57 protein-coding genes and 2 pseudogenes (2 of these 59 cut by a window edge) are annotated in these 56,531 nt (G+C 63.1%); 29 read left to right on the forward strand and 30 right to left on the reverse strand.

The window, feature by feature from the left end; genetic code table 11:
* The 5 genes in view from ABD884_RS13415 to ABD884_RS13435 are tightly spaced (at most 8 nt apart) and all read left to right on the forward strand, a layout consistent with a single transcriptional unit that may run on beyond the window.
* Positions 1-14, forward strand: the 3' portion of a protein-coding gene (locus tag ABD884_RS13415; RefSeq protein ID WP_345046408.1) for an acetyl-CoA carboxylase biotin carboxylase subunit. 1,339 nt of this gene lie to the left of the window's left edge; only the last 14 of its 1,353 coding nucleotides appear in the window; the start codon falls outside the window, past its left edge; it ends in the stop codon at positions 12-14.
* The gene (locus ABD884_RS13420; RefSeq protein ID WP_345046410.1) at positions 11-1,498 is read left to right on the forward strand and encodes a pyruvate/oxaloacetate carboxyltransferase; all 1,488 of its coding nucleotides are present in this window, start codon (positions 11-13) and stop codon (positions 1,496-1,498) included. The genes ABD884_RS13415 and ABD884_RS13420 overlap by 4 nt, the downstream gene beginning before the upstream one ends.
* The gene (locus ABD884_RS13425) at positions 1,495-2,352 is read left to right on the forward strand and encodes an HAD-IIA family hydrolase (RefSeq protein WP_345046413.1); all 858 of its coding nucleotides are present in this window, start codon (positions 1,495-1,497) and stop codon (positions 2,350-2,352) included. Before ABD884_RS13420 ends, ABD884_RS13425 begins: the two co-directional genes overlap by 4 nt.
* A complete protein-coding gene (locus ABD884_RS13430) occupies positions 2,349-4,229 on the forward strand; it encodes a PEP-utilizing enzyme (RefSeq protein ID WP_345046417.1) in 1,881 nt (626 codons plus the stop codon). Before ABD884_RS13425 ends, ABD884_RS13430 begins: the two co-directional genes overlap by 4 nt.
* 8 nt (positions 4,230-4,237) lie before the next feature.
* Complete coding sequence (locus ABD884_RS13435) at positions 4,238-5,323, forward strand: PEP/pyruvate-binding domain-containing protein (protein WP_345046420.1); 1,086 nt, start codon at positions 4,238-4,240, stop codon at positions 5,321-5,323.
* A gap of 170 nt (positions 5,324-5,493) precedes the next feature.
* Here ABD884_RS13435 and ABD884_RS13440 read toward each other — a convergent pair whose 3' ends face one another.
* The 6 genes from ABD884_RS13440 to ABD884_RS13465 form a co-directional block, all read right to left on the reverse strand.
* Positions 5,494-6,036 carry a MarR family winged helix-turn-helix transcriptional regulator gene (locus tag ABD884_RS13440; RefSeq protein WP_345046424.1) on the reverse strand — a complete coding sequence of 181 codons (543 nt, stop codon included), beginning with the start codon at positions 6,034-6,036 and terminating at the stop codon, positions 5,494-5,496.
* Between the two features lie 98 nt (positions 6,037-6,134).
* Positions 6,135-7,454 carry an MFS transporter gene (locus ABD884_RS13445; RefSeq protein ID WP_345046428.1) on the reverse strand — a complete coding sequence of 440 codons (1,320 nt, stop codon included), beginning with the start codon at positions 7,452-7,454 and terminating at the stop codon, positions 6,135-6,137.
* Complete coding sequence (locus tag ABD884_RS13450) at positions 7,454-8,215, reverse strand: SDR family oxidoreductase (RefSeq protein ID WP_345046431.1); 762 nt, start codon at positions 8,213-8,215, stop codon at positions 7,454-7,456. Before ABD884_RS13450 ends, ABD884_RS13445 begins: the two co-directional genes overlap by 1 nt.
* A 115-nt stretch (positions 8,216-8,330) precedes the next feature.
* Entirely contained in the window at positions 8,331-8,579 is a 249-nt protein-coding gene (locus ABD884_RS13455) for a hypothetical protein (protein WP_345046433.1), read from the reverse strand.
* The gene (locus ABD884_RS13460) at positions 8,576-8,911 is read right to left on the reverse strand and encodes a hypothetical protein (RefSeq protein ID WP_345046435.1); all 336 of its coding nucleotides are present in this window, start codon (positions 8,909-8,911) and stop codon (positions 8,576-8,578) included. The genes ABD884_RS13455 and ABD884_RS13460 overlap by 4 nt, the downstream gene beginning before the upstream one ends.
* A 632-nt stretch (positions 8,912-9,543) precedes the next feature.
* The gene (locus tag ABD884_RS13465) at positions 9,544-10,188 is read right to left on the reverse strand and encodes a hypothetical protein (RefSeq protein WP_345046438.1); all 645 of its coding nucleotides are present in this window, start codon (positions 10,186-10,188) and stop codon (positions 9,544-9,546) included.
* Positions 10,189-10,343: 155 nt separating this feature from the next.
* Here ABD884_RS13465 and ABD884_RS13470 point away from each other — a divergent pair.
* Positions 10,344-11,368, forward strand: a pseudogene (locus tag ABD884_RS13470) (transposase family protein); the annotation flags it as partial.
* 192 nt (positions 11,369-11,560) lie between these two features.
* Here the strand turns inward: ABD884_RS13470 and ABD884_RS13475 are convergent.
* Complete coding sequence (locus ABD884_RS13475; protein WP_345046442.1) at positions 11,561-12,748, reverse strand: ROK family transcriptional regulator; 1,188 nt, start codon at positions 12,746-12,748, stop codon at positions 11,561-11,563.
* Positions 12,749-12,967: 219 nt separating this feature from the next.
* On the opposite strand from ABD884_RS13475, the gene ABD884_RS13480 reads away from it, so the two are divergent.
* From ABD884_RS13480 to ABD884_RS13540, 13 genes are all read left to right on the forward strand, one after another.
* A complete protein-coding gene (locus ABD884_RS13480) occupies positions 12,968-14,449 on the forward strand; it encodes a sugar ABC transporter ATP-binding protein (RefSeq protein WP_345046446.1) in 1,482 nt (493 codons plus the stop codon).
* 1 nt (position 14,450) lies between these two features.
* Positions 14,451-15,497 (forward strand): ABC transporter permease, encoded by a 1,047-nt coding sequence (locus ABD884_RS13485; protein ID WP_345046449.1) that lies wholly within the window; start codon positions 14,451-14,453, stop codon positions 15,495-15,497.
* A gap of 48 nt (positions 15,498-15,545) precedes the next feature.
* Positions 15,546-16,607: a substrate-binding domain-containing protein gene (locus ABD884_RS13490; RefSeq protein WP_345046452.1), complete on the forward strand. Its 1,062-nt coding sequence runs from the start codon at positions 15,546-15,548 to the stop codon at positions 16,605-16,607.
* A 26-nt stretch (positions 16,608-16,633) separates the two neighbouring features.
* A complete protein-coding gene (locus ABD884_RS13495) occupies positions 16,634-17,494 on the forward strand; it encodes a sugar phosphate isomerase/epimerase family protein (protein ID WP_345046455.1) in 861 nt (286 codons plus the stop codon).
* Between the two features lie 14 nt (positions 17,495-17,508).
* On the forward strand, positions 17,509-18,054 hold the full coding sequence (locus ABD884_RS13500) for a gluconate 2-dehydrogenase subunit 3 family protein (RefSeq protein ID WP_345046457.1): 546 nt from the start codon (positions 17,509-17,511) through the stop codon (positions 18,052-18,054).
* Positions 18,051-19,784: a GMC family oxidoreductase gene (locus ABD884_RS13505; protein WP_345046461.1), complete on the forward strand. Its 1,734-nt coding sequence runs from the start codon at positions 18,051-18,053 to the stop codon at positions 19,782-19,784. Before ABD884_RS13500 ends, ABD884_RS13505 begins: the two co-directional genes overlap by 4 nt.
* 52 nt (positions 19,785-19,836) lie before the next feature.
* Complete coding sequence (locus tag ABD884_RS13510) at positions 19,837-20,631, forward strand: SDR family oxidoreductase (RefSeq protein ID WP_345046463.1); 795 nt, start codon at positions 19,837-19,839, stop codon at positions 20,629-20,631.
* 30 nt (positions 20,632-20,661) lie between these two features.
* On the forward strand, positions 20,662-21,855 hold the full coding sequence (locus ABD884_RS13515; protein WP_345046466.1) for a Gfo/Idh/MocA family protein: 1,194 nt from the start codon (positions 20,662-20,664) through the stop codon (positions 21,853-21,855).
* Between the two features lie 159 nt (positions 21,856-22,014).
* Positions 22,015-22,602, forward strand: coding sequence for a hypothetical protein (locus ABD884_RS13520; protein ID WP_345046468.1), 588 nt, complete (start codon positions 22,015-22,017; stop codon positions 22,600-22,602).
* On the forward strand, positions 22,599-23,426 hold the full coding sequence (locus tag ABD884_RS13525; protein WP_345046473.1) for an aldo/keto reductase: 828 nt from the start codon (positions 22,599-22,601) through the stop codon (positions 23,424-23,426). The genes ABD884_RS13520 and ABD884_RS13525 overlap by 4 nt, the downstream gene beginning before the upstream one ends.
* A gap of 581 nt (positions 23,427-24,007) precedes the next feature.
* Positions 24,008-24,262, forward strand: coding sequence for a hypothetical protein (locus ABD884_RS13530; RefSeq protein WP_345046475.1), 255 nt, complete (start codon positions 24,008-24,010; stop codon positions 24,260-24,262).
* Between the two features lie 65 nt (positions 24,263-24,327).
* Positions 24,328-24,591 (forward strand): hypothetical protein, encoded by a 264-nt coding sequence (locus ABD884_RS13535; protein ID WP_345046478.1) that lies wholly within the window; start codon positions 24,328-24,330, stop codon positions 24,589-24,591.
* A 31-nt stretch (positions 24,592-24,622) separates the two neighbouring features.
* Complete coding sequence (locus ABD884_RS13540; RefSeq protein ID WP_345046481.1) at positions 24,623-24,961, forward strand: LapA family protein; 339 nt, start codon at positions 24,623-24,625, stop codon at positions 24,959-24,961.
* On the opposite strand, the gene ABD884_RS13545 is transcribed toward ABD884_RS13540, so the two are convergent.
* Positions 24,918-25,157 (reverse strand): hypothetical protein, encoded by a 240-nt coding sequence (locus ABD884_RS13545; RefSeq protein ID WP_345046483.1) that lies wholly within the window; start codon positions 25,155-25,157, stop codon positions 24,918-24,920. The genes ABD884_RS13540 and ABD884_RS13545 overlap by 44 nt on opposite strands.
* Before the next feature lie 63 nt (positions 25,158-25,220).
* On the opposite strand from ABD884_RS13545, the gene ABD884_RS13550 reads away from it, so the two are divergent.
* Complete coding sequence (locus ABD884_RS13550) at positions 25,221-25,433, forward strand: hypothetical protein (protein WP_345046486.1); 213 nt, start codon at positions 25,221-25,223, stop codon at positions 25,431-25,433.
* 137 nt (positions 25,434-25,570) lie between these two features.
* On the opposite strand, the gene ABD884_RS13555 is transcribed toward ABD884_RS13550, so the two are convergent.
* Positions 25,571-25,750 (reverse strand): hypothetical protein, encoded by a 180-nt coding sequence (locus tag ABD884_RS13555; RefSeq protein ID WP_345046488.1) that lies wholly within the window; start codon positions 25,748-25,750, stop codon positions 25,571-25,573.
* 13 nt (positions 25,751-25,763) lie between these two features.
* Here ABD884_RS13555 and ABD884_RS13560 point away from each other — a divergent pair, with 13 nt between their 5' ends.
* Genes ABD884_RS13560 through ABD884_RS13575 form a run of 4 tightly spaced genes read left to right on the forward strand, consistent with a single transcriptional unit; the run spans position 25,764 to position 28,032 of the window.
* Positions 25,764-25,922 (forward strand): hypothetical protein, encoded by a 159-nt coding sequence (locus ABD884_RS13560; protein ID WP_345046491.1) that lies wholly within the window; start codon positions 25,764-25,766, stop codon positions 25,920-25,922.
* A gap of 33 nt (positions 25,923-25,955) precedes the next feature.
* On the forward strand, positions 25,956-26,687 hold the full coding sequence (locus ABD884_RS13565; protein WP_345046494.1) for a fumarylacetoacetate hydrolase family protein: 732 nt from the start codon (positions 25,956-25,958) through the stop codon (positions 26,685-26,687).
* A complete protein-coding gene (locus tag ABD884_RS13570) occupies positions 26,687-27,436 on the forward strand; it encodes a maleylpyruvate isomerase family mycothiol-dependent enzyme (RefSeq protein ID WP_345046497.1) in 750 nt (249 codons plus the stop codon). The genes ABD884_RS13565 and ABD884_RS13570 overlap by 1 nt, the downstream gene beginning before the upstream one ends.
* A 26-nt stretch (positions 27,437-27,462) precedes the next feature.
* Positions 27,463-28,032, forward strand: a complete 570-nt coding sequence (locus ABD884_RS13575; protein ID WP_345054791.1) for an adenylate kinase — start codon at positions 27,463-27,465, stop codon at positions 28,030-28,032.
* Positions 28,033-28,186: 154 nt separating this feature from the next.
* Here the strand turns inward: ABD884_RS13575 and ABD884_RS13580 are convergent, their stop codons facing one another.
* The 4 genes from ABD884_RS13580 to ABD884_RS13595 form a co-directional block, all read right to left on the reverse strand.
* Positions 28,187-28,636 carry a DoxX family protein gene (locus ABD884_RS13580; protein ID WP_345046500.1) on the reverse strand — a complete coding sequence of 150 codons (450 nt, stop codon included), beginning with the start codon at positions 28,634-28,636 and terminating at the stop codon, positions 28,187-28,189.
* A gap of 112 nt (positions 28,637-28,748) precedes the next feature.
* Positions 28,749-29,516 (reverse strand): SDR family NAD(P)-dependent oxidoreductase, encoded by a 768-nt coding sequence (locus ABD884_RS13585; protein WP_345046503.1) that lies wholly within the window; start codon positions 29,514-29,516, stop codon positions 28,749-28,751.
* A gap of 415 nt (positions 29,517-29,931) precedes the next feature.
* The gene (locus tag ABD884_RS13590) at positions 29,932-30,537 is read right to left on the reverse strand and encodes a tyrosine-type recombinase/integrase (protein ID WP_345046505.1); all 606 of its coding nucleotides are present in this window, start codon (positions 30,535-30,537) and stop codon (positions 29,932-29,934) included.
* A gap of 144 nt (positions 30,538-30,681) precedes the next feature.
* Positions 30,682-30,990, reverse strand: a complete 309-nt coding sequence (locus tag ABD884_RS13595) for a hypothetical protein (RefSeq protein WP_345046506.1) — start codon at positions 30,988-30,990, stop codon at positions 30,682-30,684.
* Positions 30,991-31,059: 69 nt separating this feature from the next.
* Between ABD884_RS13595 and ABD884_RS13600 the strand changes: the two genes are divergently transcribed.
* Complete coding sequence (locus tag ABD884_RS13600; RefSeq protein WP_345046508.1) at positions 31,060-31,437, forward strand: hypothetical protein; 378 nt, start codon at positions 31,060-31,062, stop codon at positions 31,435-31,437.
* Here ABD884_RS13600 and ABD884_RS13605 read toward each other — a convergent pair.
* Positions 31,427-31,711 (reverse strand): antibiotic biosynthesis monooxygenase family protein, encoded by a 285-nt coding sequence (locus ABD884_RS13605; protein ID WP_345046510.1) that lies wholly within the window; start codon positions 31,709-31,711, stop codon positions 31,427-31,429. The genes ABD884_RS13600 and ABD884_RS13605 overlap by 11 nt on opposite strands.
* A gap of 122 nt (positions 31,712-31,833) precedes the next feature.
* On the opposite strand from ABD884_RS13605, the pseudogene ABD884_RS13610 reads away from it, so the two are divergent.
* Positions 31,834-33,888: pseudogene (locus tag ABD884_RS13610) on the forward strand (amylo-alpha-1,6-glucosidase); the annotation flags it as partial.
* A gap of 434 nt (positions 33,889-34,322) precedes the next feature.
* Here the strand turns inward: ABD884_RS13610 and pntB are convergent.
* From pntB to ABD884_RS13690, 16 genes are all read right to left on the reverse strand, one after another.
* Positions 34,323-35,792: a Re/Si-specific NAD(P)(+) transhydrogenase subunit beta gene (gene pntB / locus ABD884_RS13615; protein ID WP_376954737.1), complete on the reverse strand. Its 1,470-nt coding sequence runs from the start codon at positions 35,790-35,792 to the stop codon at positions 34,323-34,325.
* A complete protein-coding gene (locus ABD884_RS13620; RefSeq protein ID WP_345046514.1) occupies positions 35,789-37,360 on the reverse strand; it encodes a Re/Si-specific NAD(P)(+) transhydrogenase subunit alpha in 1,572 nt (523 codons plus the stop codon). Before ABD884_RS13620 ends, pntB begins: the two co-directional genes overlap by 4 nt.
* A gap of 16 nt (positions 37,361-37,376) precedes the next feature.
* Positions 37,377-37,658 carry a hypothetical protein gene (locus tag ABD884_RS13625; RefSeq protein ID WP_345046517.1) on the reverse strand — a complete coding sequence of 94 codons (282 nt, stop codon included), beginning with the start codon at positions 37,656-37,658 and terminating at the stop codon, positions 37,377-37,379.
* Positions 37,659-38,175: 517 nt separating this feature from the next.
* Positions 38,176-39,393 carry a cytochrome P450 gene (locus ABD884_RS13630; protein WP_345046523.1) on the reverse strand — a complete coding sequence of 406 codons (1,218 nt, stop codon included), beginning with the start codon at positions 39,391-39,393 and terminating at the stop codon, positions 38,176-38,178.
* A gap of 11 nt (positions 39,394-39,404) precedes the next feature.
* On the reverse strand, positions 39,405-40,421 hold the full coding sequence (locus ABD884_RS13635; protein ID WP_345046526.1) for a PDR/VanB family oxidoreductase: 1,017 nt from the start codon (positions 40,419-40,421) through the stop codon (positions 39,405-39,407).
* A 180-nt stretch (positions 40,422-40,601) separates the two neighbouring features.
* Positions 40,602-41,831 carry an acyl-CoA dehydrogenase family protein gene (locus ABD884_RS13640; protein WP_345046531.1) on the reverse strand — a complete coding sequence of 410 codons (1,230 nt, stop codon included), beginning with the start codon at positions 41,829-41,831 and terminating at the stop codon, positions 40,602-40,604.
* Positions 41,832-42,917: a phosphotransferase family protein gene (locus ABD884_RS13645; RefSeq protein WP_345046533.1), complete on the reverse strand. Its 1,086-nt coding sequence runs from the start codon at positions 42,915-42,917 to the stop codon at positions 41,832-41,834.
* Positions 42,914-44,035: an ABC transporter substrate-binding protein gene (locus ABD884_RS13650; protein ID WP_345046535.1), complete on the reverse strand. Its 1,122-nt coding sequence runs from the start codon at positions 44,033-44,035 to the stop codon at positions 42,914-42,916. The genes ABD884_RS13645 and ABD884_RS13650 overlap by 4 nt, the downstream gene beginning before the upstream one ends.
* Positions 44,036-44,100: 65 nt before the next feature.
* The gene (locus tag ABD884_RS13655; protein ID WP_345046539.1) at positions 44,101-45,117 is read right to left on the reverse strand and encodes an NADPH:quinone oxidoreductase family protein; all 1,017 of its coding nucleotides are present in this window, start codon (positions 45,115-45,117) and stop codon (positions 44,101-44,103) included.
* Between the two features lie 3 nt (positions 45,118-45,120).
* The gene (locus tag ABD884_RS13660; RefSeq protein WP_345046542.1) at positions 45,121-45,342 is read right to left on the reverse strand and encodes a biotin/lipoyl-binding carrier protein; all 222 of its coding nucleotides are present in this window, start codon (positions 45,340-45,342) and stop codon (positions 45,121-45,123) included.
* A gap of 2 nt (positions 45,343-45,344) precedes the next feature.
* On the reverse strand, positions 45,345-46,721 hold the full coding sequence (locus ABD884_RS13665; RefSeq protein WP_345046546.1) for an acetyl-CoA carboxylase biotin carboxylase subunit: 1,377 nt from the start codon (positions 46,719-46,721) through the stop codon (positions 45,345-45,347).
* A gap of 12 nt (positions 46,722-46,733) precedes the next feature.
* On the reverse strand, positions 46,734-48,293 hold the full coding sequence (locus tag ABD884_RS13670; protein WP_345046549.1) for an acyl-CoA carboxylase subunit beta: 1,560 nt from the start codon (positions 48,291-48,293) through the stop codon (positions 46,734-46,736).
* Positions 48,294-48,296: 3 nt separating this feature from the next.
* Positions 48,297-50,519 carry an acetate--CoA ligase family protein gene (locus ABD884_RS13675; RefSeq protein ID WP_345046553.1) on the reverse strand — a complete coding sequence of 741 codons (2,223 nt, stop codon included), beginning with the start codon at positions 50,517-50,519 and terminating at the stop codon, positions 48,297-48,299.
* 218 nt (positions 50,520-50,737) lie between these two features.
* Positions 50,738-51,640, reverse strand: coding sequence for a LysR family transcriptional regulator (locus tag ABD884_RS13680; protein WP_345046555.1), 903 nt, complete (start codon positions 51,638-51,640; stop codon positions 50,738-50,740).
* A gap of 136 nt (positions 51,641-51,776) precedes the next feature.
* The gene (locus ABD884_RS13685; protein ID WP_345046559.1) at positions 51,777-52,628 is read right to left on the reverse strand and encodes an ABC transporter permease; all 852 of its coding nucleotides are present in this window, start codon (positions 52,626-52,628) and stop codon (positions 51,777-51,779) included.
* Between the two features lie 41 nt (positions 52,629-52,669).
* Complete coding sequence (locus ABD884_RS13690) at positions 52,670-53,500, reverse strand: SDR family NAD(P)-dependent oxidoreductase (RefSeq protein ID WP_345046562.1); 831 nt, start codon at positions 53,498-53,500, stop codon at positions 52,670-52,672.
* A gap of 352 nt (positions 53,501-53,852) precedes the next feature.
* Between ABD884_RS13690 and ABD884_RS13695 the strand changes: the two genes are divergently transcribed.
* The 3 genes in view from ABD884_RS13695 to ABD884_RS13705 are tightly spaced (at most 46 nt apart) and all read left to right on the forward strand, a layout consistent with a single transcriptional unit that may run on beyond the window.
* Complete coding sequence (locus tag ABD884_RS13695) at positions 53,853-54,746, forward strand: ABC transporter ATP-binding protein (protein WP_345046566.1); 894 nt, start codon at positions 53,853-53,855, stop codon at positions 54,744-54,746.
* The gene (locus tag ABD884_RS13700) at positions 54,739-55,551 is read left to right on the forward strand and encodes an alpha/beta fold hydrolase (protein WP_345046569.1); all 813 of its coding nucleotides are present in this window, start codon (positions 54,739-54,741) and stop codon (positions 55,549-55,551) included. Before ABD884_RS13695 ends, ABD884_RS13700 begins: the two co-directional genes overlap by 8 nt.
* A 46-nt stretch (positions 55,552-55,597) precedes the next feature.
* Positions 55,598-56,531, forward strand: the 5' end (the start) of a protein-coding gene (locus ABD884_RS13705) for a flavin-containing monooxygenase (protein WP_345046571.1). 980 nt of this gene lie beyond the right edge of the window; the window shows 934 of its 1,914 coding nt (coding positions 1-934); the start codon lies at positions 55,598-55,600; its stop codon lies beyond the right edge, outside the window.

Genomic DNA, 56,531 nt, shown 5'->3' on the forward strand with positions numbered 1-56,531 from the left:
AGGTGAACTCATGACTGACGTCAAACTCGTCGATGTGTCCTTGCGGGACGGCAACCAAAGCATCTGGGGCGCCACCGGCGTCACCACGCGGATGGTCAAGGGCGTCGCTCCGCTGCTGGACCAGGTCGGATACCACGCCATCGAGCTGGTCTCGAGCACCCTCATGGCCACCGCCGTGCGGTACCACCAGGAGGATCCGTGGGAACGGCTGCGGACCGCCCGCGAGCTGATGCCCAACACGCAACTCGGCTTCCTCACTACCGGCAAACGGTTCATCACCTTCCACCGCACTCCGGACGCCGTCTTCGAACTGGCCTTCCGGCTGCTGGTCCGCAACGGCGTGAAGCGTCTCTGGGTGATCGATCCAATGCATGACATGGACGGCGCCAAGCGCACCGCCGAAATGGCTAAGCGGGTCGGCTTCGAAGAAGTCATCGGCGGAATCTGCTACACCACCAGCCCGGTCCACACCGACGAATACTTCGCCACCAAGGCCAAGGAACTCGACGACTGCGACGCGATCGACAGCGTCTACCTGAAGGACCCGGCAGGGCTGCTGACCGCGCACCGGGTGAAAAGCCTGGTGCCGGTGCTGCGGTCCAGCCTCAACACCACCCGGCTGAACGAAATCCATTCGCACAGCACCACCGGACTGTCCCCCATCACCGTTCTCGACGCCGCGGACCTCGGCATCGAGACCATCCACTGCGCCTTGCCGCCTCTGGCCAACGGAAGCTCACACCCGGAAGCCCAGCGGCTGGTCCATAACCTTCGGGCCCGCGGCCACAGTGTCAACGTCGATCTGGATGCCATGGCCAAGGCGTCGGCCTACTTGCAGCGTCAGGGACGGATCAAGAACCTGCCCGCCGGCAGCCCCAACGAGTACGACGAGGCCTACTACCGGCACACCATTCCCGGCGGCGTGCAGTCCACCACTCGCCGGCAGCTAGCTGAAATCCGGCGGGCGGACCTTTTCGACCAAGTGATCGAGGAGTCCGTCCAGGTCCGCGAGGACCTCGGCTGGCCGATCGTCATGACGCCGTTTGCGCAGTACATCGTCACGCAGGCGACCCTCAACGTCATCACCGGAGAGCGCTACAAGCAGATCTCCGACGAAGTCATCGACCTGCTGCGCGGCGACTTCGGCCCCTTGCCCGGTGCCGTGAACCCCGAACTGATGGACCGGGCCATGGCCACCAAACGCGGACAACAGCCGGTCAACGACGGCGGCGACGTCACCATCGCGGATCTGCGGCGGCGCTTCGGCGCCACGATCAGCGAGGAGGAGCTGCTGCTCCGGGCGGTGATGCCGGCCGAGCAGGTGGACACCATGTATGCCGCGAAGAAGAATTCCGCCGCGTCAACGCTGCAACGGCTGCTCGCAGCGGTGAATGACCGGCCGTCCACCTCGGTTTCCGTCACCGACGGCGGCACCACATTTTCGATCCAACGCGACCCCTCCGAAGATGGGGTCGCTACCCAGGGGGTTACGGCATGAGCGACGCAGTAAGAAAGTCCCACGGCTGGGTACTGGATGTAGACGGTTGCCTGATGCGCACAAAGCGCGCCGGCGGTGCCGGCGGGGAAGCCATGCCGGGCGCCGCGGAGCTGGTGGCAGCGCTCTACGCTGCCGGCCACGCCGTCGTTGTCTGCACGAACGCCTCGGAGAAGACCCCAGCCGAGTATGCCGCCCATCTCCGCTCGCAAGGAATCGATGTCCGTGACGAGGATTTCGTTACTGCCGGTAGCGCAGCCGCCGAGTACATTGCACACCGCCACCCGGGGTCCCGGGTGCTGGCCCTCGGCGCGGAGGGTTTGGCTGCTCCCCTGCGCAGCCTGGGCGTCGCCCTTGCCGATCCCGGGGAACCTGAACTTCCCGACGTCGTGGTCGTCGGGGCCGCGAAGGGGTACAGCACCGAACAGATCAACGCGGCCAGCCTGGCGGTGGACGCCGGCGCCCCGTTGTACACCACCGTGGACGTGCCATGGTTCCATGGCGGCCTCGGCAAATCGGTCTGCGTGTCGGCAGCCATCGCGAACGCCATCGGCTGGGCTGCCGGGGCCGAGCCGCAGGTCGTTGGAAAACCCTCTGCCGCCCTGGGCGAAACCCTGCTCCGCAGGCTGGGCCTTCCCGCCGCAGAGGTCACCGTGGTCGGCGATGCAACCGTCGAAATCGACCTCGCCCGGTCCATGGGTGCCAACAGTGCCCTGATCCTCTCCGGCGCAAGCTCTCCCGGCTTGCTTGCCACGCTCGAAGGCGCCGCCCGGCCGGATCTCGCGCTGGCAGACGTCGCGGAACTGCTTGAATTCCTTACCCCCTCCCTTTCACTGTCGCAAGGAGCCACATCATGACCGAAACCACCCCGGGCAGCGCAGCACGCTTCCCCTTCTTCAACGAATCCACCACCCCGGCCGGAGGTGAAGGCTGGGAGTCGATGTACCCCTACTACCTCGTCCCCTCCGAGGAAACCACAGAGCACGAGAACGCCCAGTTCTGGTTCGCAGACACCATGCACTGGTCCCGCGGCTGCCACCCGTTCGACAGCATCGGCGCCGAGGCCGTGTACCTCGGCGTGGGAACGTTCAGTACCCGAATATTCGCCCTGCCCGTTTCCCTAGGCCTGGACGTCCGCGTGGTCAACGGGTACGTCTACATCTCGCCGCTGGGCGTTGAAGACCCGGCGCGGATCCAGGAGCGCGTCGCCATCTTCCAGGAACGCGCGGGCTACTACTACGCCAACTGGGACGAACTCTACGGAAAATGGAAAACCAAGATGGAAGGCGCCATCGATTCCCTGCGCACCATCGAATTCCCCCGCTTGACCGAGTACGACCCCGCAGAAGTCGTCATGGAAGCCCGCGGGCGTTCCTCGGCCATGGCCGTCATTGAGAACTACCACCGGCTGATCGATGAATTCTTCTCCATCTGGCAGTACCACTTCGAGTTCCTCAACCTGGGCTACGGCGGCTACATCACCTTCTTCCAGTTCTGCAAGCAGGCGTTCCCGCTCATCAGCGAACAATCCATCTCCCGCATGGTGGCCGGCGTCGACGTCCTGGCCTTCCGGCCGGACGACGAACTGCGCAAGCTCGCCGCGCTCTCCCACGAGCTGGACCTGAACCCCATCATCGCCGGCGACAGCGGCCCGGACGCCATCCTGGCTGCCCTGGCTGAAACCACCAACGGCCGGACCTGGCTTGCCGAGTTCGAAGCGGCCAAGGATCCCTGGTTCAATTACTTTGCCGAGTACGGATTCACCCACGACCAGGAGACCTGGGCAAGCGACCTCTCCATCCCCCTGCAGGGCATCTCCCGCTACGCGGTCAAGATTGCCAACGGCGAAGACATCTCCCGGCCCATCGAGCGGCTTCGCGAGGAACGCGACGAGATCGTGGACGAATACCGCGCCCTCCTTACCGGCGATGAGGCACGCCAGTTTGACGAACTGCTCGGCCTCGCCCGGAAGGTCTTCCCGTACATCGAAGAACACAACATCTACGTGGAGCACTGGTCCCACAAGGTGTTCTGGGAAAAGGCCTGGGACCTGGCACGCTTCCTCGTTGATGCCGGCTTCCTCGACACCGCCGGGGACATGTTCTACCTCAACCGCTTCGAGCTGGACATGGCCCTCTTCGACGTGGTGGATTCATGGGCCATCGGCGTCCCTGCCCGGGGAAAGAAGCGTTGGCAGGCCGAAATCGCCCGCCGCCGTCCCATTGTCGCGGCACTTCAGGCCGCCAGCGCCCCGCCTGCCTACGGGATTCCGCCGCAGCAGGTCACGGACCCGTTCGCGGTGATGAACTACGGCGTCACCACCGAACGGGTGCAGGACTGGCTCGGCGCCTCCGACGGCGCCACGGACAAGCTCAACGGCATCCCGGGCTCGCTCGGCATCGTCGAAGGCCCCGTCCGGGTCCTTCGCTCCGAAAAGGACCTGCCTCTGCTCCAGCCGGGTGAAATCCTCGTGGCTCCGATCACGGCACCGTCGTGGGCTGCGGCCTTCGCCGTCGCTACGGGCGTCATCACCGACATCGGCGGGATGATGTGCCACGCCGCCATCGTGTGCCGCGAATACGGCATTCCTGCGGTGGTGGGCACGGGCTTTGCCACAGCCCGCCTCACCACAGGCCAAAGGGTCCGGATCGACGGCAAGGCAGGGACCGTCGTCGTCCTCGAACCGGCGCTCGAAACCGAAACCGCAACTGAAGCCGCCCCCGCGGTCCGATAGGAGAGCCCATGTACATCCACGAATTCAGTGACCCCGGTTGCCAGGACGTCCGCGAAGTCGGCGGCAAAGCCGCCGGGCTCGCCCAGATGACCGCCGCAGGCCTGCCGGTCGCGCCCGGCTTTGCGATTACCGCGGCAGCCTACCGCAGCTATCTCCAGACTGACGGCCTGCAGGAATTCACCCGCGGCGTGCTCGATGCCTTGGGAAGTGGCCGGGACCAGACCGCGTTCGACGACGCCGATCGCACCATCAGCGAACGGCTCACCGGAGTGCCCCTTCCCGAAGCGATCGCGAACGCGATCCGTGCCGCGTACGCCAAGCTCTGCGTCGACACCGGAGTGGACAACATCGCGGTGGCAGTGCGTTCCAGTGCCACCGCGGAAGACTCCGTGGGCGCCAGCTTTGCCGGGGAGTTCGAGACGTGGGTGGACATCGTCGGGGCCGACGCCGTCCTCGAGTACGTGCACAAATGCTATGTCAGCGTGTTCGCCGGACGGGTCCTCTCGTATCTGGCCGAGAAGGAAATAGACCCACATGCCATCGAGATGGCAGTGGTGATCCAGAAGACGGTGCGGGCGCGGGCCGCAGGGGTGATGTTCACGCTCAGCCCCACCAGCGGGGATCGCTCCAAGATCGTCATGGAAGCCAGCTGGGGCCTCGGCCTTTCAGTGGTCGGCGGAGAGGTGACACCGGACCGCTTTGTCGTGGACAAAGTGGGCCTCGGCATCGCAGACCGGACACTGGGAAACAAGATCATCGAGTATCGCCGCGGGGACGCGCCGGTCGAGGTTCCTGCCGAACGCCGCGAGCTATTGTGCCTGCAGGACGATGAAGTCGTCGCCCTGGCCACGCTCGGCAAGAAGCTGGAGCGCATGCACCAGGCGCCACAGGACATCGAGTTCGCGGTGGACGAGGAACTTCCCGCCGGGAGCAACCTGATCCTGCTCCAGTGCCGTCCGGAGACGGTCTGGTCCAATGCCGTCCGGAAGCCGGCCTTCGATGCCGGTGCGGGCATGATGTCCTGGATCACGGGCAGTATCTCCGGGGCGACGGCCGTCCCTGCCCATACGCACGATGCCTCACACCGGCACTGAACGTTTCGCCGCTCCTTAAGCGGCAAAAGCCGGTCCGGCCATCCTTAGGACGGCCGGACCAGCTTTGTTCAGGGCCGGACGGGCGGGTCATATTCGGCCCGCACGGATTCATGTGCCCCCGGGGCCGAGACGGGTGTGTTTGGAGATCGCCGGCGCGTTATCTTTGTGGTCTACCGCTCCGCCGCTTCGACGTGAGTCAGGAGGCTGCGGAGCAGCGTGGTCAGGTCGATCCGGTCCTCTGGGGACATGAAGCCGGTGAGCTTTGCTTCAAAGTCGGAGACAGAGCGGAGCACAGGAAGGATGGTTTCCTGGCCCTTCGGGGTCAAACGAATCAAAGCCCCGCGACCGTCCTGCGGGTTGCTTTCCCGGGTTACCAGCCTGGCGTCCACCAGTTTGTTGATCCTTTTAGTGGTGCCCGCCGGAGAGGTGAGGAGATCGGAGGCCAGTTCCGACGGCGTCATGGGCCGGCCCGTCCGGGTCAGCAAAGCAAGGATATCGAACTCCGCCCGGCCGATGCCGCAGCTCATCAGGACGCTATCGCTTTGAAGCTGGATGAGCTGGGCGAGCCTGCGGACCCGAGCGATGATCCCCGCCGGTTCACTGCTGACATCAGGAAAGATACCCTGCCACTGATCCTGTACCCTGTCGATGTAGTCGCCGTGATCGCCGTGATCGCCGTGATCGCCGTCTACGTAACCGCCGGGTGCCATCATTTTTCTCCCTCTCTCGACTTCTGACCGTCGCAATGTGCCCGTTCGACGGCGTAGGCGTCACCGGATTTCCGGGTGGGCCTTTGCCCCGGATCGGCGTTCTATTTCAGCGCGGCCGTTGTTGCGGGCGTGAATTTGTCTTCCAGGAAATGGTTGCGCGGAGTCATCATCCACCCACCGGCCAGCATGACCAAACCCGTGAGGGCGAAGATGATCAGGGCCGCGGTCCAGCCACCGGTCGCCGCGAACAGGGTCCCGCCCAGCAGCGGCCCGAGTGTGCCGAAGAGGTAACCGACGCCCATGGCGAACCCAGCCAGGGCAGCGGAGCCGGCGGCGGTGCGGGTGCGGCGGTTGAACATCGTGATGGCCAGCGGGAACGCCCCGCCGCCAAGGCCCATGATGAACGCCCAAAGCATAGGGGTCCCGGGATTGAGGATCAATCCGATATAGCCCACCGGGTAGACGAGGGCGAGGACTGCCGCGAGCGGGAAAACGCGCTTTATCTTCGTGGCCAGGAGCGGGACGATGAAGGCCATCGGCAGTGTCATGAAGGTGAAGACGGAGAATGCCGCGCCGGCGGTGTTCAGGTCCATGCCGTAGCCCTTGAAGATGGTCGGCAGCCACGCGAGCATGCCGTAGGTGTTCAGCGACGCCATCGCGTAGAACAAGGCAGTGCCGACCGCGATCCGGCTGGTGACCAGCTGGGCCAGGCCGAGCCGCGGGCCGGAAGCGCCGGGAATGGCGGCCACTGTCCCGGGGGTGCCAGCGGTGGAACCCGCCCGGCGGATGCGGGCCAGTTGGATGAGCCAGGGCAGCGCGGCAGCCAGTGAAAGGACGGACCAGGATGCGATGGACACCCGCCAGCCGGCGGCGTTATTCAACGGCACCGCGGTCATGGCTGGCAGTGTCGCGCCGGCCTGCATCAGCAGGGCGAACGTGGTGAGCACGGCGGCCTGGCGGTCCGGGAAGTACTTCTTGACCAGCGGTGCCCCGACGACGTTGCCGAAGCCCATACCGAACAAGGCCACCACGCTGAGCAGGAAGAACAACGGGACGCTGTCGGTCAGGGACCTGCCGAAGGTGCCGGCGGCGGCCAACAGCATGGCTGCGGCCGCAGTCAGCTCGGGTCCGCGGCGGCGGATCAGCACCGGCGCCAGGAAACCGGCGACGCCGAAGCTCAGGGTGGGCAGCATGCCCAGCAGGCTCGCGCCGCTGACGCCGATGCCCAGCTGTTCCCGCACGACTGGTAGCAGCGGGGACAGGCCGGTGACGGCGTGCCGCAGGGTGATCCCCATTAGCACGATGCCCAGGATGAGTATGACGCGCCCGCGCCAGAGGCCCCCGTTACGGGGCGCGGCGGCGGTGCTGTCGGCGGCCGCAGTGGTTGAGGTCGACTGCGGGGCCATGGTTTCGGCGGCCATCAGACGGCGGCTTTGGAATCGGCGTCGATGGGGAACATCTGCCCGGAGATGGTGCGAGCGTGCGGGCCGGCCAGGAACAGGACCAGCGCGGCGATGTCCTCGGGATTGATGAACTTTTTAACGGACTGATTGGCCATAGCGGAGTCGATTTCCTCCTGGACCGTGCGGCCGGAGACGGAAGCGCGGCCTTCGAAGACGCTCATGATCCTGGGGCCGTCCACGGCGCCGGGATGGATCGTGTTCGAGGTGATGCCGAACGGGCCCAGTTCCATGGCCAGGGTCTTCGCGAAGCCCACCAGGCCCCACTTGGTGGTGGAGTAACCCACACGGTTTGGGTAGCCGAAGCGGCCGGCCAGCGAGGACATCGTGACGATCGAGGCGGCGTCGGATTCCTTCAGGAGCGGGATGGCCCGCTGGGTGACGTTGAAGGTTCCCTGCAGGTTGACGCCGATGACAGCGGCGAAAGCACCGGCGTCGTAGTCTTCGACCGAGGCGGTGGGGCCGGCGATCCCTGCATTGTTGATGAGGACGTCGAGTCCGCCGAGTTCGCTCTGGACATCCGCGAAGAGGGCGGCGACGGCGTCGGGGTTGCTCACGTCAGTGACGGAGCCGGTGATGTTGGCGTCGCTGCCGGTCACGGCGCTGACCGCCTCGGCGTTGATGTCCGCGATATGGACCCGGGCCCCACTGGCGGCGAAGGCACGGGCGATGGCCAGGCCGATTCCGTTGGCTCCTGCAGTGATGAGGACGCGTTGTGACATTGCGGTTTTCCTTAGTCGATGCGCCGGGGCAGCGAACCTAGGGCTGTCAGGGCGGAATTTCTTTTACATGCAAAAGCATATACCTATTTCGCCAGCGAACTATCTATGATTTCGATCACCGTGACGGACCCTGGTAGCGAGACGCTGCGTCAGCGGCCTGGGGCTCAGGTTCGAGGAGGTCACGCCGAGCATGCGCAGCATGTCTGGGGATTGGGCCTTCCGTCGATGCGGTGAGGGCATGTTCTGCGTTGTCGGAGACCTTGCGCAAGAGTGCAGCCAAGGTGGCCTGTTCCTCGTCGCTTAGGTCCCGGAGTACTTGTCGATCGGCAGTACTTGTCGATCGGCGTCCAAGCAGTCTGGTCACGAAAGACCGGATGTCACCCGCTCATACGTTAGTGACCACGGATCCCTCCCCCGAGCGGTCTCTCTCCACCCGTCCCTGCCCAGATCCCGCTGCAGTTCTTCCAGTGCAGCCGTCATCCCCGGAGCCCGTTGCTCTTGAGGGGAGATCGGGCCGACTGACCCTGCAACGGGAAAGGTAGAGCTCCTGTAGCGGATCTTCCCGTCGACCTGGCCCACAGAACGCTGTCGGGTGCTCCCGTACTGGGATCCGAGGATTGTCAGGATCCTTGCCCACCATGAGGTATCTCCCACGTCGTCCAAAGCCACGGTAAGGGTTGCTGCAGGTGGGGTCATCCACCAATGGTTACTCCGGGACTGCACGGTGTAAAGATTTACCGCCAGGGCGGACTCATGGTGCGGCCGACCAACCGGAGGGTCGAAATAGTCCAGGTCACGACAATGCCTGCCCGGACAGTGGAAGACGACTCCGTCCCAGCCGAAGTTCCCCATCCCGACCCGGCAACGCCCATTTCGCGAAGAAAATGTGTCGCGAACCGGGTGGCGAGCCGGGGGCCAATCCGGCGCAGCGTGACTGCGGAGCGGTGCCGGGTCGATGGCCCGAGGAGCTCGGAGGCTATTGGCCCTTCTTCGGGGTCTTGTTCGGCACGTGAGTACGTGTTCAGGGGCGCTACCCGGTGGCGGGGATTTTCTGGGCGGCGGGGACAATCTCGATCTGGTACGCCATCGCTTGGTTGGCCGGTGCGCTAAAAGGCTGGCAGGGGCGGTCCTGGCTCTGGACGGCACCCGGTGGGATCCTCCAAGATTCCCCGGCATCCCTGGAGGCAAAAAGGTCCCCAGTCGGGTTCCCGCTGCGGTCTGACACGGAAGCGCATCTCAAGCCCTTCCGGAACGCGGGAAACGTGGAGATGCGGTCCGGACCCAGCAAAATGCTCCCTCTTCATCTTCGCCAGTTTCCCTGACGTGCACTACTTGAGGCTGAGCACGTCGTCGATCGGACGGCCGTTGACGAAAACTCGGGCGCTCGTGGCCGCGGACGCAGCCATGGCGGTGTACTCCAACTGTGCCTTCGCGCGCGGGATATCGCACACGCCCGACAGCATGAACTGCCCGGAGAGGTAGATCGTGATTGTGCTGCCGTCTAACTCCCCGCCGAGGTAGGTGAGGTTCGATTGGTATAGGACGTTCACGAGCCCGGACATGCCGACGGCGCGGCTCTTATTCGCAAGCAAGGTCCTGATGCTGGGGCCGACCTGGTCCGTGAAGCTGACCGGGGCCGTGGTCGTGGCGACGAGACTGTCGCCGCAGCCGATCATCGGCCCGGAAGTGCCGTTGTCGCCGATCGCGACGTAGTAGACCGTCAGCGGCGCGACCTGCTCCGGGAGCCCTGTGGGGGTAGTCGCTGCCGGACTCGTGGGGGTCGGTTCAATCGACGGGCTGCTCGGCGCGGACGGGCTCGCCGTCGCACTTAGGGTGGCGACGGGGGTTGCTGTAGCACTCGGTGTGGAAGAGCTACTCGTGGGCGCCGGGGCGGAAGGGCCGAAACAGGCTGAGAGCGCAAAGAGGGCACAGGCCCCCAGAACGCTGAACGCCGCAAGCCTGCGTCTGGCCATGATGCCCCCTTTGGTGTAGGCCCCCGATTTTCAGGACTCCACAGCCAACCTACGCCGGAGCCCTCCTCCGGAACAGGGACTAAAGTCCGACGTCGACGCCGACGCCGACTATTGCTGTGGGCTCGACCCGCTTGGATGTTGCGGGGCCTCGTCCTTTGAGTCTCAGGACGTTTACCAATGGCGGACCAGCATTTTCACCGCTGTGGCTGCGGGAGCTGGCTGATGCGTGGTTGTCTGTCTCCACGGACAAGGTCGCGAATGCCGGGTTCAAGATCGCTTCCCTCGTGGCCGGAATGCTGGCCGGGGCGGACTCGATTGTTGACATGGCCCGGTTGCGCCACGGCGGAACCGGCAAACTGTTCGCCAACGCGTATGCGCCCTCGACCCTGGGTTCGTTCCTTACGGGCATTCACGTTCCGGGCATGTCCGCCAGCGCGGTGCTGTGGCGTCCCGCCTGCTGGCCGGCTTTGCCAAACATGCGCCGCTGTTGGCGGTGCAATCAACGGGCCAGTTCGTTTTCCTGGACGTTGATGACACGATCGTCGAGCTCCACGGACATCAGAAACAGGGATCCGGCTACGGATACTCCTGGATCCGGGGGACGAACGCCCTGCTGGCCACGGCGTCCACCGCGGACTGCCCGCCGGTGGTTCTCTGGCCCAGCAGCTGCCCAAGGGTGCGGCGAACACGGCCCGCGGTGCCAACCGGCTGATCACTGACGCGTGCTCCACGCTTAAACGCACCGGCAACACCGCTCGTGTGCTCGTCCGTGCCGAAGTCGCCGAGGTTCCCTTCACAGCGTTCAGCTCCCGGGAGAAAGCCGAACAGATGCCCGGCCGGCTCGTGGTGCGCAGGATCCCGGACCTGAACCCGGGAACCGGTGAAGGGCAGTTGACTCTGTTCGATACCTGGCGCCACCACGCGTTCTTCACCACCGTCCCCGCCTGGGCTCTGGACACGGTCACGGCCGATAAAACCCAGCGGGCCATGCCCTCATCGAGCAGGTCCACGCCGACCTGAAGGGCAGTTCCCTGGCTCACCTGCCTTCCGGGAAATTCACCGCCAATAGCACATGGCTGGTGCTCGCAAGCATCGCGTTCAACCTCACCCGCACCGCAGGGATCCTCTGCAAGGGTCCTTCGCGAAAGCCAGGACCGGCACGATCCGGCGACCCACCGTCGATCGATGGATCATGGCTTGGCAGCCACCATTCGCAATTCGTGGATCTCATTTTTCGAAGCACGGAATGCCCGAAGTCGTCTGCATAACTACGGCTGGTGCTGCGGCCGGACGGCAGAGCCTTGTCAAACGGACGTGCCCTGAGAATGGTCGGGGACCACCCAGGAGTTCCTTGCCTTCTGGGATTGTTCAGTTAGAGACCGAGTGGCAGCATAGTGGAGTCCGAGTGGCGGGTGTGGTAGGCGATACCGCGCGGCGACAGGACTTGTTCTATGCCGGATATCATTCCCCCTATGAGGCCAGCCTCGTTTCCGAGTGTGCTGTGCATCAGAGATAGATTGCGTGTGGCCAGCGGCTGGGCCTGTTGGTAAACGACGCTTCTAATCTGGGCAAGAATGTCTTCCGTGCACTGCGTGATCGCACCCGCCAGAACGATGCGGGCTGGGTTACAGAAATTGACTAGGTCTGCAACTGCCTGGCCCACTATTGTGGCGCTTTCACGCACCACGCTCACGGTAGTGGGATCACCTCGCACGAGCAGATCAAAGAGTTCGCCTTCACTTACCGGCTTTTTGCGAAGTCCTGAAACCCGTTCCGCCATGGCGCCAAGGGATGCAACCGCTTCCAGGCAGCCATGATTTCCGCAGCGACAAAGGGTGTCGAACATTACGTCCACCTTAGTGTGCCCAATGTCGGCGGCTGCCCCGTCGGCTCCATGGAGCAGAAGCCCGCTCTCGCTGACGAACCCGCCGCCTACTCCGGTGCCGATGCTGATCATTAGTAGGGGAAGGAACTCTCCGCGGTAGGAGCGAGCTTCTCCTAAAGCCATTAGGTTCACGTCATTATCGACGATGACGTCGCAGCCGAAGCGCTGAGCAAAGTAACGGCAAACCCCAACCCCGTCCCACCCCGGCATGAGCGGGGGGCGGACGGCGATGCCGAGTTTGGCGTCGACAGGTCCTGGGAGACCAACGGAAATGACAAGGGCATCTTTTTCGCTCAGCGCGTTGTTGGTTAGCATCGATTCGAAGGACCTGGCGATAGCATCCAGAACCTGGTCCGGGCCGTCGTCGACGGACGCGAAGATCTCATCTCTCGCGACAATCTGCTTGTCAAGCGTCGTAACCGCCAGCCTCGTCGTCCGGCTGGACACGTCTGCCACCAGGATGACGCCTTTGCCTGCACTTATCCTGAACGCCTGCGCCGGGCGCCCCCGGTTGCTTTGGGGCCCAAGTCCCGCGTCTTCGATTAGGTCATGGTCGAGCAGGACATTGAGGTGGTTTTCGATAGTGGAGCGGGCCAGACCTGTTGCTTTCACCAGATCCGTGCGGGTGGTGTCGGTACCGTCCGCGATGAGCCGCGCTACCACGCTTCTGGCCACTACTGCATCAGGAGCCAGATTTTGCTCCTGATGCAGCAGCCCGACTTCCGTCCACAACGAACCCATGTGACGCTCCTAGCGCATTCGAAGGCCTTATTTATGTCGAAAAAATAATAAATCAGGCACATTTTGCTTGATTGTTGGCTCTTTTAGAGTAACTGTATTGGCTAATTCAGCGGTAGACACAGAGGTCTACAGATGCCAACTATGCATGGAGGCATGATGGTAGCCCGTCTCGAGGTGAAAAACCTTTCAAAGCACTTCCTGGGTGTTCAAGCGCTGCAGGACGTCAGCTTTGACCTGCACGCGGGGCAGGTCCTGGCGTTGATCGGCGAAAACGGAGCCGGAAAATCGACGCTGATCCGGATACTGTCTGGAGCGCATCAGCCGGACAGCGGTGAGGTCACGATTAATGGCAACCCGGTTCAGATTCACAGCCCCAAGGACTCCGAAGCCCACGGGATCGCCACGGTCTATCAGGAGTTGAATCTTTTCCCAGACCTCAGCGTCGCGGAAAACCTGGTATTCGGCGCCTACCCTGGCAAGGGTGTGATTGATTGGAAGGCCGCCAAGCGCGAGGCGCGCGATTTTCTAGGAAGCCTTGGTCTCAACGTCGATGTCAACCGCAAGGTCCGTGAGTTGAGCGTGGCCGAAAAGCAGATGCTCGAGATCGCGAAGTCGTTGCACCGCAACGCGCAGGTTCTGATCCTCGACGAGCCGACAGCAGTTCTAGGCGGTGAGGATGTTGATCACCTGCTGGAGCTCGTGCACGGTCTGAAAGAACGTGGCATTAGCATCATCTTCGTTTCCCACCGGCTCGAGGAGGTCTTCGGTCTCGCAGATCGATACATCGTTCTGAAGGATGGAAAGCTGACGGGCGCTGGCAGGATCTCCGAGACGAGCCACGATGATCTTGTTTCCAAGATGGTGGGAAGGGAATTCACTAGAGGTGAACGTGAAGTCAACGCCACCCTCGGAGAAACGGTTCTTGAAGTCAGACACCTCACGCGCGAGGGCGTGCTCAACGATATTTCATTCGATGTCCGGGCCGGCGAGGTGGTCGGAGTGGCCGGCTTGCGAGGCGCAGGTCGCACCGAACTTGCGCGAGCAATCTACGGAGCAGACACGTACACCAGCGGTGAGGTTCTGTTAAAGGGGAAGAGCCTGAAAGCCGGGAATCCGCTCAAAGCCATCGACGCCGGCCTCGGGCTGGTTCCGGAGGAGCGGAAGACCCAAGGATTATTCACGTCGCTTTCGACGGCCATGAATATCCCCCTGGTCAGCATGTTGAAGGACCGGAGGACGAGTGTATCGCCGGGACGCGACCGCAGGCTGGCCGCCCGGTATGCGCAGACGCTGCGCATCAAGCTTTCCGACGTTTCTGCCCCGGTGGCTACCCTCTCGGGTGGCAACCAGCAGAAAGTGGTCCTGGCCAAATGGCTGGAAGCGGGAGTCGATGTCCTGATCCTTGATGAACCCACGCGTGGGATTGACATCGGCGCCAAACAGGAAATCTACGAATTGATCCACGAACTATGCCGACGGGGCCTGGCCATCATCGTGATCTCCTCGGAACTTCCCGAGGTCCTGGCTCTCAGCCACCGAATCCTCGTGATGTACCACGGGGAGGTCGCAGCCGAACTCGAAGGCGCCGTCGCCACTGAAGAAGAAATCATGTTCCACGCCGTTGGAGGTAAGTGAAGTGTCCACTCAGACAACCGGGCAGTCGTCGAACAGCTTGTCCCTGAAGCTACGCAATAACTGGCTACCGATTCTTTCCCTGGTGATTGTGGTCATCGTCGTCGCGGTGGCCGTCCCTTCGTTCTTCCAGCCCAGCAACCTCCTAAATGTCGGGCGGCAGTCAGCGATCGTCGGAGTCATTGCCATCGGTATGACCTTCGTGGTCCTCACCGGAGGCATCGATCTTTCCGTAGGGTCCATCCTTGCTCTTTCCGGAGTCACCACCGCTCTCCTCATTAACAACGGTCTGGTCGTTCCCCTGGCAGTTGTGGCCGGTTTGCTCGTGGGCGTGGCCGCTGGAGTGGTCAACGGAATCGGCGTTGCCGTCCTAAAGGTCCAACCGTTCATCATGACGCTGGCCACGATGGTGGCAATCCAAGGTGTTTCCCTCCGTCTTACCGATGGCGGCCCCAAACAGTTCGAGAATCTGAACGCGTTCTTCGACTTCATCGGAAGCGGAAGCGTCTTGGGTATACCGGGGCCATTCCTCGTCTTCCTCCTGGTCGCCGTAATGGGAATCCTTGCCCTGCGATACCTCGCGTTTGGCCGGTTCATCTACGCAATTGGCGGCAGCATGGAAGCGGCCAGACTCTCCGGTGTTCAAACCACCAGAACCGTGATCATTGCCTACTCCATCAGCGGGCTGTGTGCCGCGCTGGCCGGTGTAATGACGGCAGCACGGCTTGGAGTCGGTGATCCAACTGCAGGTAGCCTTTCCAATCTCGACGCCATCACCGCTGTTGTCATCGGAGGCACGAGCCTGATGGGAGGCATTGGCGGGGCCGTCGGAACGGTCTTTGGCGCCATCCTTCTGGCCATCCTCTCCAACATCATGAACCTGCTGGGAATTTCGCCGTTCGACCAACAAATAGTCAAAGGCGCAGTCATTGTGATCGCTGTTCTGATCGCCGCACGCGCAGGAGTCCGCCGCTTCCGCGAACGCCGAACGGATGCCCCGAAAGCCGCAACGACCCGCGCCCCAGCAGTGTCAGCACCTGTTTCCAAGTAATTCCCGCCGATTCTACCTCACCACCCGCACCAAAAAGTGAAGGATGCAATGATGCACACCCAAAAACGCCGGATCAAGCCATTCGCCGGCATTGCCGCAGCAGGATTCGCTGTGACGTTGCTCGCCACAGGCTGCACCGGACAGAGCACTGCCGCTTCCTCAAACGAGGCCGTAGGAACCAAGCTCGCCCCGAGTATCTACTGCGGTTCCACATGCACGGCCCAGCTTCAGCTCAAAGCCGATCCAGCGAGCGTCGACTGCAAGGTAGGAGTCTCCTGGAGCAGCGCCTCCTTCCCCTACGGGGCGAAATCCACCCAGCAGATCCCCGAATTCGCCAAAGCCTTCTTCTCGAAAATGAAGGTCACCGTCAGCGACGGTCGGGGGGACGCCACCACACAGTCCAGTCAGGTTTCCGAAATGATCGCGCAGGGAATCAAGGTCCTGATCATCTCCCCCCAAGATGCCGATGCACTGGCCGGTGTGGTTAAGCAGGCCACCGCGGTCGGTATCAAGGTGATCTCCGCCGACCGTCAGGTAAATGCCGATGTTTCGACCTACATCGGCTCAGACAACACCGAGGCCGGAGTCGCCGACGGCAAAGCCATGGTTGCTGCACTGAACGGCACCGGTAACATTGTCGAGCTTTCCGGCAGCCTCGGTGCTTCCCCGACGATCGCCCGTGCCGCAGGATTCCGCCAGGGAATCCAAGGATCAAACCTTCAGATCATCGCCAGCCAGACCGCCAACTACGACCGCGCAACCGGCCTGAAAGTCATGGAAGACATGTTGCAGCGATTCGGAAAAGGCAAAATCCAAGCCGTCTACGCCCACAATGACGAGATGGCATTCGGCGCCATCCAAGCAATCAAAGAAGCCGGCCGGGAAAGTGAAATCAAGGTCTTCGGAATCGACGGCGAGGCCGACGCGCTCACGATGGTTAAGAACGGAAGCTACGCCGCCACCGTCGGGTACCCGCTAGTCGTCAAGGAATCCACCATCGCCGCTGCAAAGCTGTGCGCAGGCGAACCAGTCGATGCCCGCATAAAGCTCGACTCAACACTGATCGATCAGAAAAGCGTCGACCAGTATCTTGGCAAGGCCCCCCAGTAGACCCTCGACTGACAAAAGGAAACATCATGAAAATCTCTTACAACACCTGGGCCTACTCGAGCTTCTTTGTCTGGGTGCCCTCGTACACGCTTGAGGAGACCATCAAGCGGATCGCCAAGCTGGGGTACGACGGCATCGAGATCGGAGGCGCAGCCCCGCATGCCTACCCGGCCTACCTTGGAGCTGAACGGCGGGCCGAGATCAAGGACCTCCTTGATGAACATGGTCTTTCGCTTTCCAGCATGCTTCCGGCTCCTTCCGGCGGCCCCGGAAACAACCCGGCTTCGCCGTACATTGAAGAGCGCCGAGCGACTATAGAGCATTATGTCGAGTTGGCCGAGCTTACCGCCCAGTGGGGCGGCAAGACACTGATCTACCTGCCCGGATGGATGATCTTCGGCACGAGCCGGCGGCAGGCCTGGGCATGGACCCGTGAATGCCTCACGGAAATCGCAGACCGGATCGCCCACACCGGGGTGACCCTTGTGATCGAGCCCACCTCGCACGACACGAACCTGTGTGAAAGCGCCGACGATGCCATCGAACTCATGGAAGACGTCAACCGCGAGAACGTCAAACTCATGTTCGACACCTTCCACGTTATGTACCGCCGCGAGGTCAACACGGACTATGTCTACAAGATGGGCGACAACCTGAAGCACATCCACATTTCCGACAACGACCGGCTGCCTCCCGGTAAAGGCATCGGTGACTGGCCGGCCTTGGTGGACGCCATGCTGGACATCAAGTTCGACGGGTACCTGACGATGGAAACCGGCTTCCACCAGCGCGGGATTGAGCCGGACGAGGACGCGCGGTCAGGGATCGAGTTCCTGCGCCCGCTCGTGGAGGAACGCAAGAAGCTGCGCCTGGGCGCGCAGGTATAAGGAGGACGACGTAGATGGCGTCGAAATTTGTGCTCGACTTTCCCCTGATGTTCCTCAACCGCGAGGAAGCAGCAGTCATTGATGCCCTCGTGGGGCAGATCATCCCGTCCGAGCCAGGCTCGCCGGGTGCCAGGGAGGCCGGGGTAACGGAATACATCGATAAGGCTCTGGCGGGATTCCTCCGCGAGCTGCAGCCCGTGTACCGCAGCGGTCTCATCGCGCTGGCCGAGTTCACGGCAGGCATCACCGAGGGACGGTTCCACGATCTGGCGGACGGCCAGCAGGAAGAGGTTGTCCGGCAACTGGCTGAGCTGAGCGAACGGGATCCTTCGGACTTCGCTGGCCAGTTCTTCCGCATCGTCCGCGAACACACGGTGCAGGGTTTCTTCGGGGATCCTGCATATGGCGGAAACCGGGAGCTGGTCGGCTGGGAGCTGGTCGGGTTTCCCGGAGCCCAGTGGGGGTACACGGCCACGCAGATGGCTCCGGACTTCAATACCCGCACCATTCCGATGCTGACCATAAAGGATCTTTACTCCCGTATTGGAGGAGCACAATGAGCGAAAACTTCGACGCCATCATCGTTGGCATGGGGTCCACCGGCGGAATTCTGGCCGAGCAACTGACCAAAGCCGGTCTGAAGGTGCTTGGCCTGGATAAGGGCCAGGACTACACCGAGGAAGATTTCGCCATCAAGCAGGACGAAATCAGGTACTACCAGCGGGGCGCCATAGTCGCCGGGGTGAACGTCGACCCGGTGACCTGGCGCGCCTCCGACAAAGACACGGCCCGCATCCTTCCGTGGTCCGCCGGTGCCTTGGGCAATGATGAGCCTCTGTACGGCCTCCCCTCGATTGGAACCGGAGGCGGCACCCTGCACTGGGGTGCTGCTGCCTACAGGTTCAGGGAAGCCGACTTTCGGATGAAGAGCGCCATCGCTGAACGTTTCGGTGCCGATGCACTCCCGGAGGGCTCCACACTGGCGGACTGGCCCATCCGCTACGGTGACCTGGAGCCGTACTACGATCGGGTGGAATACGAGCAGGGCATCTCCGGCTTGGGCAACACCGGCGGGGTGACGCCCGAAGGCGGCAACCCGTTCGAGCCACCGCGCAGCAGGGACTACCCGATGCCGCCGGTCACGCAGGGACCCGGGGACGTACCCTTCGTGGCGGCAACCAAGCGGATGGGCCTGCACCCCTTCCGCCAGCCACTGGCCATCAACTCACAGGAATACAAGGGCAGGCCCGCCTGCGTGAACTGCGGTTTCTGCCACGGCTACCCGTGCCACGTCAAGGCAAAGTCCACCACCCAGGTCACCTCGGTGCCGGCAGCCAAGGCGACCGGCAATTTGGACCTCCGGCCCCTCAGCCGGGTTTTGAGGATCAACCGGACCACGGACGGCAAGCGCGCCACTGGGGTGAGCTACCTCGACAGCACAGGCACGTACCGGGAGGCGACTGCCGACACGGTCATCTTGACGGCCTATTCCCTGGAGAACGTCCGGCTGCTGCTGCTCTCGGACATCAACAGCAACGGCCAAGTGGGCCAGCACTTCATGACCCACAATTTCGGCTGGTTCACTTCCATCCTCCCCGAGCCAACCAACCCGTTTCTCGGCACGTTCAACGCCTCCAGCGCGGTGGACGACTTTACGTCCGAACTTGTGCCGAACAACGACCTAGGGGTCCTCTGGGGATCTCCCATCATCAGCGTCGTCGGGGACCTCCAGCCCATCGAGGCGTACCACAACATGGATCCCCGGACCCGCAAGTGGGGCCTGGACCTCAAGCATTGGCTGCGAGACAACTACACGCACATGCACCGCATGTACTCGCAGACCACCAACTTCCCGTACGCGCGCCATTACGCCGATCTGGATCCGACCATCAAAGACCGCTGGGGCCAGCCGGCGCTGCGCATCACCCATGACTGGGACGACCACGACGCGAACTCGGTCACGCTGATGGGCCGCTACAAGGAGAAAATCGCCCGCGAGATGGGGGCGAAGGACTACTGGATGGATTCGCCCCGGCCCCCGTACCACCTCTCAACGCACGACGTCGGGGTTCACCGGATGGGCGAGGACCCCACCAAGTCAGTGACGGACATCTATGGCCAGGTGCACGAGTGCGAGGGGTTGTATGCCATTGGCGGCGGCCAGTTCGTCAGCTACGGCGGCTACAACCCGAACCAGACCATCCAGGCATTGGCCTACTTCAGCGCGGAACACCTGCTCAAGAAGCTGGGCGTAGACGGCGCTCACATGGGGGTCCTCCGTGCCTCATGACTTCTCTACCGGGCCATTGGATCCATCGACTCCACCCAGATTCGCCCACAAGGTGGCGTTTGTCACTGGCGGGGCACGCGGACAGGGTCGCAGCCATGCACTGCGCCTTGCACGTGAGGGAGCGGATATCGCCCTGGTGGATCTAGGGTCCGCGGGCCATGTGGACGATCCGCGCTACAACACCGCCACCAGCGCCGACCTTAAACAGACCCGGGAAGACGTACTTGCCCTCGGCCGGCGTTGTGTGTCCTTCGAAGTCGACGTGCGCGACTACGACGGTCTCGCACGCGCCGCGGCAGACACCGCCGCCCGGCTGGGCGGAATTGATTTTGTCATTGCCAACGCGGGCATCACTGACGGGTTCCACCGCACGTGGGAACTGCCCGTCAAGAACTGGCAAACGATGATCGATATCAACCTCACCGGCGTTTTCTACACCTGCAAGGCAACCGTGCCGCACCTGATTGACCGCGGAGCGGGTTCTGCCATGGTCCTGATCAGCTCCGGGGTAGGTTTGAAGGCCGTGCCGCGGCTTCCCCACTACGTAGCCGCGAAGATGGCTCTCCGAGGCCTGGGCACCTCACTGGCCCAGGAACTGGGGGAATACGGCATTCGATGCAACATCGTCCTTCCCGGCGGCATCAACACGGAAATGACGACGGCCATGGTGGAACTGAACAACGTCCCTCGGGAGCAACTGCTGGCAGGCTTCCGCGCCGGGCAATTGATCAACGCCGACCTAGAAGTCGCGGACACCACCGCCGCCGTCCTGTGGCTGCTGTCCGACGAAGCACGCCTGGTCACCGGTCTTGAAATGCCCGTTGACGCCGGCGAGAGCAAGAAATAACTACTCGTACCATCAGAAAGGGGCACCCCTGTGCCATCCTCAAAGGTCCTCAAGGTCGGCATCGTCGGACTGGAATTCGGCGCTGAATTCATCCCTATTTACCAGCAGCACCCGAACGCCGAAATGTACGCGATCTGCCAGCGGACGGAATCCAAGCTGAACGAGGTCGGTGACCAGTACGGCGTCGAGGTCAGATACACCGACTACGACAAGATGCTGGCCGATCCCAACATCGACGTCATCCATATCAACACACCTCTGCAGCTGCACGCCGATCAGGTTGTGGCGGCCCTCGACGCCGGCAAGCATGTTGGCTGCACCATACCAATGGCGACTTCGGTGGAAGACTGCAAACGCATCGTCGATGCCCAGCAACGGACCGGGCTCACGTACATGATGATGGAGACCACCCTCTACAGCAGGGAATTCCTCTACCTCCAGGAGCTCTACCGGGACGGCGCCCTCGGAAAAGTCCAGTTCTTGCGTGCGTCCCACCATCAGGACATGACGGGCTGGCCCTCGTACTGGGATGGCATGCCGCCCATGTATAACGGCACCCACGCCATCGGGCCCACTCTCGGGCTGGCCGGAAACCAGGCCGAGTATGTCCAGTGCCTTGGTTCGGGCAGCGTCTTCGAACGGATGAAGGGCCAGTACGGCTCTCCATTCGCTATTGAATCCACCCATATCAAGTTCCTTGACAGTGATACAGGTGCGGAAGTGACCAGGCACCTGTGGGCCGTGGCGCGCGAATACCGCGAAAGTTTCGATGTATACGGGTCCATCCGGTCTTTCGAATGGGCACAGACCGAGGACGCGGCCCACGTTCTTTATCTTGGCGAGACTCCGGAACGGATTCAGGTCCCGGACTTCGCCGACCGTCTGCCCGAACCAATCCGACACTTCACAGCTGCAGGGGTCTACACTGCGGGAGGCGAATCGGAACACCGCTCCTTCGTTCAAGGAGGGGGGCATGGCGGTTCTCACCCGCACCTGGCCCACCGTCTTTTGCAAGCCGTCCTCGGCGATGCCGAGCCGTTCCCGAACGCCGTCCAGGCAGCGAACATTACCTGTTCGGGCATCCTCTCCCACGAATCGGCCATGCGTGGCGGGGAACGGGTCTATCTCCCGGAGTGGACCCTAACCGACAAGAAGCCAATAGTCGTCGAACTTGACCAGGACGTCCAGCCCCCGTGGGCCAAGGAATACGCGCGGACCCCCTAGCGGGCGGGTGCCGCAACTGCCGGCAGATCTGAAGCCTAGGCGCCTTTTCCTTCGGATCTGCCGACCGCCGGTTATCCACGAATCGACGGATGGTGGCGGCAGCGACGTGATCGTTTCGGGGAGGTGCATGGCACCACGCGGCAGGACAGGAGAACAGTAATGATGAATTTGGCCGGCGACGCGATGATTCCACAGCTTGTGACAAACAGCGAATTCCGCGTCGGGGAGCACTTTCCGGGAGGCGGTCAACCCCCGCGGGCGGGACTGAACGATCCGGCTGCTGGCGACGACGGACGGGCACCGACGTTCAGACCCCTTCCGCTGTGCATGGAGCTGAACCTGGGCGGAGTGGCCATGCTCAGGCACCACGTCGAGAATCTGTTGTCGTTGTGGTGCTCCGCCGCCGACGCTGGTGACTGCGGTTTGCTCGGCGTGCTGCTCGGAGACGCTTCCCTGTATATGGATGACGAATGCTTCACATCCGGTTCACCAGGCATGTCGGAATTCCTCCGCCTCTACACGCGGGAAAAGGCCCAGTCCACGCGGGTCTTTACGAATCTCAGCGTGTGGTGCGACAGCGATTTTGGATACTACTCGTGCTCTGTCCAAACATGGACGCTCGGTTCCGAATGGACCTGCAACGAGGTTAGCTCCTATGAGGGGCGCCTCAAATCCGGCCCGCAGGTCTGGAAATGGGACCAACATCGGGTCAGAAAACTCGGAAAAGGAGAGGATGCTCCACTATGACCACACAGATAACGCGACTGCAGCAGAACGATGGGCGGACCATACCGCAAATCGGCCTCGGCATTGACGGTCCCGGAAACCAGGAGACGACCGAAGCTGTAATGACCGCTTTAGAACTCGGATACAGAAGCATCGATACCGCCGCATTTTACGGCAACGAATCCGGAGTCGGTGAAGGCATTCGACGCTCAGGTGTGGCTCGAGAGGATGTCCACGTCACGACTAAGATTTGGGGTGATGACCATGGCTCCGGAAGTGCGGTGGCAGCTTTTGAAAGGAGTATGACCACCCTAGGGCTCGACTACGTGGATCTGTATCTCATTCACTGGCCTCATCCCGGGAAAGACAAGTACGTAGAGACGTGGCTGGCATTGGAAAAGCTTCTTGCCGAGGGCCAGGTGAAGTCGATTGGCGTGTCGAATTTCCAGCCACATCACCTTTCCCGCCTTTTCAGGGAGACGACCGTCCGTCCCGTGGTCAACCAAGTCGAGCTCCACCCCGGATTCCAAAACGAGCAGACGCGCCAGTTCAATACCGAACACAACATCCTCACGCAGGCTTGGTCACCTCTCGGCCGGGGCAGAGTCTTTGGAAACTCCAAACTAGAGGCAATCGCGCGGAAACACTCCAGAAGTCCGGCCCAGGTGGTTCTCCGGTGGCACGTGGAACTTGGCAACGTAGTGATCCCGAAATCCATCACGCCGGAAAGAATGAAGGAAAACCTGGACGTTTATGACTTCAGACTCGACGCTGAGGATTACTCCGCGATCCGGTCTCTCGAGGATGGGAAACGCACCGGCGACAACCCCGACGACTTCGGCTAGCCTCTTCGAGGTTTGCGAAGTATCGTGCACTGCTGCTTCCGGGCAACCCCCTCCGGATCAGGTCGACCGGGGCAAGAAAATGCGTCAATGCCCGGTGTCACCCGATGCCGGGCATTGACGCAGCTACCGTCGAGAGCAGTTTCCAGGAAACGCCCTCGTCCAGATCGTACGCCGCGGAACCGGCCCGCAGCCTGAGTACCGGCTACCTGTTCTAAGGGCCGGTACGGGATGAGGTGTCCGAGGTGCTTGGCGCCGGTCCCCGGAGCTCGGCCCGCTCCCGGGGAATGGGAATGGGAACGGCACGCGGCTTGCACACAGCTTCGATGCCATCTACCGCTGAACGCTTGTCCGGAAAATCCTTGAAGCGGGCCATCCCGGCCCGTCGGAGGCTGCGATCCTGAACCTTAAACAGCCGCGCTCATCTTCGAATAGTTCGAACGAACCGGTCATGGCAGTCCTCCTTCACGTCCGGCCATCAACCGGACGCTCGACGTTTCCCGTGAGCCCTGACGCGGCACTGTGTCCGGTGACCCTGGGTTGAGAATGAATGCGTAGTCGCGAAGAAAACGTAGTCGCGCAACATGACGCCAGGCGCCAACTACACCGGACGGGACCTGGGCTGGCCAATGCCTTTGCGCCCGAATCCCGTCACGACGCGGGCCCCGGTCTTCCTGCATGTCATGCTCACCCGCAGCCGCGGGCGTCGCAGCCACCAGTCTGGAACCCCTGCTCACGCGATAATGCCCCGGACCGACAGGCTCCCGTGGCCGGCCCACAAGGAGATCCGGCGCCGCTTTCGGTCCCCTGTCTTTCGGCGTTCACTGGGCGTGCCCTGATCACGTCCCCGGTACCGGACCGGCCCGGGTCTTTTGCCTCCGGATTCAATCAGTGAGGGATCGCCATGGAGATCAGCATCGGGGACCACTGGGACAGCCTCAGCCCCGAAACACGGCAATGGCTCGCCGAAAACCCCGGGTGCGTGGTGCTGCCGCGCACGATCACGGAGACGATCCATCGGGAAACCGGAATCACCGCGGACTCGGACCAGCACGCCCAAGCCAGTCTCTCCCCCGAAGACCTCGACTTCATCCTGGCCCGGTCCGAAGGAAGGCCCGCTCCGCCGGAACACCGGTTCTTCGACGCGATACAGCCCGGAGAAGGCTGACGTTGAGCGTGAAAAACAAAGGAGTCCCCCAGTGAATGCAGAACCACAGCCAGCACCGGAGCCTTCGCACGCAGCCACACCGGGCGCGGGCGCGCCGGCAGGACACCGACCGGTGGTCACCCGCGCCGGGATGGCATGGACGGCCACCATTACCGCCCTCGTGCTCTTGGTCCTGCTCATCGCGTTCATGGTGCAGAACCAGGACGCCGCCAGAGTCAGGTTCTTCGGTCTGGACGGGACCATCTCCCTGGGTATTGCCCTGCTCATCGCTGCGATAGGCGGCGGGGCCCTGGTCGCCGTAGCCGGTGCAGTACGCATCATCCAACTCAGATCCCGCAACCGCGACACGCCAACAACTCCACGGCCCTGACAGTAACGCCCGGCCGCAACCCATCCACGGAGCCTACGGAGTCAGCATTCAGGAACACCTTGCTGCCTGGCCAGTGCGCTCCGGGGGCAAGGGTGGTGCACCGGGCGCCGGCATCGTCGTCCGTGCTTGGCCCAATCGCCCCCAAATGATCAGCGGTGCCGGCCTCCGGGCTCAGCTTTGGAATATTCGGAATCAAACCCCGCGTTCTCCTCGTTGGGGAGCCCACCCGCGATGTAGATATCGGCGCGCGCCGATATCTGTGCCCCGCTTCGTACTCAGCGACTCGGGGGTAGGTGTGATCGTCAGCTCCTCGGACACCAACGAAATCCTGGGCCTCTCCGACACCATAGCCACCTACTTCCGCGGCGAACAAACATCTATCCGACCAGCGGAAGAGTGGACCGAATCCGCCCTCGTCCGCGAAGTAATGCACCGTGTCGCAGAAGGCCAGCGTAATTCGCTTCGTCAGTAGCTACACGCTCCCGCTCCTGGTAGCGGCAGTCTTCACGGTATCTGCCATCAGCACACCGGATATTCGCAACCTTTGCGAATATCCGCGCAATTCTCATCAATACCTCCATCGTCGGAATCATCACGGTCGCGATGACCTCAATCACGATCTCGGGCAATTTCTTCTCGCTCGGCATCGCGTCCTCGACCGTGCTCGTCGGGATCGTGTTCCTCGCGGTGTCCGGGCTGACCGGATCGGTGCTGGAGGGCCTCAGCGCCGCAGTTGTGCTCTCCGTGGTGCTGGGGGTCATGCAGGGCCGCCGGCCTCAACCCGGTCATCACCACCCTCGCCGTGGGCTCTATCGTCTACGGCCTAGTGGCAATCACCACCAAGGGTGCCGTGGTCACTGCGGGCAGCGTGGACGTGGCATGGCTGGCGACGTGGAACTTCTTGGAAATCTCTCTACCTGTCTATATCTTCGTGAAGGATGCGGCCTTCTACACGTCGTGACATGTTGTCTCCTGTAGATCTAGCGGGAGTACTTTGAGCAGAGGGACGGACCCCGCTTGGGCGTCCATCGCGCGGGCAGCCAACGGCGCAACCCACGCGTACGACGGCGCCGACCTCGCCGCCGTCGTGCCCGCACCGGGGAAGATCATCTGCGTCGGGCACAACTACCGCAACCACATCAAGGAAATGGGCCGGGAAATCCCCGAGTACCCCACCTTGTTCGCCAAATACCAGGAATCCCTGATCGGGCCCAACGACGACCTCGCGCTGCCGCAGGAGTCCGACGCGGTTGACTGGGAAGCCGAGCTCGCGGTGGTGATCGGCAAGAAGGGCCGGCGCATCAGCGAGGCCGACGCCAAGGACTACATCGCCGGGTACTCCGTGCTGAACGACGTGTCCATGCGCGACTACCAGTTCCGCACCATGCAGTGGCTCCAAGGCAAGACCTGGGAAAAGTCCACCCCCTTCGGCCCGGCCCTGGTCACCACGGACGAATTCACGGCAGGACCGCTCATGACCTCGGCGGTGGACGGTGAGGTCCAGCAGAGCACCCCCACCGGGGACCTCGTGTTCACCCCGGAATTCCTGGTCTCCTACATCTCCACGATCATCACCCTGAACCCGGGCGATGTCATCGCGACCGGCACCCCGGGCGGGGTGGGCCACGCCCAGGATCCCAAGCGGTACTTGCAGGAAGGCCAGCTCCTGGTCACCACCATCGAGGGCCTGGGCCAGCTGAACAACCGCGTGGTCAAGGAAGCCTGATGGTCGCCCGCCACGACCTCACCACCGATCCGGGCCTGCAGGCCCAACTCCTGCAGGCCCGGCGCGGGACCGCGTTCTTCGCCCGCAAGCTCAACGAACTCACCGACGCCCGGCTCGACGGCGACTCCCTGCTTCCCGGCTGGAGCCGCCGCCACATCGCCGCGCACATCGGCTACAACGCCCGTGCGATCGCCCGGCTGATCGAGTGGGCCGCCACCGGCGTCGAGACACCGATGTACCCCTCCGTCGCGGTGCGGGACGAGGAGATCGAGTTCGGCGCCACCCTTTCCCCCATCGCGCTGCGGAACCTCTTCGACCACTCCGCCGTGCACCTGAGCGTGGAATGGCGCGACTTGCCCGACGACGCCTGGCACCACACCGTCCGGACCATCCAAGGCCGCGACGTCCCCGCCTCCGAAACGGTCTGGATGCGCTCACGCGAAGTCTGGGTCCACGCCGTGGACCTGGACAACGGGGCAACCTTTGCCGACATCCCGGAACCGGTACTGAAACGGCTCCTGAACGACATCACCGGTGCCTGGCACACCCGCGGCACCGATGCCGGACTGGTCGTCAAAGTTGCAGGCACGGATTCCTCATTCGGCGACACCGATGCCGCCGACCCGACTGTCGTCACCGGTGCCCTGGCAGGCGTGGTCCGATGGGCTGCAGGCCGCGGCGCTGATGGCGTGGAGGCCTCCAAATCGAGTGTCAGCACTATGGTGCCAGTGGCGCCCAAGTGGATCTAGGGCGAAGGCAGTTTGCGATGACCAGAATGCTGATTATCGGACCTCCCGGTTCAGGAAAAGGAACGCAGGCGGAGCGGATTTCAGATCGCCTCGGCGTTGTGTCCATCTCCACGGGCGATATCTTCCGTGTGAACGTGCGGGGCGAGACGCCGCTTGGCATCGAAGCAAAGAAGTACATGGACAACGGCGACTTCGTCCCGGACGACGTAACCAACAAGATGGTGCGTCACCGCCTGAGCGAGTCCGACGTCAGAAACGGCTTCCTGCTCGACGGTTATCCCCGCACCGCGGCGCAGGTGGATTACCTCGATGCGATCCTCGCCAAGGGCGAAGAACGTCTCGACGTCGTCCTGCAGCTGACTGCCGACGATGAGGAACTGGTCCACCGGCTCTTGGACCGTGCGAAGGAAGTGCGCCGGAGCGACGACAACAAGGCCGTCATCCGACTCCGCCTGGACCTCTACCACGAGCAAACCGAAGCCGTAGTGGACAAGTACGCTGCGCGCGGCATCGTTACCCTAGTGGACGGCATCGGTCCCATCGACGTCGTCACAGATCGCGTCATGCAGGCCATCAAAGCAGTACAGGCAGTTTAGCCAAATCGCTACAAGCCATTATTTTCACGGTTCCACAGGTAGAGACCGAGGAGCTACTTCGGATCATCGACTGGAGTCGCACACGAAGAACGGCGTCCGGCCACCGCCTTTTGCGGTGCCGCACGCCGTTCTTCGTCTCGAGGCTAGTAGCTGATTAGGCCAGGGCTGCGAAGGTGGGGTTCTGGCTGCGGGCGAAAACCAGGGCGTCGATGGAGAAGCGGCCTGCCCCGACTGTGGCGAGGGCGGCTGCGCCAGCTGCCAGAACGAGCACGAGCTCATATCCACCTTTATCAGCGAAGATGCCGGCGGGGGCGTGCAGCAGGAAGAGGGCGCCGAGCATGTCCAGGACCAGTAGAACAGACACTGTGCGGACAAGTAAGCCGAGAATGAGGGCTGCCCCTCCAAGGAGCTCCAGGAAGCCAATGGCGGGAGCAACCAGCTGGGCAGCCGGTACCCCCATCTGAACGAAGGCTGCCTGCGTACCCCGGATGGTGAAGTCGAAGATTTTCTGCCAGCCGTGGGCGAAGAAGACAACGCCCATTACGAGGCGCAGAACTGTGCGGGCGAGGGTGGACTGCATGGCAGCGGCATAGCGGGAAGTCATGGAATCGTTCAGGTCATCCGTTGGATACCTGGTAGCACCGCGGGTCGGATTCGCTCGGGTACGCCGGTTCCCTCCCCGGCAGCTCCGCTCGGGACGACGGGTCCTGTATGCGTCAGATGAGACTGTAACCGCCGTCGACGACGAAAGTCTGGCCGATGAGTCCGGGGGCTGCGTTGGACACAGCGAAGACTGCCGCGGCGGCGATCTCGTCGGGGTGCACGATCCGCTTCTGCAAGTTGGTGTCGATCTGGCGCTGGGCCTCAGCAGCGCGCGATTCCTCGTCGGGGAAGAGCGACAGCCAGCTGTCGAACATGCCGGTCGGACCGGTAATGCCCGGGGCCACGCTATTGACCCGGATGTTCTCAGCAGCGAAGTCGACCGCCATGCAGCGCACCAGGTGGATGGCGGCCGCCTTCGCAGCACAGTACGCCGCATTCTGCTTCTGGGCGACGATGCCGACCTGCGAGGTGAGGACCACGATTGCACCACCTGCGGCCTTGCGCAGGTGCGGGAGAGCAGCGCGCGCACTTGCGTACGGGCCGAAGGCGTTGACCGCGAACTGGCGGTTCCACTCTTCCGGTTCGGTGTCCTCGATGGTGCCGATACCGTTGATGCCGACACAGCACACGATGGCTTCGAGACCTCCGAGAGCCTCGGCGGCTTCGTCGATTGCGCGCTGAATGTCTGCGGCGTCCGTGACATCACCTAGGGTGTTGAACTCTGCATCTGAGTCGAGGACGACCTTGTTAATGTCGATTGCGGCTACCCGGCGTCCGCTTTCGAGAAGCTTCTTAACCGTAGAGGCACCCATACCGGTTGCGCCGCCGATGACGACCACTTTCTGGGGATCCTTGAACGGCCCGAGTGGCGGGATGTTCATCGTTTCAGGGGAATATGCAAGTGTCATGCTCGCCGCTCAGAAAGATTCGGGATGGAGTCGGGGCCCGTCAGTGTGACCGCCCTACTGAGAAGTATTCAAAGAACCAAGCCAACCGACCAGATCCACTTGTGGTTGCCTGCCGGTACCGGTTATCCGTAATCGGAGCGCCACCCGCGTCTCAGGGAGAGACCGCCCTTCAGAGCTTCAGACGTCCGGGCGTTGCTGGATCGGCAACGAGGATCTCCCTGCAGCCATCCCATCCGCAAAGCACCACCTTTGATAACTACGCCCACGGACTCGGCGTCCGTCTCAACGTTTGCACCTTGGTCGGCAAACCATCGGATGAAGGTTTTGGTCTTCGTATTAATCTATAGGTCGCGAAATTGACTTGCGTTACGTCCAAGTACCGCTGATGTCACAGAGCGTTTTCCCCATACTTCGGCGTCCGTAATCTCAATCCATGCATCGGCTCTGAAGCCGAGCCGTAGCAGTCCAAAAGGTCGACGTCTCCAACGGTCAACGCTGTAGCTTCGCCGAACCTAGTCCCAGTCATGACCAAGAAGCTCGTAAACGCCTTATACCTCTCCCCCATGCCTTCCACGATCAGGCTGAATTCGGAATGCGTGAGAAACATCGCTTCATCCTCAGCCAGGTCAAGGCCAGGCAGCTGCACGCCACGACAAGGGTTCCGGGGGATGTATTGCAGCATCTCGGCAGTGTTCATCGCTGCAGAGATAAGATCGTGAACATTGTGGATGGTCTTCGGTGAACGGCCCTTGGCCATCATCGACTTCACCCAGTGATTCATGTGCCGGTAATCGAGCTTGTCCACCGGGATGTGACCTGTGATGTCCCGCACATGAAGATCCAGCATCGTCTGGTCGGTCCGGGTGGTTCCACTTGAAGGCCGGATCAGGAGGTCAATATGTTCCTGAATCATTTCGGCCACAGTCGGTACTTTTGACTGGTTGGCAAGGATTGCTTGCTGGGCGATTTCGAAGGATTGCCCGTTCGCATCCAACAGCCGCTTGAGGGTCTCGGCCTCGGCCTCGGACGCAACGGTAAGCCCCCGTTACTCGCGGCTCTTCGGGTCGCGCCAAAGCACCATGAAGGAGGATGTTCCGCCCTTTTTCACGCGTTTGCGGATGCTGGCCACACAAAAATGCTAGACCCGTATCAACACTTTTGGGCTTTTTGTCAACAGTCCGGGGCCAAATAAGCCCCTGACCTGCGGAAACACTGTGCCCGAGGTGGGACTCGAACCGGCTTCCAACCCTTGAAAACACTGGGAACTCCCGAAAACATGCTGAGTACGGCCCAGTCCGAAGCCCCTGGTGTGCACATTGTGCACGCCATTTTCCCACCGTTGAACGCGCGCCTCCACGTATTTTCGCAACGTATCGATCTGGGCGCGGTCAATGTCACCGTGCTCGATCCGGGACACCTGTTCTGGCTGACGTGCAGACGCAGCCAACTCGACCTGCGTCAGGTCCGATGCCTCACGGAGCTCCCGAAGCCGCTAGGCCCAGACCTCATCGAGCAGGTGCTTCTTGCGGGCGTCCACAGCAATACGGTCAACAGGCCGCTTGGCCAATCAGGGTTCGGCATGGACGCGGGATGCTTGACGGCTGAGATCATGGCCGGCCCAAGGTCTGCCGTCTTGATAGCCAGGCGTGATGCGAATGCGACTCGGACGATCAGTACAGGGCGCGGAACGATCGTGGACGATTGCGGCAAACCCCTTGTCCCACCTAACGGAAGGCAGCCTTCGGACATGGGTACGAACTTCCCGCTGCGAAAGCGAGGGCGACGGGGAATGGCTGCGACCAACTTCCAGACGCCACCCAATGGCCGCTCTGACAAAACACGTGAGCTTCCCGGCGGTGCACAGAAGATCTCCCGATGGACGCTTAGTCCTTAAGCTGCTGGGTTAGCACATCAAATTCGTCCACTCCAAGGACCTCCATGTGTTGCTCCGCGCTGGTCTCGGAGCGGATACGATCCGCAACCTGACGGCTGCCTGCAAGCGCGTCCTCGTCGTCCCAAAGGGTTATTGAGAGTGACGTGTTTTCTTTTCCCAGCAGGTAATAAATCCCCCTGCATCCCGGCAGGCCAAGCACCTGGCTGACCGTTTCTTGTGAAGGTGCTCCCGTGCTGTCAGGAGCGGGCCGGTACGTGCTGACACGAGCGAACATTGGTTTCGTCCTCCGATATTCGTTGGTTAAGCCTTCACGCCCCACGAGCTGTTGGTGGCAGGCTCGAGAGGCTTCGCCTCCTCCCACTAGTAAGGACCCCGGGTGTCGGAAGTGCAAGACTGGTGCACTCCGAACACCCCCACGGTCTCTTCGTCCAAGACACCCGAATCCTGTCCGGTTGGAGGCTCACAGTTGATGGCCAGCCTCTTGAGCCCCTGGCGGCGGAGACGAAGGCGCCGTATCGGGCACTTTTCGTCGGCCGCGTTACCCGCTCCGACGGGTATGCGGACAGCGCTCTGATCGTCGAGCGGCTGCGCGAAGTAGGAGCCTGGAATCCAGGAGCAGATTACCGTCCGTAACTTCTCGCCGACGCTGGCCGAATGCGTGATGGCCCTGAGCATCGAGGCGGACTTCGCCGACGTCTTCGAGGTGAAAGAGGCACGGATCCAGCGGCGCTGGGACGAAACCCGCCAGGCCGCCCGCGAGACGCTGGCCATCCGGGCTTCCTGGCAGGACGTCCGGAAGGGCGTCACGATCGAGGCCCCCGGAGCGGACATTACACCGGAGGCCCTCACCTACCACGTGTCCGTCCCGCCGCACGGCCACTGGAGCACCGTCCTGACGGTGGTGTCCAGCGCAGAGGAACCCTTCCGGCGGCGGTATTCGTCCATTCTGACGCCGACAGGTTGTCCCCCCGGGACCTGCGCCGACAGGAATGGGTGGCCAAGATCCCGGTGCTGCACATGGGAAACCGCTCCATCGAACGGACCCTGCGCCGCAGTTACGACGATTTGGGCGCCCTTCGCATCGAGGATCCGAACCATCCGGACCGAGTCGTCGTGGCCGCAGGGGCACCCTGGCTCATGACCCTGTTTGGCCGGGACTCGTTGTGGGCGTCTGTCATGGCGATGCCAGTGGCCGTCACTGACCTTGGGCACGCTACAGACGCTGTCGGACCGCCAGGGCAGCGTCGTGGATCCCATGAGCGAGGAGGAGCCGGGTAAGATCCTGCACGAGATCAGGCTCGGTGTCTCCAGCGGGCTTTCCCTGGGCGGCAAGTCCGCCTACTACGGCAGCGTCGATGCCACCCCGTTGTTCGTGACGGTGCTGGCATCGGTGAGCCGCTGGGGTTTCGCCAAGGAAACCATTGCGGCGCTGCTGCCCCATGCGGACCGTGCGCTGGACTGGATCCGGGACTACGGCGACAAGCACGGCGATGGGTTCGTCGAGTATGAGCGCCTCAACTCTCAAGGGCTGATCAACCAGGGCTGGAAGGACTCCTGGGACGGTGTCAACTTCGCCGACGGGACACTGGCCGGGCCGCCGATGGCACTCTGCGAAGTGCAGGCCTACGTCTACAGCACGTATATGTCGCGGGCCTGGATGGCGTACGACGCCGGCGATACGGCTTTAGCCGATGAGCTCACTGACCGGGCGGCGCAGCTGAAGAGACGGTTCAACGAGCAGTTCTGGATTCCCGAGAGCGGATATTACGCCATCGCTTTCGACGGCAAAAAGCGGCAAGTTGATGCCTGCGCTTCAAACATGGGCCACTGTCTATTCCTCGGCATCGTCGAAGAGGACAAGGCGCCTCAGGTAGCCGAACGGCTCATGTCGCCGGAGATGTTCAGCGGATGGGAGTGCGCACCCTGGCCAGCAACATGGGCGCCTACAACCCCGCCAGCTATCATAACGGCTCAGTTTGGCCCCACGACAATGCGATCATCGCGGCTAGTCTGCTGCGCTACGCCTTCGTAGTGGAGGCACAACGGATCGCCACCGCGCTGCTGGAGGCGGCCGATTACTCCGAAGGGAGGCTACCGGAATTGTTTTGCGGCTTCAGCCGGGAGCAGCTCGCCGCACCAGTCCCCTATCCAACGGCCTGCTCACCCCAGGCGTGGGCGGCGACTACACCGATCCGGCTAGTGACCAGCCTGATGCGGTACGACGCGCACATGTCCCGCGGCGGCCTGTGGATGGATCCTGTGCTCCCGGAATCCTTCGGCGACCTGCACATCACCAATGCGCCCTTGGCGGGCGGCCGGATCACCATCGACATCACCAATTGCGTCCCAACCGTGCATGGGCTCCCCGAGGGCATGGTCTTCCACCACGGGCACCGGCCATGGATGACCGAACTCGTGGAGCAAGCGGACCGCCGCAAAAGCGATGAGTGAAAGGGGCGCGCAGGAGGAAGGACCTGAGCAGTTTCAAACGTGGAATGTGCCACCCGCCGGTTGGCGCTCCTTTTCAGTTCACACAATCAACGTTCTACGGCGTCCTACGATGTTCTACTCCACGGATTTATCAAAGTAATTCGTGCCTATGGTGGAGCAAGAACTCATGCCTATAGTGAAGGCCGATCCACGGTGATGCAGTAAGTTCGTCGATGTCGGAATCGTGACGGGGTGGGGGTGCTTCCTCTGGGCAAAAGATCCCGTCCAGGAAGCTGGACCTGAAACCCCTCCGTTCAGGAATGTTGAAGGGAACTCGCCGTCTGCGCATCGTGTCGTCCTCTCATGGGGTGGTGGTCAGGGGTGTATGTGTCGAAACACTGATTGCCGGGCGGAGTATGACGGCCTGGACGGGACACGTCTGGAGAGGCGTTCCCTTAGAAGGCACGGAGGATGTCTTCGACCCGTTGTTTGGCGTCGCCGAAGAGCATCTGGGAGTTCTCGCGGTAGAACAGCGGGTTCTGGACGCCGGCGTAGCCGGCGGCCATGGAGCGTTTGAACACCACGACGTTGTCTGCTTCCCAGACGCGCAGGACGGGCATTCCGGCGATGGGGCTGGACGGGTCCTCGGCTGCGGCGGGGTTCACGGTGTCGTTGGCCCCGATGACCAGGACGACCGAGGTGTCGCCAAGGTCCTCGTTGATCTCGTCCATTTCCAGGACAATGTCGTAGGGGACTTTGGCCTCGGCGAGGAGCACGTTCATATGGCCGGGCAAACGGCCAGCGACCGGGTGGATACCGAACCTTACGTTCACGCCGCGTTCTCTTAGTTTGTGGGCGAGTTCAGCGACGGGGTACTGGGCCTGGGCGACGGCCATGCCGTAGCCCGGGGTGATGACCACGGACGAGGCGTTGGTCAGCATTTCCGCTGTAGCCTCGGCGGTGATTTCCCGGTGCTCCCCGTGATCAGTGTCACCCGCGGTGGGTGCAGCGATGCCGAAGCCGCCTGCGATCACGGAGATGAAGGACCGGTTCATGGCCTTGCACATGATGTAGGACAGGTACGCACCGGACGAGCCGACCAGGGCGCCGGTGACGATGAGCAGGTCGTTGTTGAGCAGGAACCCAGCGGCTGCTGCGGCCCAGCCGGAGTAGCTGTTGAGCATGGACACGACGACCGGCATGTCGCCGCCGCCGATGGAGGCCACGAGGTGCCAGCCCAGCCCGAGGGCAAGGACAGTGACAACAACCAGCAACCACAGCTGGGAGTCCTGGACGTACCAGACCGTGAGTGCGGCAAATGCGACCAGGGCGCCGAGGTTGATGGCGTTCTTGCCGGGCAGCATGAGCGGGGAGGACTTCATGCGGGCCGAGAGTTTCAGGAACGCGACGATCGAGCCGGTGAAGGTCACCGCTCCGATGAATACCCCGATGAAGACCTCCGCATGGTGCACTGCCATCAAATCCGGAGACAGTGCGGGGGCTTCCAGGTGGCCGTTCCAGCCGACCAGCACCGCGGCGAGGCCAACGAAGCTGTGCAGCAGGGCGATCAATTCGGGCATCCCGGTCATTTCGACCACGCGGGCCCGCCAGAGCCCGATGGCGCCGCCGACCAGGACCGCGGCCACGAGCAGGACCAGCCCGGTGAGCCCGGTGCCCCAAGCACCCTGGAGGGTCAGCCAGATGGTGGCCGCCAGGGCGATGATCATGCCGGTGATGCCGTAGATGACCCCGGCGCGGGCCTTCTCGTGTTTGCTCAGGCCGGCGAGGCTGAGGATGAACAGCAGGGCGGCAACGATGTAGGCCGCGCCCGCGATGGACTCTGCGGTCAACGGACCGGAGACAGTTTCAGACACGGTAAAGCTCCTCGATAAGATTCCTGCTGCTGCGACGGGTACGGCGCTCATGAACGGGCCTTCCCGGCTGAGAACATCGCGAGCATGCGCCTCGTGACGGCGAAACCGCCGAAGATGTTGATGCTGGCCAGCAGGATCGCCACGGCAGCGATGATCTGCATGACGATGTTGTCGGAGGTGACCTGCAGCAGGGCGCCGACGACGATGATCCCGGAGATGGCGTTCGTGACGGACATCAACGGGGTGTGCAGGGCATGATGGACCTTCCCGATCACATAGAACCCGACCACGACGGCGAGCATCAGCACCGTAAAGTGCTGCGGCAACGGCGCCGGGGCGACAGTGTTGATCCCGAAAAGAACAGCGATTCCCGCAGCAATGAATCCGGCCTTCCCGGCAGGGCTGAGCCCCGGCTTCTTTACAGCCGCACCTGCAGCGGAATCAGCCGCAGCGGCGGCCGTCCCGGCGTCGGTCTTCACCACCGGCGCGGCGGAGACCTGCACCGGGGGCGGGGGCCAGGTCTTCTCCCCGTCCCGTACCACCGTCACCGAACGCTGCACCACGTCCTCGAAGTCGATCCGCAGGACCCCGTCCTTGTCCTTGGTAAGGAGCTTGAGCAGGTTCAGGACGTTGGTCCCGTACAACTGCGACGCCTGGGCCGCCAAACGCCCCGGAAGGTCCGTGTAGCCCAGGATCACCACGCCGTTGTCGGTAATCACGCGTTCCCCCGCGACTGAGCCCTCCACGTTTCCGCCCTGACCGGCAGCCATGTCAACGATCACGCTGCCCGGCTTCATGCCGGCCACGTCCTCGGCCGTGAGCAGCTTCGGCGCGGGACGCCCCGGGATGAGGGCGGTCGTGATGATGATGTCCACGTCCCGGGCCTGTTCGGTGTAGATTTCGGCGGCGCGCAGGTTGTACGCCTCGGACGTGGCCTTGGCATACCCGTCGGAGGACTTCATCTCTTCTTCGACCTCAACCCTGAGGTACTCGCCGCCGATGGACTTCACTTGATCGGCCACTTCAGGCCGCGGGTCCGTCGCGCGCACGATCGCGCCCAGACTGGAAGCCGCGCCGATCGCCGCGAGGCCGGCCACACCGGCGCCGGCAACCAGGACCTTCGCCGGCGGGACCTTGCCCGCCGCGGTCACCTGTCCCGTGAAGAACCGCCCGAACTCGTGCGCCGCCTCGATCACGGCCCGGTACCCGGCGATGTTCGCCATCGAACTCAGGACATCCATCGACTGCGCCCGCGAGATCCGCGGCACCGCATCCAACGCCAGCGCCGTGATCGGACGCGCCGCCAGCGCCGCCACCAACTCCGGGCGCAGGCCCGGGCTCAACGAACCAATCAGCGTCGCCCCCTCGGCCAGACGGCCGATCTCCTCCTCCGTGGGCGGATTGATCCGCAGCACCACCTCAGACGCCCACGCCTCATCGGCACCCACAATCAAGGCACCCGCCGCAGCGTAGTCCTCATCCCGGAACGATGCAGACTCCCCCGCACCCTTCTCCACCACAACCTCGTAACCCAACCCCAACAACTGCGCCACGGTGACCGGCGTCGCCGCCACCCTCGTTTCGAGGCCCAATTCGGCCACGATCCCGATACGTGTCATTTGCTACTCTCTTTCGTCATGAATATGCCCGGGACGGGAATCCGTCACCCGGGCATACCGAGCTATGTTGAATCGCCAGGGACCCTGCAGACGTTTGCCGTCGGGCATCTTGGGTTACAGGGCACCGGTCCCTGAGATCCTCTCCCGCGGTCCCAGCGAGGTCTGACGCTGCCTTGAGTGCTGTAATTCTCAGCACCGAGGCTCCGCCGATAGCGTTATGGAACGTGACGTCACCGAACCTCAGGCAGGCCACACGTTGCAGGTACTGCTTCGTTGCTGTCCCCGCCGGCGGTCTCAATGCGGAAAATCTTTCCTGCACATTACTTTTCAGCACGTCCGGGAGGCTTTCCAGAGAAAACAGTGAAAAGAAATGCACTTCTTCGCGTATTCTCAAGATAGACAGCATTTCTACGTCCGGAAGGACTGCGATCTCATCTGTTGATGCACTATCCGTTATCGGTGCGATAAAACTGTCAAAGGACAGGTCCGCAGGCATCTTGACAGCGGCGGTCTCCTGGAGGATGACAGTCGCCTCAAGTTCGGCGAGCCTGGCACCGAGGCAGCGGTGGTTGCCTGATCCTAAAACCAGGCCCGGAGACGCAGAGGACCCCCGCAGACCGGTCTCCAGACCCGCCCGTGGAGCCGGGGAGGGGTTCGTCCGGCAGCTGGAGGATTTCGACAAGCATGTCCTCAGACGGGCCGATGCCGTTCTCGAGGACTGATCGCATGATTTTGTCCGATTCCGACGAGAACTGGGCCCTTAGCTTGTTTCACCCGACGAGACCGTCAGACGGCCAGGCGAGATGGGGCCTGGCCTAGGCGAGCGTCAACCGCAGGGGCACAGAGTCCCAGCCACGAAGGGTGTTGTTGTGGTGGCGTTCGATCGGTGCGGCCAGTTCGATGCTCTTGATCCTTGGCACCAATTGCTCCAGCAACGACGCTGCCTGAAGGCGGGCTGCGTGCTGGCCGACGCACTGGTGGATGCCCATGCCGAAGGACAGGTGCCCGGACGGGTCGCGGGAGAGGTCGAACTTGTCTGGGTTTTCCCAGCGGCGCGGATCGCGGTTTGCCGCGGCGAAGCACAGCATGACCCTGCGGCCTTCGGGGATGGTGCTACCGCCGATGGTGACGTCGCTCGTGGTCTTGCGAAAGATCTGCTGGACGGGGGTTTCCCAGCGCAACGATTCGTCGAAGGCAACGCGCGCCAGGTTGGGGTTCCTGCGCAGCGCTTCCCACTGCTCCGGGTTGGAGGCAAAGGCATAGAGCATGCCGGAGATCCCGTAGACCGTGGTGTCCACGCCGGCCGAGAGCAGCGAGCGGGTCAGCAGCGGGGCCTGCTCGTGCAGGATGTCGCCGCGGTCGGCGGCGGCCCAGATGTCGGCGCCGAAGCCCTCAGGCTTCAAGGCGTCGCGCTGGCACTTGGCGGTGGCCCACTCGGTGTATTCGGCGGCCTTGCACTTGCCCTGCTCCACCAGTTCGTTGTCAGGACCGAGCGCATTGAAGATGTGGTCGGCATAGGGCACCAGGTTTTCGCGGCCCTCCTCGGAGATACCGGAAGCCTCGGGGAAGAAGTTGACCGGAAGCTTCGAGCCGATGTCGCGGTGCCCATCGACCTCCACCTGCCCCCCGGAGATGGAGCCGGCAAGCAATCCTTCGATGATGCTGCCGGCCATTTCCATGCAGCCGTCCTTCATGGAGCGCAGCACCCTCGAGGACATGATCGCCTGGAGCACCTCGCGTGGTGCGTCGTGCTGCGGCGGATCCATTTGCAGCAGGCCCCGGGCACGCCACGGCTCGTTAAGTCCCACGCCGGAACCCGAGGTCAGTTCCTGCCAGTTCGCGACGGCGGCAGAGAGGTCCTCGTAGCGTCCGATCGCGTACGCGTTGTACTTGGACAAGAACACCACAGGGCCGGCCTCGCGCAGGCGCTCCTGGAACGGCAGGGGATTTTCAAGGATTTCCGGGGAGAACGGGTCATCGTCGAGGACCGGGATGGTTCCGTGGTTAACGGGGCAATTCGTCACTGTCGACATGGGGGTAGCTCCTAAAGATCCAGCACGAGGCGATCGGTGATCGCGCGTGAGACACAGACAAACATCCGGTCGTTCTTGGCGCGCTCCGCGTCATTGAGGAGCGAGTCACGGTGCTCTGGGGTACCCCGGAGCACGCTGACCTCACAGGTCCCGCACACGCCTTCGTTGCACGAGGAGAGCACGGGGACGCCGGCGTCACTCAAGGCGGAAAGCACCGTTTCATCGGTCCGGACGGTGATGCACCGCTTGGAGAGCGCCAGTTCGAGCGTGAACGGTTCGGTCCGCACCGGGGCCGGCAGGGTTGCCGGCACGAAGCGTTCGAAGCGCACCGCCCAGGACGGCCAGGCGGCTGCGGCACCGGCTACGGCGTTCAGGAGCGGCTCCGGTCCGCAGCAGTAGACCCGTCCCCCGTCAACGGTTTCGTTCAGGAAGGTGAGATTCAGGTGGCCCAGCTCGTCCTGCGGCCAGATGGTGACTTTGTCTCCGTACTGCGCCAGCTCGTCGAGGAAGGCCATCGAGGCGCGCGTGCGGCCGCCGTAGTGGAGGTGCCAGTCAATGCCCAGCTGTTCGGCGGCGGCGATCATCGTCATGATGGGAGTGATCCCGATCCCGCCGGCAATGAATTCGTAACGGGTCGCCTGAGTCAGGTGGAAGTTGTTGCGGGGAGTTCCCACGGTGAGCAGGTCCCCGACGGCGAGCCCGTCATGGATGTAGCGTGAGCCGCCCTTGGAGTTCGGTTCGTTCAGCACTGCCACCTCGTACGCGTGTGCGTCCCAGCGGTCCCCGCACAGCGAATAGTGGCGCGAGAGGGCTCCGGCGTCCGCGGTCGGGAGCACAAGTTCGATGTGTGAGCCGGGTGTCCAGTCAGGGACGCGGCCGTTGTGTGGCTCCTCGAGGCGCAACCGCACGACGCCGTCGGCGATGACATCCTTCCGCGCGACCCGGAGGCACTGGATTCCAGGGTGACCGGCAGCGGGCTTGGAGGCCGACGAAGCGTCGACCGTGAGCGAAGCGGCATGAGTAGGCATATGACGATCATCCGTGCAAAGCACCGCTGTAATCAATCTCACATAACTTATCAAGGCGATAGCCACAGATGTATGCCCCGGAACTTGACAGCAATAAGCGAGGATCTGCGGACATGACAAAGTCCCCTTCACCACTGGTTGTGGTGAAGGGGACTTTGAACCACCTTAAGCCTTGCTCCGTTACGCGGTGCGTCGCGCGCGCTGGCGCTTCAGCTCATTGCGGGCCAGAGCGTTCTTGTGCACCTCGTCGGGGCCGTCGGCGAACCTGATGGTGCGCGCATAGGCAAACGCCGAGGCCAGGAAGAAGTCCTGCGAGAGCCCGCCGGCGCCGTGGACCTGAATGGCCTTGTCGAGGATCCATTCAACGGTTGACGGGGTGGCGATCTTGATGGCCTGGATCTCGGTGTGGGCGCCCTTGTTACCCACGGTGTCCATGAGCCAAGCGGTCTTGAGCACCATCAGGCGCAGCTGCTCAACGCGGACTCGGGACTCGGCGATCCAGTCGCGGATCACGCCCTGTTCGCTCAGCGGCTTGCCGAAGGCAACGCGCTCGTCGGCGCGTTCGCACATCATCTTGATAGCGCGCTCTGCCATGCCAATGGCCCGCATGCAGTGGTGGATGCGGCCGGGGCCCAGACGGGCCTGGGCGATGGCGAAGCCGTCGCCCTCCCCGCCGATAAGGTTGGTGGCGGGAACCCGCACATTGGTGAACACGATCTCGGCGTGGCCGCCGTTGTAGTGGTCCTCGTACCCGAAGATCTTCATGGCGCGCTTGACCTCGACGCCCGGGGTGTCCCGCGGAACCAGGATCTGGCTCTGCTGGCGGTGCCGTTCGGCGAGGGGATCGGTCTTGCCCATCACGATGAAGATCTTTGCGTTGGGATTCATCGCGCCCGTAATAAACCATTTGCGACCGTTGATCACATAGTCGTCGCCGTCACGCACAATGCTGGTCTCCACGTTTGTCGCATCGGAGGAGGCTACGGCCGGCTCCGTCATGGCGAAGGCCGAACGAATCTCACCCTCAAGCAACGGCTTGAGCCACTTTTCCTTCTGCTCTTCGGTACCGAACTCGGCGAGCAATTCCATGTTGCCGGTGTCCGGGGCCGAGCAATTCAGTGCTGCCGGCGCAAGCGTCCGACTGCGCCCTGTGATCTCGGCAAGCGGGGCGTACTGCACGTTGGTCAGCCCTGCCCCTTCTTCGCCCGGCAGGAACAGGTTCCAGAGCCCGCGGCGGCGCGCTTCGGTGCGCAACTTCTGCAGGATCGGCGACTCCGACCACGCGTACGGGTTCTCGAGGTTTTCCAGCTCTTCCTGGTATGCCGCTTCGGCCGGGTAGACGTGCCCGTACATGAAGTCGACGAGCTCCTTCTTCAGAAGCTCAGTCCGCTCGTCTGTTGAGAATTCCATCTATTTGTACTCCTTGAGTGAGTCGAGCCCGAGCCCCAGCAACAAAGGCACAGTTCTGCCGCTGTCTTCGAAGCCCGCGCCAACCGTCTGGCGATTGATGTGTCTGAAGCGGACGCCCTCGGAGATCCCCGCCAGCTTGAAGCAGGCCAGTCCCAAATAGAATCCGAATCCGTCGAGTGTGCAGCCGCTCTGCGCCTCGTAGAGCCCCATGATCTCTTCCGCGGACGGGTATCCCGGCGCCAGCGTCACGTCGTAGGTGGCTGGGTCCGTCGATTCCCGGGCTGCCACGATCCTTGCGCGGCGCTGATACGTCAGCATGAGCGCCAAATCAAGCAGCGGGTCCCCGAGCGTGGCCATCTCCCAGTCGATGACCGCTGCCGGCAGATCATCCGCACCCATCAGCACATTGTCCATGCGGAAATCGCCGTGGACGATGCCCGAGTAGGACCTGGACGGGACCGCAGCAGCGAGCTTGTCGTAAAGCTCCTCGGCACCGGGAAGATCGCGGGTAAATGAGGCGTCAAGTTGCGTCTTCCAGCGCTTCACCTGACGACCGAGGAAACCCTCCGGCCGTCCGAAACCGCCCAGGCCGACGTCGGAGGGATCCACCCGATGCAGCTTCGCCAGGGTGCCCACCAGCTCCGTCGCGATGGCCCGTGTGCGTGGCGCCCCGAGCGGCATGATTTCCTCGGCATACCTGAACGGCACACCCTCGACCCGCTCCATGAGGTAAAAGTCGGCCCCCAGGACCTCCTTGTCACCGCAATAGGCGATCATGTTCGCAACAGGGACGTCCGTAGCACGAAGTGCATCAGCAATGGTGTACTCGCGGCGCATGTCGTGGGCGGTCGCCATGATCGTACCCAGCGGCGGGCGGCGCACGATCCATTCATGAATACCGTCAGTCAGTACATAGGTCAGGTTCGACTTCCCGCCCTCGATCAGGCTGGCCGAGAGCTCCCCGGCTACCAACCCCGGCACTTCGTGGTTCAGCCAGTCCCGGAGCCGCACCAGGTCCAGCCCGGTCGGCGACACCGGGTTCGCGCCGACACCATTGGCAGCTGCGCTCCTCATCGTTTCACTCATGCCCGTGCGAACTCCGGAACGAGCTGTTCGTAAGTGATATCGCCCTTCTTGACGCTTCCGAAGCGCAAAGCCAGATCTGCCATGCGCTCAACGGTCTCCCTTGGCGCTTTGAACATCGGCTTGAGGTTTGGTGCCACCTGGTTCACATAGTGGTCAACGTAGGCCGCGGCGATTTCAGGCGCCTTGCCGCCAAGTCCGCTGGTGTTCAGCAGATCGGCCGCCGCCTTCTTGTTGTTGACAATCCACTGGCTGCCATCGTCCTGGGCTGCGAGCCAGTTCCGGACAAGCTCCGGTTGCTGCTGCGCCGTTTCCTCGCGGACGGCGATCGCGACGACTGCCTGGTTGCGCATCAGGTCGGGGGCGCTCGCTTCGGCGAAGTCGATGAGGACCGTTCCACCGGACTCCTTGGCTACGAAACGCGTCGCAGTCCACTGGACGGTGACGTAGGCGTCGATGCGATTGGCGGTCAGGTTCGGGATGCCTTGGGCGGTGGGACCGACGGCAAGAACCGTGACGTCGCTGTACTTCATTCCTGCCAGCTCAAGGGCGAGCTTCAATTGCAGGTCGCCACCTGCGCCCACGGAAGATACACCGATCCTCTTGCCCTTCAGGGAGCGGATCTTCTCCTCGAAGCTCGCGTCAGCTCCCGGCCAGCTGGAAGTCTTGCTGCCGACGATCCCATACGTGGTTTCGACTGTGCGGAAACCGGCAAGCACCGGACGTTTGCCTTTGGAGCTGTTCGCGTGGGTTGCCATCAGCAGCAGGGTGTCGGAGGCATATCCATCGACGGCGCCGGCAACCAGCAGTTGGAATGCCTGGACTCCACTTTGGGGGCTGAGGTGCTTGGGGACATCAAGTTTGTGCTTCGCGTAGTCCTTGTTGCTCAGGTTGATCGCATCAAGGAAGTACGCATCGCCGGGAAACGCCGCAACGGCGAAACTCTGCGGCTGGCCGGCGGCGGCAGCACCGTTACCGCTCCCACAGCCCGCCAACAACGAGGCCGAGCCAAGTGCCGCTGTCCCAAGGCCGAAATACTTCAGCAGCGAACGTCGCGAGACGCCGCTGTCCAACGCCAGCAGATTCCCCAAGGGCGATCGGCTGTTCTGTGACTCAAACATTTCTACTCCTGTGTAGTTTTGAGGCCGGATGGCCTGAACCGGGCGCGCGGCCCGCAGTGTCTTGGCTATCGGTCGTTCCTGGCGTGTTCCATGACCTCCCGGCCCACTGTCTTTCCATCGGCGAGCCGCTGGAGGGCTTCGGGCACGCCGTCCAAGGTGAATCTTTCGCTGACGAAGGGATCGATTGCCCCGGAGTCCGCCAGATGGCTTAGCTCCTTGTGGCATTCATCGACCGCGGCCGGGTTCTTGGTGTTGTACAGGCCCCAATGGATGCCGATGATCGAGTAGTTCTTCACCAATGCGTGGTTCAGCGGGGCGGACTGGATCTCACCGCCGGCGAAGCCGACCACAATGATCCGGCCCTCGAACGCGATGCATTTGGTCGAGCGCTGGTAGGTCTCGCCGCCGACCGGGTCGTAGATGACGTCCGCGCCCTTCCCGCCGGTGAACACCTTGACCTGCTCGACGAAGTCCTGCGTCCGGCGGTCGATGACCAGGTCGGCGCCGAGCTTTCTGGCATATTCGGCCTTGGCCTCGCCGCCGACCACGCCGATCACCTTGGCGCCGGCAGCCTTGCCGAGCTGGATGGCGGCACTGCCCACCCCGCCTGCTGCGGCGTGGACCAGCAGCGTCTCGCCGGGCTGGATCCGGGCCAGCCGGTGCAGGCCGAACCAGCCGGTCTGGTATCCGATGAACAGGCAGGAGGCCTGGGCGTCGTCGAGCGAGGCGGGCGCCTGGTGCACCTTGTCCTGGTCCATCAGCGCGTACTCGGCGAATCCGCCGTACGGAAGCGTGGTCAGGCCCAGTACCCGGTCGCCCACCGCGGCGCGGGTGACGCCAGGACCCGTGGCCACGACTTCGGCGCAGACTTCGCGTCCAGGCGTGAAGGGCAGTTCCGGCTTGACTTGGTACACGCCCCGGCACATCAGGACATCGGGGAAGTTCGCCGCGGAGGCCAGGACGCGCACGACCAGCTGGCCTTCGCCCGGGACGGGTACGGCGCGTTCGACAAGCTGCAGGGCGTCGACGGGTTCCCCGAGTTCGGTGACCGACCACGCCTTCAAGGTGCTGGGGATCGACATGGCCTACTCCGCCGCGAATTCGACAAGTGCCTGGCCAGCAGAGACCGTGTCGCCCTCCGACACGTGGATTGCCAGCACTGTTCCCGCGTCCTCCGCGATGACGGGGATTTCCATCTTCATGGCCTCAAGGATCATGAAGACGTCGTCTTCCTCGACCCTGTCACCCGGTCCCACCAGGATCTTCCATACGCTGGCACCCATTACTGACTGGATTGTCTCTGCCATGCTCATGCACTCCTTTTGGCCGCGGCCTTGAGGCGCTTCTGGATCTTCTCCACCACGCCGGTGTCATAGTTTCCTGCCGTGAATTCCTCCGAGGCGAGGATTTCCTCGAGGAACGGCTGGTTGGTTGTCAGGCCCTCGATCACGAACTCGCCGCAGGCGACGATGGCACGGGCCAGTGCTTGCTCGCGGGTCTCTCCGTAGGCGCACACCTTGGCGACAAGCGAGTCGAAGTGAGGGGTGACCTCCGTGCCTGCCACGTAGCCGGAATCGACGCGGATGCCCTCGCCTGCGGGTTCGACCCAGACATCGATAGGGCCTGGGCTTGGGAAGAACCGCTTGGGGTCTTCGGCGCAGATCCGCAGCTCGATCGCGTGTCCGCGGGAGACCGGGTTGAAGTCCGCAGTGGTGGTGCCCGAGGCGGCGATGCTCAGCTGCTGCTCGATCAGGTCCACGCCGTGGGTCAGTTCGGTGATCGGATGCTCGACCTGGATGCGGGTGTTCATCTCCAGGAAGACGAAGTCCCCGCTGTTCGTGTCGAGCAGGAATTCGACGGTGCCCGCGTTGCGATAGCCCACGGATCCCGCCGCCGCGATGGCCGACTCGATCAGGCGTGCGCGCACGGCCGGATCGAGGTTCGGGGCCGGCGATTCCTCGATGAGCTTCTGGTGGCGTCGCTGGGTGGAGCAGTCGCGCTCACCCAGGGCGACGATCGTGCCGTCGTCCAGGCCCAGGACCTGGATTTCCACGTGGCGTGCCGATTCGACGAAGCGTTCCACAAAGACGCGGTCGGAGCCGAAGCTGCGCTCGGACATCGATTTGGTGTTCTCGAACGCCTTGCGCAGTTCCTCGTCGTCGCGGGCCACGGCCATGCCGATGCCCCCGCCGCCGGCCGAGGCCTTGACCATCACCGGATAGCCCACGCGTTTGGCTTCGGCGACGGCCTCGTCGCCGGTCTTCAGGGCCGCACCGGCGTCGCCGGAAATCGGCACCCCCGCGACGGCGACGGCGCGCCGCGACTCGACCTTGTCACCCATGATGTCGATGACCTCGGCCGACGGGCCGACCCAGGTCAACCCGGCCTCGGAAACGGTCCGGGCAAAGCCGGCGTTCTCGGCCAGGAACCCGTATCCCGGGTGGACGGCGGTGGCGCCGTTTTCCTTGGCGATGGCCACGATCTGTTCACCGTCGAGGTACGCCTGCACGGGAATGTCCCCCTCGAGCTGAACGGCGACATCGGCCTCGGCGACATACGGAAGACCCGCATCGACCTTGTGGTAAACAGCTACCGTGCGCACACCCAGCCGTTTGGCAGTTCTGATGATTCGTCGTGCGATTTCGCCGCGATTGGCGATCAGCAGGCTTTCTGGAAATGAATTCATGGTTCCGTCCTCTTAGAAGCTTGTCGGCCAGGTGCTCAGGTTGTGTTCGCCCACCCCGTTGCTCCGGGCCCGGTAGTGGTCCTTCAAGGCGCCGAGGATGAATTCGCGCGTCTCGGCGGGGTCGATGACCTGCTCGAATCCGTAGACCCGGGCCACGTCGTAGGCGGTGGTCCCCTTGGCCATCTCGGCAAGGCGCAGCTCGTACATCTCCGGGTCAGTTTGGGGGTCGAGTCCGTGGACAACGGAGACCGCAGAGGTCGGGTCCATGAAGCTGACCTCGGTGGACCACCAGCCGGCCGTGGCGTCGGCGGTTCCGCCGCCGCCCATGTTGATGAAGGCCTGGCCGTAGTTCTTGCGCATGGTCACCGAGATCTTGGGCACGGTGACCAGCGAGAGCGCGTTCATCCAGTTGATGATCTTGCCGGCGACCTTGTTGTGCTCGGCTTCCAAGCCGATCAGGAATCCGGGCTGGTCCACGAGCATAATGACCGGGATGTTGTAGGAGTCGCAGAGCACCAGGAAGCTGGTGGCCTTGTCGCAGGCAGCACCGTCCAGCGCGCCGCCTTTGAACATCGGGTTGTTGGCGATGATGCCCACGGACTGGCCGCCGATGCGGGCCAGCGAGGTAACAAGGGACTTGCCGTAGCGGGCCTTGATCGGGAATACCGAGTCGGTATCGGCGATGATGTCGATAACCTTGCGCACATCGTAGGTCTTCGTGCGGGACTCGGGGACAATCTGGTTCAGTTCGGCGGCGCGCTCTCCCGAGCCGGCGGGGACCGGTGCCAGCGGCGGGGCTTCGCCGTTGTGTGCGGGCATATAGGAGAGGAAGCGGCGGACCAGTTCAATGGCTTCCTCATCGGTGTCGGCCACCGCGTCGGCGTAGCCGGTGACCTCGGCGTGAACCTTCCAGCCACCGAGCTCCTGCGCTTCAACCTGCTGGCCAGTGGCGCGGCTAACCAGGCCGGGGCTGGAGACGGCCAGCACGCTGCCTTTGCGGAAGACCGCGAAGTCGGCGGCGACGGTGTGCCAGGCGGCAGACCCGAAGCAGTAGCCAAAGGCCGCCGAGACCCAGGGGCTTTCACGCTTGCGCAGGAACCGGGTCTTGCCGTTGGCGTTGCCCATCCCCGTGCCGCCCATGGCGTCTGGCATTCGCACGCCGGTGGACTCGGAGAGGTAGACCAGCGGCATGCCGACCTTGCCCACGAGTTCCTTGAAGTTGGACATCTTCTTGTTGCTGACCGGGCTGGAAGAGGAACCTTTGACGGTGAAGTCGTAGGCAATGACCGCTGCACGCCGGCCGTCGACCTCGCCGGTGCCGGTGACCTTGCCGTCGGCCGGGGTCTTGTGTCGGTCAGCTTCCACGGCGGAGGTCGTGAACAGGCCGGACTCGCGGAACGTGCCGGGGTCCAGCAGTAATGCAAGACGCTCGCGGGCGTTCAGCCGTCCTTCGGCGCGGCGGGCCTCAAGCTTCTTGGGGCCGCCCATGGCCAATGCGGCCGCGCGACGCTCTTCGTGTTCCTGCTCGCGGCTGAGCTTGATTTCCTCGGTCTTGACTGCTTCCTGGGTCATCTCTTACTGCCTTCCGTTTGCGCCACGCGGCGCCTGGTGTGTCTGACGGCTCTGTTCGAGCACAGCCCGCGCGGCGAGGGCCGCGTCTTCGAAAGCCGGAAAGACCGGGATTCCCATCTTGCGGGCACGTTGTGCGTACGCCGTGATCAGCTCCGCGGTTCCCGCGCTGCCATCCGTTTTCAAGACCAGGATCTGGTGCGTTCCCGGCTGCGACTCGTCGCGTGCCTTTGCGATCGAGTCGATGATGTTGCCCGTGACGTCTCCATGGGTGGCCCCGAGGTTGCGCTGGATGATGCCCACGTTCAGGTGGGAAATCAGCACTGCGGGGTGGCTGTCGGCGAGCACAGTCTTGAGAATGTCCGCAGCGACCGCGCCGCTCCTGACGGCCAGTGTGCCGGCCGGCACGTCGATGGGGTTGTGGAATCCGTTGCCCGGAGGCAGGTCCAGCGCCTCGAGAGCCTCGATGACCTGGGCGGGAAGCGGCGAGGTTGCCACCCCCTGGCGGTCAAGGGCATCTGCGCCCAGCACGCTGGCACCGCCTCCGTTTCCGAAAAGCACTGCCTCACGGCCGTTGGGATGCACGCTCAAATCGAGTGTCGAAAGGGCGTGCAGCGCGGAGGCGAAATCGGCGAGGGAGTCCACCAGGGTCATGCCCGCCTGGCGGGCGATGGCCGGCCACAGGCGGTGGTTTCCTGCAAGCGCGCCGGTGTGGCTGGTGGCCGCACGTGAGCCCTCGGCGGTCCGGCCTCCGGCCAGCAGCACTATAGGCTTCCGGGTTTCGGCCGAGGCAAGCACGTCCAGGACCTGGCGGGCCACGGCCAGCGACTCCAGGTACAGGCCGATAACCTGCACCTCATCGTTGCGCAGGAAGGACTCGACGAGTTCGGCGGCGTCGACGTCGGCGCTGTTTCCGATGCTGATCACGCTGTGGAAATCGATGCCTCGAGCCGCCCCGACGCGCAGGATGTCAACGCTCAGCCCGCCGCTCTGCGAGACCACTGCAGTGGTTCCTGGCGTCAGCGGGGCCTCGGGGACGAAGGAAAGCTTCCCGGCCGAGGCGTGGGTGCCCAGGCAGTTCGGGCCGATCAGGCGAATGCCCGCCTCGCGCACTGTGGCAACGAGCGTGGCCTCGAGTTCCTTGCCTTCTTCGACCTCACCGAAACCGCTGGAAACTACCTGGGCGAACCGCACCTTGCCGGCGCCCTGGCCCAGCGCCTCGGCGACGCGTGCCCCGGGCAGTGCCACGAAGGCGTAGTCGATGGGTTCATCGACGTCGGCCAGCGAGGCGACTGTGGGCAGGCCCTCGATCTCGTCGGCGGCCGGGTGGATCGGGACGATGGCGCCCTCGAAGCCGCCGGCGCGGATGTTGCGGATGAACCGGTTGGCAAGGTTTGGGCGTTTGCCGCTTGCACCGAGTACTGCGATCCTGCGGGGCTGGAACAACGGCGAGAAATCCGTTACCCGGCCATCCTTTCGGTCGGCGACCACGACGCCGTCGGTTCCCAGCGGCCCGACGACGAAGCGGGCATCCACTGCGACCGCACGCGTGTCGGAAACGATCACCGGGTTGAGATCGATTTCGACGACGTCATCGGGAAGGGAAGCTAGAAGGCCTCCAGGGCCGGCAAGTCGCGAGATCAACGTGACAAGGGCCGGGACATCTGCTTTCACGCCGCCACGTGCACCGTTGAGCACCTTCATGCCGCGCAGTTCCTGCAGCATGTCAAGAATCTGCTCGTTCGACAGGGGCGCCAGGCCAAAGGCAACGTCTTCGAATACCTCCACAAGGACCCCGCCAAGGCCGACCATGACGGTCCAGCCAAGTCCGGGCGCGCGCACCGCGCCGGCGATGATCTCATGGCCGGCCGGCACCATTTCCTCAACGAGCAGGCCATCCAGTGTGTGTCCGAAGTCGGCCAGGCTCTCGCGCATCTGTGCCGCGACTTCTTCAAGTTCGGCGCGGGTCACGCCAACCCGCACGCCGCCGGCGTCGGACTTGTGCACGAGCGTCGCCGAGATCGCCTTGACGACCAGCGGTTCGCGCAGGTGGCCCGGAAGTTCCTGGCCCACCGCAATTTCGACGCCTTGGGGGGTATCAATTCCACATGCCGACAGCAGGGATTTCCCTTCGGCCTCGGTAAACATGGCCGATTCTCTGTTTCTGGCCTGTGCGATGAACTCGACGATTGTCTCGGAGCGACTCGCTAGGGCTGTTTCAACTAACAACGGGGGGCACCTCACTGAACGTCGGATCCGGACGGCATACTCTCGCGTCCGGTGTGATTTCAGTCTCGCCAGCCAACTCGGCCCTGGGAAGGTCGCCAGCGCTGGCAGGGTGATATGCCTGCGCTATCGGCACGGGTACCGAACGCCCCTAAGGGGCCGGCCGTTGGGCATGCCAAAAAGGCCGCCGGCTAGAAAGGCGCGGCGGGCCTGTCAGTTGCTTAGAAGGTCTTGGCGGCTTCCCGCAAGAGACGCAGGAACGCCTGCACTGCCGAGGACCTGGCCTCGTCTTTCCTGACGATGGCGGAAGTACTGGCACGTGCCCATTCGAAGGGAAGCGGCACGAGCGCAACACCCTTGCCGCTGATGGTCGAATCGAGAAGCGTGTTCGCCATGCAAATTCCGACGCCGGCGCGCACCATGGCTTGCGCGGCCTCGGCATTGGGTGTGGCGTAGACGATTCTGGCCTCGATCCCTTCCAGCATTCGTTCAAAGGCCACGCGCAGGATGCTTGACTCTGCAGGAAAGATCAGTGCCTCCCCTTCCAGGTCTGCGGGTTCGAAGTCATCCTTGCCGGCAAGCCGATGGCCTTCGGGAACGGCCAGAACCAGCCGGCCTGAGACGAGATCGATGTGGTGCAGCAAAGCATCTTCGGCCGGAACCAGTTCGATACCGGGCAGGCGGGTTACCAGGCCGACGTCGAAATGGCCGCTGAGGACGCCGCGAACCACCATCTTCGAGGGACCCTCGTCGACTTCGAAACGCACATTGGGGAATTCGGTCAACAGTCGTTTTACCACCGTGGGAAGAATCGACTGGGACCCGGCCGGCACCGTTCCGAGCCGGACCGTGCCCAACTTCAGGCCGCCGATAGCGCTGGCTTCCTCGCGCAGCATACGCTCGGCCTGAACAGCCGCAACCACGTGCGGCATGATCCTGTCTGCCGCATAGGTTGGCCGCACACCCTTCGCACCCCGGGTCACCAGGATGACACCCAGGTCCTCTTCGAGCCGCTGTACCTGGTTCGTGATAGTCGGCTGGGAGATGTCGAGTTCCTTGGCAGCTTGCCGGAATGAGCCCGTCCGCAAGGCTGCCTCCAGATAGCGCAACTGTGCGAACCTCATAGCTTTTTCTCCTCTGCTGCCGCGGTCGATTACCGGTGGATGACCACGTTACTCCGATCACAACTCCGGGGATATTTCCTCTGCGGTCACAAAGGATCCGAATGGGATGATGGGTTGTTGTCGACCCTGGTCAGGACTATCTTGTCCACTTGGTCACGAGCTTCTGCAAGCCCGAGATGGAAAGGTCAAGGACCATCGACAGCAAGCCCATGGCCAGCAGGATGGCGAAGGTTTCCGAAACGTGGAAGTTGTTGGTCACCACCACCAACCGCTGGCCAAGTCCGGTGTACGCGCCGACCATTTCCGAGACCACCGCACCGAGCACCGAGTACACGGCGCCAAGCCGTAGCCCGCCCACGATCGACGGCAACGCGGACGGCAGCTCGATCTTGAAGAAGCGTTGCTTGGCCGTCATTCCCAGTGACTTGGTCAACTGTTTGATGTCGTGGTCGATCCCCTGCAAAGCACCAATGGTGCTGGTCATCAGGACGAAGAACACCACACTGAAGGCAACAAGCGCTTTCGGGCCGAAGCCCAGGCCGAACCAGAGGATGAAGATCGGCGCCAGTGCCGGACGGGGAAGGCTGTTCATCAGGGTCAGGAAGGGCCTCGCTGCGACATGAAGAACCTCGACGCGGGCGAAAATGACCCCTGCCAGGATGCCCAGGATCGCACCGGAGACCAAGCCGGCCATGGCACCGCTGAAGGTCGCGGTCACATCGACCCAGAACGTGCCATCCCCCAGTTCCTTGATGAAGGATGTCCCGACATCACCGGGGGTGGAAACCAGTGTCGGATCCACGATCCCCTGACCGGTCACAAACGACCAGCTGAAGACGAAGACGGCGAGGGCACCGATCCTCAGGGCCCAGACGCTCAGCTCCCGCCTGATGCGTGATCGGCGCCGTTCCGTGAGTATCGTGTTGTCGTTGTAGGCCCGCGAGCCTGCGGCGGCGACCAAGGTGTCCGCCTTAGCGATCGTTTCCATGTCAAGCCCTTCCCTTGCGGTCTTCGGTGGTGCTGGCTGAATCACGCATTGCGCGGTGCCCGGACGAGCTTTGAGTCCAAAGGTGATGAGGTGTGCGGACCGCCGGTGACCTGCAGGACCGTTCCGGTGATGAAGCTCGAGGCCTCGGAGCACAGGTAGAGGCAGGCGTCGGCGACTTCTTCCGGCAGGCCCACGCGGCCCAGGGCCAGGAACTCGCCGAAGGACTTCTCGACATCCGCGTTGGCGAAGCGCGAGGACGGGGTCAGAGTGGCGCCAGGCTCAACGCAGTTGGCGCGCACGCCGCGGTCGGCCCATTCCCAGGACATGGTCTTGGTCAACGAGGCAAGCCCCGCTTTTGCAGCCGCATACGCACCACGCATCGGGTGGGCGTAGTTCGCCGAACCCGAGCCGACGTTGATGATGTTGCCGCCGCCCTGCCTCTCAAAGACCGGGAGGCAGGCGACCGAGACGTGGAAGGCACCGCTGAGGTTGGTGCCGATCGTTGCGTTCCACGCATTGGCTGACAGGTCTTCCAGGCGTGCCGCGAAGTTCCCGCCGGCGTTGTTGATCAGGATATCGATCCGACCGAACCCCTCCAGGGCAGCACGGACCAACGCATGGGCGGTCTCGGGTTCCTTGATGTTGCCGGTGACCACGATGGCCTTGCGTCCGAGTTCACGGATCTGCTCGGCCTTCGCTTCGAGCGCCTCGGCCTTGCGTCCGTGCAGGATCAAATCCGCGCCGGCTTCGGCGAACTTGTCGGCAAGCGCCGAGCCGATACCGCCGGAAGCGCCTGTCACGATGACGACCTGGCCGGTGAAGTCGAAGGTGGTCTGACCCGACTTTTTGCTGGTGCTGACTGTGTTCGTCATCTGACGTCCTCCTGATTGGTGTGTGCCCGGTGTGTGCGGCCGACTTCACGCATGGCGGGCCCTCCATGGCAATGGTGCGTTTGAGAAAGCTTCCTTCCATTCGTAGCCGTGGGCAACGTCAGAATCGCTATCGAGGTGATAGCCACGGATCGGGCCTGATTTTCTTGACTCTGCAGCCAAGGTGTTCAACGATTCATTGACCAGTGGGTGACGTGCACCACAGGATCAAGCTTCCCGGTTCCTCGTGTTCATTGCTGTGCCAGCGTGATCATCCTTGGTGCCGGCTCCGCAATCGTCAGCCAACGAAGACTGCCAAACGGGTCGGCCCCGCAAAATAACGACTGGAGCGACAATGCCCAACACAACCCTCCGCTCAACCGGCGATAGTGAGATTTCCATGAATGGACTGACTGAAACGGCATCGCAGCCCACCGCAGCCAGGGGAGTTTCAGTCGAGTTCGAGAATGTGAACCACAGCTTCCTCCACGGCAATCGACCAGTGCGGGTGTTGGACAACTTCAACCTGCGCATCGAACCGTCGGAGTTCGTCAGCATCGTCGGCCCGTCGGGCTGCGGCAAGACGACGGCCCTCGGCATGGTGGGCAACCTCTTGAAGCCGCGCAGTGGCAATGTTCGCATCGATGGTGCCGAGGTACGCCCCGGAAGCAATGACGCGGCCTTCCTCTTCGCCCGTGACGCTCTTCTGCCCTGGCGCCGGGTCCGCAGCAACGTCGAACTCGGCATGGAAATCCGGGGGGTTCCCAAGGAAGAGCGCCGCGGACGCGCCGAGGCATGGCTGCGCCGGGTTCGACTACACGAGTTTGCGGACTCCGACGTCCTCCACCTGTCCCAGGGCATGCGCCAGCGCGTCGCAATCGCACGAACCCTGGTGCAGAACCCCAAAGTACTGCTGATGGACGAGCCATTCGCGGCGCTGGACGCACAGACCCGCGCGATCCAGCAGGAAGAGTTCACCCAGCTCTGGGAAGCTGAGCGCCCAACGGTCATCTTCGTGACCCACGACCTTGAGGAAGCCATCCTGCTCAGCGACCGGGTTATCCTGATGGCCAGCCGGCCCGGCCGCATGGTGGTCGACATGAAGATCGAACTCGAGCGGCCGCGACGCCAGGAGATGCGACGGGACTCCGATCTGTTCAAGTCCTATTTCCACGAGATGTCCGATCGACTTCGAAGCGAAGTCGAACTCGCCGAACAGCGCATCAGGGAAGAGAGCCAGAATGGCTGAGACCCTGCAAAAGGTTGCCGGCGCCGATGGCGCCACCGTCGCGTACCGCCAGTACGGCAAAGGCCCGCGCCTGATCACCTGCCTGCACTCGTTGGCGTTGGATGGATCGTGGTACGCGCCGTTGGCCGAGGCACTTGGCGAAGACTATCGTCTGCTCGCACCTGACTTCCGCGGACATGGACAAAGCCCGCGAGGAGTCTCGGACCTCACACTGGGGCTTATTGCCCAGGACGTCGCCGCCATGTGGGACGCCGAAAACATCGAGAGTTCCGTGGTGCTCGGCATCTCACTGGGCGGCATGGTCGCCCAGGCTGTCACCGGCAGCTTCCCGGACCGGGTCGATGCACAGATCCTGATGGCAACCCGGGGCGGCTTCGATGAAGCAGCCACCCGCGGAACCCTGGCACGCGCTGCCGAGGTCCGGGCTCCCGGCGGACTTGAAGCTGCCGTGGACATGACAATGCGCCGCTGGTTCGGCGACGGCTCCCAGGATGCCGCGAACCCCTTGGTCCAGCAAGCCCGCGCACAATTCCTCGGCGCCGGCGGCAACACCGTCGCCGAGTATTTCGAAGCCATGACCCAGGTCGGCGACTTCCACACGGACTCGCCGCCACCAACCCTCGTGATCGGCGGCGACGACGACCAAAGCACCCCGCGTGCAGTGATCGAACAGCTCGCCGCCTCCATCAGGGACGCCGAGCTGCGCATCGCCCCGGGCGGGCATCTTCTCGCGTTCGAGAACCCCCACCAGGTCGCCGCAGCACTGCTGCCCTTCCTCGAAAATCTGGCTTGCTGGCCGCGCTGACGATCAGCGAGCAGACTAGTCCATATACCTGTTTTACGGAGACGACATGAACAAAACACTCGATCGCGCCATGACGGAGATGAGCGAAGAAGCTCTGAGCGCCCACCTTGAATCGGCCCAGGTGCCGGCCCTCGTCATGCTGACGGCCCACGTCACTGGCGACACAAGTGTGCTGCGCGATGAATGGCGGCCGAACCTGAAGACGCTTCCGCTCAGCGGCCTGGATCCGGCAACCGAGGCTGAGGCCCGCACCTATTGCTTCGAACTGCTCACGCCGTTCCTTGCTACCCAGGACGAATGGGCAGCGGTCCCCGACGAGTCGCTGCGGCGAAAACTTGCCACTTGGCTGATGGGCGGGGAGAACGAAGACGCCCAGGCCATGGCTGCGGTCGCGTTTACCCCCAACAACGTGGACCCGCGCCAGCCCCATTGGACGCTCCAGGACATCGCCCCGGACAGCGCACTAGACGCCGTGGTGATCGGCGCCGGATTCTCCGGCCTGCTGGCCGGCCTGCGCCTGAAGCAGGCGGGTGTTCCGTTCAAGATCATCGAGAAGAGCCTGGACGTCGGCGGCACCTGGTGGGAAAACACCTACCCCGACTGCCGCACCGACGTCCGCAGCCACATCTACACCTATTCCTTCGTCCAGCACGATTGGGAAACCCACTACGGCCGCCAGGAAAAGATCCACCGCTACCTGCACCAGTTCGCCGCCGACAATGGCCTGCTCGAGCACATGGTCTTCGGCACCGAGGTCACGGCCACCCACTGGGACGAGGAAACCGGAACCTGGACCCTTGAAACCAAGACGGCCGCAGGCGTCGGGGAAATCATCGAATCCAACATTGTGGTCAGCGCCGTGGGCCAGCTCAACCGGCCCTCGATCCCCAACCTCCTGGGCCTGGATTCCTTCAGCGGTCCGGTGGTCCACTCTGCGCAATGGGACCACAGCATCGATTTCAGCGGCAAGCGCGTGGTTG

Origin of the sequence: Arthrobacter methylotrophus, assembly GCF_039539965.1 — a bacterium.
Taxonomy (GTDB): Bacteria; Actinomycetota; Actinomycetes; order Actinomycetales; family Micrococcaceae; genus Arthrobacter; species Arthrobacter methylotrophus.

Coding starts and splice junctions, on each gene's coding strand:
- ABD884_RS13420 (WP_345046410.1), top strand. CDS start 11: ATGACTGACGTCAAACTCGTCGATGTGTCCTTGCGGGACGGCAACCAA.
- ABD884_RS13505 (WP_345046461.1), top strand. CDS start 18,051: ATGAGCGAAAACTTCGACGCCATCATCGTTGGCATGGGGTCCACCGGC.
- ABD884_RS13430 (WP_345046417.1), top strand. CDS start 2,349: ATGACCGAAACCACCCCGGGCAGCGCAGCACGCTTCCCCTTCTTCAAC.
- ABD884_RS13575 (WP_345054791.1), top strand. CDS start 27,463: ATGCTGATTATCGGACCTCCCGGTTCAGGAAAAGGAACGCAGGCGGAG.
- ABD884_RS13605 (WP_345046510.1), bottom strand. CDS start 31,711: ATGTTCGCTCGTGTCAGCACGTACCGGCCCGCTCCTGACAGCACGGGA.
- ABD884_RS13490 (WP_345046452.1), top strand. CDS start 15,546: ATGATGCACACCCAAAAACGCCGGATCAAGCCATTCGCCGGCATTGCC.
- ABD884_RS13640 (WP_345046531.1), bottom strand. CDS start 41,831: ATGGAATTCTCAACAGACGAGCGGACTGAGCTTCTGAAGAAGGAGCTC.
- ABD884_RS13465 (WP_345046438.1), bottom strand. CDS start 10,188: ATGGCCAGACGCAGGCTTGCGGCGTTCAGCGTTCTGGGGGCCTGTGCC.
- ABD884_RS13695 (WP_345046566.1), top strand. CDS start 53,853: ATGCCCAACACAACCCTCCGCTCAACCGGCGATAGTGAGATTTCCATG.
- ABD884_RS13685 (WP_345046559.1), bottom strand. CDS start 52,628: ATGGAAACGATCGCTAAGGCGGACACCTTGGTCGCCGCCGCAGGCTCG.
- ABD884_RS13525 (WP_345046473.1), top strand. CDS start 22,599: ATGACCACACAGATAACGCGACTGCAGCAGAACGATGGGCGGACCATA.
- ABD884_RS13690 (WP_345046562.1), bottom strand. CDS start 53,500: ATGACGAACACAGTCAGCACCAGCAAAAAGTCGGGTCAGACCACCTTC.
- ABD884_RS13680 (WP_345046555.1), bottom strand. CDS start 51,640: ATGAGGTTCGCACAGTTGCGCTATCTGGAGGCAGCCTTGCGGACGGGC.
- ABD884_RS13645 (WP_345046533.1), bottom strand. CDS start 42,917: ATGAGTGAAACGATGAGGAGCGCAGCTGCCAATGGTGTCGGCGCGAAC.
- ABD884_RS13435 (WP_345046420.1), top strand. CDS start 4,238: ATGTACATCCACGAATTCAGTGACCCCGGTTGCCAGGACGTCCGCGAA.
- ABD884_RS13535 (WP_345046478.1), top strand. CDS start 24,328: ATGGAGATCAGCATCGGGGACCACTGGGACAGCCTCAGCCCCGAAACA.
- ABD884_RS13650 (WP_345046535.1), bottom strand. CDS start 44,035: ATGTTTGAGTCACAGAACAGCCGATCGCCCTTGGGGAATCTGCTGGCG.
- ABD884_RS13495 (WP_345046455.1), top strand. CDS start 16,634: ATGAAAATCTCTTACAACACCTGGGCCTACTCGAGCTTCTTTGTCTGG.
- ABD884_RS13460 (WP_345046435.1), bottom strand. CDS start 8,911: ATGACCCCACCTGCAGCAACCCTTACCGTGGCTTTGGACGACGTGGGA.
- ABD884_RS13440 (WP_345046424.1), bottom strand. CDS start 6,036: ATGATGGCACCCGGCGGTTACGTAGACGGCGATCACGGCGATCACGGC.
- ABD884_RS13480 (WP_345046446.1), top strand. CDS start 12,968: ATGATGGTAGCCCGTCTCGAGGTGAAAAACCTTTCAAAGCACTTCCTG.
- ABD884_RS13585 (WP_345046503.1), bottom strand. CDS start 29,516: ATGAACATCCCGCCACTCGGGCCGTTCAAGGATCCCCAGAAAGTGGTC.
- ABD884_RS13445 (WP_345046428.1), bottom strand. CDS start 7,454: ATGGCCGCCGAAACCATGGCCCCGCAGTCGACCTCAACCACTGCGGCC.
- pntB (WP_376954737.1), bottom strand. CDS start 35,792: ATGAGCGCCGTACCCGTCGCAGCAGCAGGAATCTTATCGAGGAGCTTT.
- ABD884_RS13630 (WP_345046523.1), bottom strand. CDS start 39,393: ATGTCGACAGTGACGAATTGCCCCGTTAACCACGGAACCATCCCGGTC.
- ABD884_RS13450 (WP_345046431.1), bottom strand. CDS start 8,215: ATGTCACAACGCGTCCTCATCACTGCAGGAGCCAACGGAATCGGCCTG.
- ABD884_RS13620 (WP_345046514.1), bottom strand. CDS start 37,360: ATGACACGTATCGGGATCGTGGCCGAATTGGGCCTCGAAACGAGGGTG.
- ABD884_RS13665 (WP_345046546.1), bottom strand. CDS start 46,721: ATGAATTCATTTCCAGAAAGCCTGCTGATCGCCAATCGCGGCGAAATC.
- ABD884_RS13580 (WP_345046500.1), bottom strand. CDS start 28,636: ATGACTTCCCGCTATGCCGCTGCCATGCAGTCCACCCTCGCCCGCACA.
- ABD884_RS13530 (WP_345046475.1), top strand. CDS start 24,008: ATGACGCCAGGCGCCAACTACACCGGACGGGACCTGGGCTGGCCAATG.
- ABD884_RS13670 (WP_345046549.1), bottom strand. CDS start 48,293: ATGACCCAGGAAGCAGTCAAGACCGAGGAAATCAAGCTCAGCCGCGAG.
- ABD884_RS13425 (WP_345046413.1), top strand. CDS start 1,495: ATGAGCGACGCAGTAAGAAAGTCCCACGGCTGGGTACTGGATGTAGAC.
- ABD884_RS13500 (WP_345046457.1), top strand. CDS start 17,509: ATGGCGTCGAAATTTGTGCTCGACTTTCCCCTGATGTTCCTCAACCGC.
- ABD884_RS13520 (WP_345046468.1), top strand. CDS start 22,015: ATGATGAATTTGGCCGGCGACGCGATGATTCCACAGCTTGTGACAAAC.
- ABD884_RS13570 (WP_345046497.1), top strand. CDS start 26,687: ATGGTCGCCCGCCACGACCTCACCACCGATCCGGGCCTGCAGGCCCAA.
- ABD884_RS13655 (WP_345046539.1), bottom strand. CDS start 45,117: ATGTCGATCCCCAGCACCTTGAAGGCGTGGTCGGTCACCGAACTCGGG.
- ABD884_RS13700 (WP_345046569.1), top strand. CDS start 54,739: ATGGCTGAGACCCTGCAAAAGGTTGCCGGCGCCGATGGCGCCACCGTC.
- ABD884_RS13555 (WP_345046488.1), bottom strand. CDS start 25,750: ATGACCGGGTTGAGGCCGGCGGCCCTGCATGACCCCCAGCACCACGGA.
- ABD884_RS13660 (WP_345046542.1), bottom strand. CDS start 45,342: ATGGCAGAGACAATCCAGTCAGTAATGGGTGCCAGCGTATGGAAGATC.
- ABD884_RS13635 (WP_345046526.1), bottom strand. CDS start 40,421: ATGCCTACTCATGCCGCTTCGCTCACGGTCGACGCTTCGTCGGCCTCC.